The organism is Clostridium sp. AM46-21 (assembly GCF_003480025.1).
Lineage (GTDB): Bacteria > Bacillota > Clostridia > Lachnospirales > Lachnospiraceae > Coprococcus > Coprococcus ammoniilyticus.
Map to the genome: position 1 here is coordinate 1 of NZ_QUIB01000019.1, position 57,671 is coordinate 57,671.

Annotated in this window: 58 protein-coding genes and 1 pseudogene (1 of these 59 running past the window's edge); 52 read left to right on the forward strand and 7 right to left on the reverse strand. The window is 39.8% G+C overall.

Features of this window, described 5'->3' with window-relative positions; genetic code table 11:
- Positions 1-212 precede the first annotated feature (212 nt).
- The 20 genes and pseudogenes from DW959_RS14705 to DW959_RS14235 form a co-directional block, all read left to right on the forward strand.
- A pseudogene (locus DW959_RS14705) lies at positions 213-718 on the forward strand (ATP-binding cassette domain-containing protein); the annotation flags it as partial.
- Between the two features lie 57 nt (positions 719-775).
- Complete coding sequence (locus DW959_RS14710) at positions 776-1,222, forward strand: DUF4162 domain-containing protein (protein ID WP_243023401.1); 447 nt, start codon at positions 776-778, stop codon at positions 1,220-1,222.
- 5 nt (positions 1,223-1,227) lie between these two features.
- Positions 1,228-2,478, forward strand: a complete 1,251-nt coding sequence (locus DW959_RS12130; RefSeq protein WP_021944098.1) for an ABC transporter permease — start codon at positions 1,228-1,230, stop codon at positions 2,476-2,478.
- Positions 2,479-2,754: 276 nt separating this feature from the next.
- Positions 2,755-3,471, forward strand: coding sequence for a CpsB/CapC family capsule biosynthesis tyrosine phosphatase (locus DW959_RS12135; protein WP_117822005.1), 717 nt, complete (start codon positions 2,755-2,757; stop codon positions 3,469-3,471).
- Between the two features lie 153 nt (positions 3,472-3,624).
- The gene (locus tag DW959_RS12140; RefSeq protein ID WP_243023396.1) at positions 3,625-4,452 is read left to right on the forward strand and encodes an LCP family protein; all 828 of its coding nucleotides are present in this window, start codon (positions 3,625-3,627) and stop codon (positions 4,450-4,452) included.
- Entirely contained in the window at positions 4,446-4,637 is a 192-nt protein-coding gene (locus DW959_RS14715) for a hypothetical protein (protein ID WP_243023397.1), read from the forward strand. The genes DW959_RS12140 and DW959_RS14715 overlap by 7 nt, the downstream gene beginning before the upstream one ends.
- 23 nt (positions 4,638-4,660) lie before the next feature.
- Positions 4,661-5,485, forward strand: a complete 825-nt coding sequence (locus tag DW959_RS12145) for a Wzz/FepE/Etk N-terminal domain-containing protein (RefSeq protein ID WP_117822003.1) — start codon at positions 4,661-4,663, stop codon at positions 5,483-5,485.
- Positions 5,482-6,201, forward strand: a complete 720-nt coding sequence (locus DW959_RS12150; protein WP_021944103.1) for a CpsD/CapB family tyrosine-protein kinase — start codon at positions 5,482-5,484, stop codon at positions 6,199-6,201. The genes DW959_RS12145 and DW959_RS12150 overlap by 4 nt, the downstream gene beginning before the upstream one ends.
- A 193-nt stretch (positions 6,202-6,394) precedes the next feature.
- A complete protein-coding gene (locus DW959_RS12155; protein WP_021944104.1) occupies positions 6,395-7,009 on the forward strand; it encodes a hypothetical protein in 615 nt (204 codons plus the stop codon).
- Positions 7,010-7,144: 135 nt separating this feature from the next.
- The gene (locus tag DW959_RS12160; RefSeq protein ID WP_226800973.1) at positions 7,145-7,948 is read left to right on the forward strand and encodes a hypothetical protein; all 804 of its coding nucleotides are present in this window, start codon (positions 7,145-7,147) and stop codon (positions 7,946-7,948) included.
- 50 nt (positions 7,949-7,998) lie between these two features.
- Positions 7,999-8,259: a PqqD family protein gene (locus tag DW959_RS12165; protein WP_117807299.1), complete on the forward strand. Its 261-nt coding sequence runs from the start codon at positions 7,999-8,001 to the stop codon at positions 8,257-8,259.
- A gap of 27 nt (positions 8,260-8,286) precedes the next feature.
- Positions 8,287-8,757, forward strand: a complete 471-nt coding sequence (locus DW959_RS12170) for a hypothetical protein (RefSeq protein ID WP_117822002.1) — start codon at positions 8,287-8,289, stop codon at positions 8,755-8,757.
- Positions 8,754-10,478, forward strand: coding sequence for an ABC transporter ATP-binding protein (locus DW959_RS12175; RefSeq protein WP_117822001.1), 1,725 nt, complete (start codon positions 8,754-8,756; stop codon positions 10,476-10,478). The genes DW959_RS12170 and DW959_RS12175 overlap by 4 nt, the downstream gene beginning before the upstream one ends.
- 13 nt (positions 10,479-10,491) lie before the next feature.
- Positions 10,492-11,685, forward strand: a complete 1,194-nt coding sequence (locus DW959_RS12180) for a nucleotidyltransferase family protein (RefSeq protein WP_117822000.1) — start codon at positions 10,492-10,494, stop codon at positions 11,683-11,685.
- 84 nt (positions 11,686-11,769) lie between these two features.
- Entirely contained in the window at positions 11,770-12,585 is an 816-nt protein-coding gene (locus DW959_RS12185) for an HAD family hydrolase (protein ID WP_117807303.1), read from the forward strand.
- A 20-nt stretch (positions 12,586-12,605) separates the two neighbouring features.
- On the forward strand, positions 12,606-14,954 hold the full coding sequence (feoB, locus tag DW959_RS12190) for a ferrous iron transport protein B (RefSeq protein ID WP_118484276.1): 2,349 nt from the start codon (positions 12,606-12,608) through the stop codon (positions 14,952-14,954).
- A 185-nt stretch (positions 14,955-15,139) separates the two neighbouring features.
- Positions 15,140-16,744: a phosphoenolpyruvate carboxykinase (ATP) gene (gene pckA, locus DW959_RS12195; protein ID WP_008401912.1), complete on the forward strand. Its 1,605-nt coding sequence runs from the start codon at positions 15,140-15,142 to the stop codon at positions 16,742-16,744.
- 191 nt (positions 16,745-16,935) lie between these two features.
- A complete protein-coding gene (locus DW959_RS12200; RefSeq protein WP_181986485.1) occupies positions 16,936-17,697 on the forward strand; it encodes a YoaK family protein in 762 nt (253 codons plus the stop codon).
- A 145-nt stretch (positions 17,698-17,842) separates the two neighbouring features.
- Positions 17,843-18,262 carry a hypothetical protein gene (locus tag DW959_RS12205; RefSeq protein WP_147340888.1) on the forward strand — a complete coding sequence of 140 codons (420 nt, stop codon included), beginning with the start codon at positions 17,843-17,845 and terminating at the stop codon, positions 18,260-18,262.
- A gap of 36 nt (positions 18,263-18,298) precedes the next feature.
- Positions 18,299-18,445 carry a hypothetical protein gene (locus DW959_RS14235; RefSeq protein ID WP_008401909.1) on the forward strand — a complete coding sequence of 49 codons (147 nt, stop codon included), beginning with the start codon at positions 18,299-18,301 and terminating at the stop codon, positions 18,443-18,445.
- Positions 18,446-18,925: 480 nt separating this feature from the next.
- On the opposite strand, the gene DW959_RS14915 is transcribed toward DW959_RS14235, so the two are convergent.
- Entirely contained in the window at positions 18,926-19,054 is a 129-nt protein-coding gene (locus DW959_RS14915) for a hypothetical protein (RefSeq protein WP_279221006.1), read from the reverse strand.
- Positions 19,055-19,282: 228 nt separating this feature from the next.
- Here DW959_RS14915 and pflB point away from each other — a divergent pair, with 228 nt between their 5' ends.
- Positions 19,283-21,559 (forward strand): formate C-acetyltransferase, encoded by a 2,277-nt coding sequence (gene pflB / locus DW959_RS12210; protein WP_021944115.1) that lies wholly within the window; start codon positions 19,283-19,285, stop codon positions 21,557-21,559.
- A gap of 391 nt (positions 21,560-21,950) precedes the next feature.
- A complete protein-coding gene (locus DW959_RS12215; RefSeq protein ID WP_118616291.1) occupies positions 21,951-22,796 on the forward strand; it encodes a radical SAM protein in 846 nt (281 codons plus the stop codon).
- A 215-nt stretch (positions 22,797-23,011) separates the two neighbouring features.
- Here the strand turns inward: DW959_RS12215 and DW959_RS12220 are convergent, their stop codons facing one another.
- Both DW959_RS12220 and DW959_RS14920 read right to left on the reverse strand, forming a co-directional pair.
- The gene (locus DW959_RS12220; RefSeq protein ID WP_347475358.1) at positions 23,012-23,587 is read right to left on the reverse strand and encodes a Crp/Fnr family transcriptional regulator; all 576 of its coding nucleotides are present in this window, start codon (positions 23,585-23,587) and stop codon (positions 23,012-23,014) included.
- On the reverse strand, positions 23,563-23,685 hold the full coding sequence (locus DW959_RS14920) for a hypothetical protein (protein WP_279221007.1): 123 nt from the start codon (positions 23,683-23,685) through the stop codon (positions 23,563-23,565). The genes DW959_RS12220 and DW959_RS14920 overlap by 25 nt, the downstream gene beginning before the upstream one ends.
- A 210-nt stretch (positions 23,686-23,895) precedes the next feature.
- On the opposite strand from DW959_RS14920, the gene DW959_RS12225 reads away from it, so the two are divergent.
- From DW959_RS12225 to DW959_RS12275, 10 genes are all read left to right on the forward strand, one after another.
- Positions 23,896-24,702 carry a 4Fe-4S binding protein gene (locus tag DW959_RS12225; protein WP_118616293.1) on the forward strand — a complete coding sequence of 269 codons (807 nt, stop codon included), beginning with the start codon at positions 23,896-23,898 and terminating at the stop codon, positions 24,700-24,702.
- Positions 24,703-24,737: 35 nt separating this feature from the next.
- Positions 24,738-25,334 carry a TetR/AcrR family transcriptional regulator gene (locus DW959_RS12230; protein ID WP_118616295.1) on the forward strand — a complete coding sequence of 199 codons (597 nt, stop codon included), beginning with the start codon at positions 24,738-24,740 and terminating at the stop codon, positions 25,332-25,334.
- A gap of 73 nt (positions 25,335-25,407) precedes the next feature.
- Entirely contained in the window at positions 25,408-26,241 is an 834-nt protein-coding gene (locus DW959_RS12235; protein WP_243023398.1) for a class I SAM-dependent methyltransferase, read from the forward strand.
- 119 nt (positions 26,242-26,360) lie between these two features.
- Entirely contained in the window at positions 26,361-29,375 is a 3,015-nt protein-coding gene (locus DW959_RS12240) for a diguanylate cyclase (protein ID WP_118616297.1), read from the forward strand.
- Between the two features lie 73 nt (positions 29,376-29,448).
- Complete coding sequence (locus DW959_RS12245) at positions 29,449-29,823, forward strand: DUF4186 domain-containing protein (RefSeq protein WP_117821994.1); 375 nt, start codon at positions 29,449-29,451, stop codon at positions 29,821-29,823.
- Between the two features lie 119 nt (positions 29,824-29,942).
- A complete protein-coding gene (locus DW959_RS12250; protein WP_117821993.1) occupies positions 29,943-30,989 on the forward strand; it encodes a Fic family protein in 1,047 nt (348 codons plus the stop codon).
- Positions 30,990-31,284: 295 nt separating this feature from the next.
- On the forward strand, positions 31,285-32,175 hold the full coding sequence (locus DW959_RS12255) for a Fic family protein (RefSeq protein WP_117821992.1): 891 nt from the start codon (positions 31,285-31,287) through the stop codon (positions 32,173-32,175).
- 357 nt (positions 32,176-32,532) lie between these two features.
- Positions 32,533-32,931 carry a hypothetical protein gene (locus DW959_RS15150; protein ID WP_347465186.1) on the forward strand — a complete coding sequence of 133 codons (399 nt, stop codon included), beginning with the start codon at positions 32,533-32,535 and terminating at the stop codon, positions 32,929-32,931.
- Between the two features lie 154 nt (positions 32,932-33,085).
- Complete coding sequence (locus DW959_RS12270; protein ID WP_117821990.1) at positions 33,086-33,310, forward strand: hypothetical protein; 225 nt, start codon at positions 33,086-33,088, stop codon at positions 33,308-33,310.
- 168 nt (positions 33,311-33,478) lie between these two features.
- On the forward strand, positions 33,479-34,615 hold the full coding sequence (locus DW959_RS12275) for a phage tail tape measure protein (protein WP_347465056.1): 1,137 nt from the start codon (positions 33,479-33,481) through the stop codon (positions 34,613-34,615).
- A 21-nt stretch (positions 34,616-34,636) separates the two neighbouring features.
- On the opposite strand, the gene DW959_RS14720 is transcribed toward DW959_RS12275, so the two are convergent.
- The gene (locus DW959_RS14720; RefSeq protein ID WP_242997288.1) at positions 34,637-34,936 is read right to left on the reverse strand and encodes an IS3 family transposase; all 300 of its coding nucleotides are present in this window, start codon (positions 34,934-34,936) and stop codon (positions 34,637-34,639) included.
- The gene (locus tag DW959_RS12285; RefSeq protein WP_117821989.1) at positions 34,933-35,217 is read right to left on the reverse strand and encodes a transposase; all 285 of its coding nucleotides are present in this window, start codon (positions 35,215-35,217) and stop codon (positions 34,933-34,935) included. The genes DW959_RS14720 and DW959_RS12285 overlap by 4 nt, the downstream gene beginning before the upstream one ends.
- A gap of 63 nt (positions 35,218-35,280) precedes the next feature.
- Between DW959_RS12285 and DW959_RS12290 the strand changes: the two genes are divergently transcribed.
- From DW959_RS12290 to DW959_RS12330, 10 genes are all read left to right on the forward strand, one after another.
- Positions 35,281-35,616, forward strand: coding sequence for a DUF6674 family protein (locus DW959_RS12290; protein ID WP_347465054.1), 336 nt, complete (start codon positions 35,281-35,283; stop codon positions 35,614-35,616).
- A 115-nt stretch (positions 35,617-35,731) separates the two neighbouring features.
- Positions 35,732-36,046, forward strand: coding sequence for a hypothetical protein (locus DW959_RS12295; RefSeq protein WP_242997287.1), 315 nt, complete (start codon positions 35,732-35,734; stop codon positions 36,044-36,046).
- Between the two features lie 12 nt (positions 36,047-36,058).
- Positions 36,059-36,319 (forward strand): uroporphyrin-III methyltransferase, encoded by a 261-nt coding sequence (locus DW959_RS12300; protein WP_117821988.1) that lies wholly within the window; start codon positions 36,059-36,061, stop codon positions 36,317-36,319.
- Between the two features lie 11 nt (positions 36,320-36,330).
- On the forward strand, positions 36,331-36,504 hold the full coding sequence (locus tag DW959_RS14240) for a hypothetical protein (protein WP_181983867.1): 174 nt from the start codon (positions 36,331-36,333) through the stop codon (positions 36,502-36,504).
- 15 nt (positions 36,505-36,519) lie between these two features.
- Entirely contained in the window at positions 36,520-36,987 is a 468-nt protein-coding gene (locus DW959_RS12305) for a hypothetical protein (RefSeq protein WP_242997286.1), read from the forward strand.
- Positions 36,988-36,989: 2 nt separating this feature from the next.
- Positions 36,990-38,150: a hypothetical protein gene (locus DW959_RS12310; protein WP_117821987.1), complete on the forward strand. Its 1,161-nt coding sequence runs from the start codon at positions 36,990-36,992 to the stop codon at positions 38,148-38,150.
- A gap of 15 nt (positions 38,151-38,165) precedes the next feature.
- Positions 38,166-38,798, forward strand: coding sequence for a hypothetical protein (locus DW959_RS12315; RefSeq protein ID WP_117821986.1), 633 nt, complete (start codon positions 38,166-38,168; stop codon positions 38,796-38,798).
- An 87-nt stretch (positions 38,799-38,885) separates the two neighbouring features.
- Complete coding sequence (locus tag DW959_RS12320; protein WP_117821985.1) at positions 38,886-39,545, forward strand: vWA domain-containing protein; 660 nt, start codon at positions 38,886-38,888, stop codon at positions 39,543-39,545.
- Positions 39,546-39,573: 28 nt separating this feature from the next.
- Positions 39,574-40,395 (forward strand): zinc ribbon domain-containing protein, encoded by an 822-nt coding sequence (locus DW959_RS12325; protein WP_181983866.1) that lies wholly within the window; start codon positions 39,574-39,576, stop codon positions 40,393-40,395.
- A gap of 46 nt (positions 40,396-40,441) precedes the next feature.
- A complete protein-coding gene (locus DW959_RS12330) occupies positions 40,442-41,116 on the forward strand; it encodes a hypothetical protein (protein ID WP_117821983.1) in 675 nt (224 codons plus the stop codon).
- A 482-nt stretch (positions 41,117-41,598) separates the two neighbouring features.
- On the opposite strand, the gene DW959_RS12340 is transcribed toward DW959_RS12330, so the two are convergent.
- Both DW959_RS12340 and DW959_RS12345 read right to left on the reverse strand, forming a co-directional pair.
- Positions 41,599-41,826: a hypothetical protein gene (locus DW959_RS12340; protein WP_008399884.1), complete on the reverse strand. Its 228-nt coding sequence runs from the start codon at positions 41,824-41,826 to the stop codon at positions 41,599-41,601.
- Positions 41,819-43,102 carry an IS30 family transposase gene (locus DW959_RS12345; RefSeq protein WP_242997285.1) on the reverse strand — a complete coding sequence of 428 codons (1,284 nt, stop codon included), beginning with the start codon at positions 43,100-43,102 and terminating at the stop codon, positions 41,819-41,821. The genes DW959_RS12340 and DW959_RS12345 overlap by 8 nt, the downstream gene beginning before the upstream one ends.
- Before the next feature lie 407 nt (positions 43,103-43,509).
- Here DW959_RS12345 and DW959_RS12350 point away from each other — a divergent pair, with 407 nt between their 5' ends.
- From DW959_RS12350 to DW959_RS12390, 10 genes are all read left to right on the forward strand, one after another.
- On the forward strand, positions 43,510-43,719 hold the full coding sequence (locus DW959_RS12350; RefSeq protein WP_022262498.1) for a helix-turn-helix transcriptional regulator: 210 nt from the start codon (positions 43,510-43,512) through the stop codon (positions 43,717-43,719).
- Between the two features lie 20 nt (positions 43,720-43,739).
- Positions 43,740-44,339 (forward strand): DUF1819 family protein, encoded by a 600-nt coding sequence (locus DW959_RS12355; protein ID WP_117821982.1) that lies wholly within the window; start codon positions 43,740-43,742, stop codon positions 44,337-44,339.
- A 2-nt stretch (positions 44,340-44,341) separates the two neighbouring features.
- The gene (locus DW959_RS12360) at positions 44,342-44,929 is read left to right on the forward strand and encodes a DUF1788 domain-containing protein (protein ID WP_117821981.1); all 588 of its coding nucleotides are present in this window, start codon (positions 44,342-44,344) and stop codon (positions 44,927-44,929) included.
- A gap of 13 nt (positions 44,930-44,942) precedes the next feature.
- On the forward strand, positions 44,943-48,533 hold the full coding sequence (brxC, locus tag DW959_RS12365) for a BREX system P-loop protein BrxC (protein ID WP_117821980.1): 3,591 nt from the start codon (positions 44,943-44,945) through the stop codon (positions 48,531-48,533).
- A 25-nt stretch (positions 48,534-48,558) separates the two neighbouring features.
- Positions 48,559-50,943: a BREX-1 system adenine-specific DNA-methyltransferase PglX gene (gene pglX / locus DW959_RS12370; protein WP_243023399.1), complete on the forward strand. Its 2,385-nt coding sequence runs from the start codon at positions 48,559-48,561 to the stop codon at positions 50,941-50,943.
- On the forward strand, positions 50,928-52,085 hold the full coding sequence (locus DW959_RS14725) for a BREX-1 system adenine-specific DNA-methyltransferase PglX (protein WP_243023400.1): 1,158 nt from the start codon (positions 50,928-50,930) through the stop codon (positions 52,083-52,085). The genes pglX and DW959_RS14725 overlap by 16 nt, the downstream gene beginning before the upstream one ends.
- 9 nt (positions 52,086-52,094) lie before the next feature.
- Positions 52,095-52,802, forward strand: coding sequence for a hypothetical protein (locus DW959_RS12375; protein WP_117821978.1), 708 nt, complete (start codon positions 52,095-52,097; stop codon positions 52,800-52,802).
- Positions 52,803-52,847: 45 nt separating this feature from the next.
- Entirely contained in the window at positions 52,848-54,329 is a 1,482-nt protein-coding gene (locus DW959_RS12380) for an RNA-binding domain-containing protein (protein WP_117821977.1), read from the forward strand.
- Between the two features lie 179 nt (positions 54,330-54,508).
- Entirely contained in the window at positions 54,509-57,055 is a 2,547-nt protein-coding gene (pglZ, locus tag DW959_RS12385) for a BREX-1 system phosphatase PglZ type A (protein WP_117821976.1), read from the forward strand.
- Between the two features lie 27 nt (positions 57,056-57,082).
- Positions 57,083-57,671 carry the beginning of an AAA family ATPase gene (locus DW959_RS12390; RefSeq protein WP_117821975.1) on the forward strand. It continues 1,076 nt past the right edge of the window, so 589 of the gene's 1,665 nt are visible here — the first part of the coding sequence; it begins with the start codon at positions 57,083-57,085; its stop codon lies off the right edge, out of view.

The window sequence follows — 57,671 nt, forward strand, 5'->3', positions numbered from 1 at the left end:
TGAGACTGCCATCCGAGATAGAATTTGAGGATTTTCTTACTTTCGAATAGAACCGGAATAGAGGAAAATATGAACCGTTACAAACGATAATTAAGCTTATTAAAGATTGTTTCAGAGTTGAATTATGATATAGTAGATGGAAATTGCAACCTGAAACTGATCGTACATTCATAACAGGGATATGAATGTCGGTTCATAAAAAGGAGAGAGATATGAAATTAGAATTACAGGGCATCAAAAAGAGCTTTGATGGCACAGAGATCCTGCACGGGATCAATTTCTCGGTAGAGGGTGGAAGCGCACTCGGACTGTTGGGAAGAAATGGCGCAGGAAAGACCACAACGATTCGGATCATCATGGATGTTTTCCATGCAGATGAAGGTCAGGTCTTATTAGATGGAGCCCCCTTTGTCTATCAGCGGGGCAGGTCGGATACCTGCCGGAGGAACGTGGCTTATATCCGAAACGTCTGATTAGTGAGCAGTTAGTATATCTGGCAAAGCTTCGTGGGATGAATAAGAAGCAGGCGGAAGAGAATATGCGGAAGTGGCTGACCCGTCTGGATGTGATCCAGTACGAGAACCGGAAACTGGATACGTTATCGAAGGGTAATCAGCAGAAGGTACAGCTTGCAGCAACATTAGTAGCAGATCCTGACATCGTGATCTTAGATGAGCCGTTTTCCGGTTTAGATCCTGTGAATTCCCAGATCTTAAAGGATGTTATAAATGAACTGATCGCAGACGGAAAGATCGTTATCTTCTCCAGCCACCAGATGAGCTATGTGGAAGAATTCTGTGAAGATATCGTAGTGATCAATCATGGTGAAGTGGCACTGGCAGGCAACCTTGACAAGATCAAGGAAGAATACGGAAAAGGACATAAAGCAGTTGCGGCTGTTGGAATGGAGTCGGAAGAACTGGAACAGATTCTTCGTGATAAGTTTGCAGATCAGGTGCAGGTGATCAGCCATAACAAGCATCATGTTGTGACACAGATTCTGCCGGAACAGGATGAATGGCAGGTGCTTTCCCGTTTTAAAGAGTTGGGAATCAGGCTTAGGAGCTATGGAGTTTATGAGCCTTCCCTGAATGATATATTTGTATCGGCAGTCGGAGATGAGGAGACACCGGAAGATATAAAAGAAAAAAATAATATCGGAACTTCTTTTTCTGAATTTGAACCAAAGCAGAAAAAGGGTCTGTTTGGAAAGAGAGGTTAAGATATATGAAAAAGATTGGTACAATATTAAGGTTTGAACTCGGTAATTATTTTGGCAGTAAATCCTATCTGATTTCAACGATCTTACTGGCACTTCTTTGCGTAGGCATCATGTTCGCACCGAGAATTAAGGAATCGTTTACAAGTGGAAGTCCTTCGTCTGATAAAGAGACAGATGCAGAGGATGAATCGGATCAGGAGAATGAATCCGTATATGCATATTATGATGCATCCGGTATTATGGATGAAGGTTTGCTGGCGCAGGTATATCCGGATGTCAAGCTGCAGAAATGTAAGGATGCAGCAGAAGTAGAGTCGCTGGTTAAAAGTGAAGATGCGGAACTTGGTTATGTAGTTTATAGTACGTCAGAATATACCTATTATGTTTATAATAAAGGCATGTTTGATGATTACACCAGTACCTTTGACAGTTACCTGTCCATGTTGTCCAAGAAACAGTACAGTGAAGCACATGATTTGGATTTTGATGAACTTATGAGTCTTGATTATGCAGATATTCAGGCAAAAGAAGTTATCCTCGGTAAGGACAGCACAAGCAATTACTGGTATTGTTATATTCTGGTTATCGTGATCTTCATGCTGATCGTTATGTATGGAATGTCGATCGCAACCGGTGTGGCAAATGAAAAGAGCAACCGCTCGATCGAGATTCTGGTAACAACAACGAACTCCAGAGATATTTTATTTGGAAAGGTATTTGCCGGAACAGTTGCTACGTTCTTTCAGGTCGGATTGATCATGGCAGCCCTGTTGATCTCATACAACTTTAATAAAGACTACTGGGGCGGCTTTATGGGTTCTGTATTAAATATCCCATCTGATGTTCTGATCGCATTTGCGGTATTCGGCCTTGGTGGATTCCTGTTCTATGCATTTATGTATGGAGCACTTGGGGCACTGGTATCTAAGATCGAGGATTTGAACAAATCAGCCGGTACGGCGCAGATGATCGTAATGATCGTGTATTTTGTCGTACTGATGAACCTGACAAATGTAGACGGACTGGTCATCAGGATCTGTTCATATCTACCGATCAGTTCTTACAGTGCAATGTTTGCAAGAGTTGCGATGGGAGATGTAGCAACATGGGAAGTTGTTATATCAGCAATAATTTTATATATATCGGTGATCGGTATGGGTGTTCTGGGAGGTAAGATCTTCCGTAATTCAACACTTCGGTATGGCAATCCAATCAGGTTATCCAGAGCATTAAAAGAATTAAAAAGAGAAAAATAAAATATAAAAATAAGACAATAAAAAGGCCACATGCGTGCTGTGTTGATGTAAAAATGTAGAAAATAATCCTGATACCTTTACATTAAAAGGCGGATGTGGCATAATTTCATGTGAAATTATTGAACGCACTTGGTGCGGGTATACAGGGGAGACAGGGTAAAATAAAATAGAAATGAAAGCAATTTCTAAATTCGCAGTGCAAAAAGAGTGGCTGTGATATCTGTTCGCTTCTGGAATATAATTTCAATGGCTTAAAAAGAAAGGTTACAGTAAAATATGGAAGTAATCGATTTCCATTCACATGTTCTTCCGGGAATTGACGATGGAAGCAGAAATATAGAAACATCCATAGAGATGCTTCGGCTCAGTCGGAATGCCGGTGTAGACAGAATGATCGCGACACCGCACTTTTATGCGGACGAGGATCGAATTGAACATTTTCTTGAAAAACGGGAACATGCATATCAAAGCCTGATAGAGGCAGTAACGACTGAAAACATATCGGATACCCCACAGCTTCTGCTTGGAGCGGAAGTTGCTTTTTTTGATGGGATCGGAGATGCAGATAAGGTTGACCGGCTGACAATCCAGGGAACAGAGCTTCTGCTGCTTGAGATGCCGTTCCGGACGTGGACGGATGAAGATCTTTTACAGGTAAAAAAGCTGATCCATGAGAGACAGCTCCGGATCATTATCGCTCATCTGGAACGCTTTATGAAGATTTCAGGGAATAAGCCGTACATAAAAAAGCTGATGGAGCTTCCGGTTACCATACAGATCAATGCAGAAAGTTTGTCAGACTGGAAACAGGGCGGGATGTTGATCCGCATGTTTCAAAAGAGGCAGGCACATATTCTGGGAAGTGACTGTCATGGCGTTCATCACCGCCCTCCGAATCTGATAGAGGGACGACAGAGACTGGAAAAGAAAGCAGGCGCAGACATTCTTGCAGAGATAGATGCATATGGATGTCAGCTTCTTGGTTTGAGATAAAAGGTTGGAGGATAGACAGATGTCAAAAAAAGTAGCGATCATAATCAGTGTTATACTGTTTATTATATTGACAGCACTTATCATATGTGAGAAAACATGGCCGACAGGAGGATCTGATCTGATAGGGAACCTGTTCTGATCAGAGAAAGAAAGATGGCACACAGGATACATTCCAGACAGGAAAAACTGAAATTATATAAAAAACTGACAATTACCATTGCAGCAGTTATCATATTTTGTTTAGCGGCAGTTATTGTGTTCCGGGCAATTGACCGGCAGAAGCTCCGGAAGCAGGAGGCATATGAGGCAGAGCAGGGAGTTGTCCGTATAAATGGCAAGAAATATCTTCCGAAGAAGAATATAGAGACCTATCTGTTCATGGGTATCGATTCACTGGATAAAGTAAAAAAAGCAGAGGACTATGGAGAATCCGGGCAGAGTGATGTGCTTATGCTGATGGTCAGAGATATCAGTGAAGGGACATTTAAGACTCTGGCGATCAACAGAAATACACTGACAAATGTAAAATCCCTGGATCTCGACAATTCTTATCTGGGCGATTCTGTTGTACAGATTGCACTTGCACATGCAAGCGGAGATGGACTGGAAGCCAGTTGCGAGAATACCGTGGATGCTGTATCAGAGCTGCTTGGTGGTCAGAAGATTGACGGATATGCTGCTGTAAATATGGGAGCAATTTCTATCATCAATCATATGGCAGGAGGAGTAACAGTTACGATTGAGGATGATTTTTCCAAAGTGGATCCATCCCTTAAGATTGGAGATACGGTTCGGCTCAGTGATGAGCAGGCGGTACATTATGTACATGACCGTTGGGATGTCGCTGATGAAACAAATGAAAACAGAATGAAACGTCAGTCCGTATATATGGAAGGGCTTAAGAAAAATATAAAAGAGAAATGTCAGACAGACAGTACCTACCGTTGGATCTGTACAATGCACTGGGAGATTATATGGTGACGAATATATCGGCAAATAAATTCAGCAAGCTGGCACTTCTTGTTGTGAAAGAGAAGGATGAGGGCGAGGTATCTATTTCCGGAACAGAAGGGCTGGATGAACTTGATTTCGCTACCTTTGAGGCAGATGAGGAAAGTCTGAATGCAGCGATCGCAGAGCTGTTTTATAAAGAATATACAGAATAGAGATACTTTGGATGGAGGAGAACATGAGCGCAGAAAATAAAAAAGTACCGATGTCGGACAATGGAAAAGAAGAAAAGATCAATAAGGTGACGATGGTGACCGTTGATGATGACGATAAAGAGATAGATCTGGTCGATCTGGGATATGCACTGATGGATAAGTTACATTTTATCATACTTGCATTTTTGCTTGGTGCAGTCTTGTTAAATGCATATGCATATTTTATGATCAAACCGACGTACCAGTCGACCGCAAAACTGTATGTCGTATCTGCATCGGAGGATTCCGTTGTAAATCTGTCCGATCTGAATATTGGTATGTCGCTGACAAAGGATTATGAGGAACTGATGCTCAGTTATCCGGTACTGGATCAGGTAATCTCCAAACTGAATCTGTCAATGGATTCGGCAGAGCTTGCACAGATGATCGTACTTGAGAATCCGGCGGATACAAGAGTACTGAAGATAACAGTTACAAGCACAGATCCGGAGCAGGCAAAAGACATAGCAAACACACTGGCTGAGATTGCGGTAGAATATCTTCCGGATACAATGAGTACCAATGCACCGAATATTGCTCAGGTTGCAAGAATACCGGATCAGAAGGCAGGACCAAGTTATCTGAAATATACACTGATCGGAGCATTGGCGGGCGCATTTATTTACTGTCTGATCCTGATCATACGATATCTCCTGGATGATACGATCCATACAGCATCCGATATGGAAAAATACTTTGGAATTGTTCCGCTTACTTCAATTCCAGACAGTGAGTCACTGGAACAGAATGAGGACGGCGCTGAATATGGAGAAACAAAATCTGGATTGAAAGGGAGACGAAGCAAATGAAAAAGATAAATATTGATTTTAAAGAAATGCCGTATGCTGTCGAAGAAGCAATGAACAGGCTTCGTATAAATATCAAGTTTTGTGGGAAAAATACAAAGAAGTTGTTGATCACAAGTAGTCTGCCAAATGAAGGCAAAAGTACCATTTCCATGAATCTGTGGAAGATGATGGCAGAAGCCGGATTTCCGACTGTATTTCTTGATGTGGATTTGAGAAAATCAGTGATCAAGAGCAGACATAATATCCAGACAGAAGGCGAGATCAAGGATCTGGGCTATTATCTGTCCGGGCAGGCAGAATATGAGGATGTTGTATATGAAACAAATATCCCAAATGGTTATATCGTGCCATGTTGCAATCTGTTAGAGAATCCATCTGCATTATTGGAGGATGATCGTTTTGCAGAACTGCTTAATAAACTGGCAGAGCAGTATAGATATGTGATCATAGATTCGCCGCCACTTGGCAGTGTCGCAGATGCTGCACAGGTTGCTTCCTTATGTGATGGTGCAGTACTTGTTGTCCGTAGTGGTGAAACGTCCAGGAACGTGATAAAACAATCCATGCAGCAGTTGGAACAGGTTCGCTGTAAACTGCTGGGTGTGATCCTGAACCGGGTAGAAGTGTCCGGACGTGCATACAAGAGTTATTATGGAAAATATAAATCCTATGGCTATGGATACGGCTATGGAAAAGACCAGAAAAGTGGAAAATAGAACAGATCCAGATAGATAGCGGATCCGTTCAACAGGATCTGGCAGATGGATTCAGGTTGGATGATTCGGCCGATACGTGGCAGACGGCTGTTTTATCATAGATGTTCTGGTTAAAGTGGTGAGAGAACTTCAGTTTTCAAAATGATCAGAACGATTTTTATCCGAAAATGTGCTAGGAAGGAGAAAACTCAATATGAAGAATTTAAAGAAGCTGATTGCTATTATCATGGTTATCGCTCTTATGATTCCATGTACAGCAATGGCTGCAACAGAGTCAGTTACTTCACAGGAGTTAACAAAGAAGAACACAACAATTACATGTTCTACACTTACTTATACAGGTAAGAAACAGACTCCTAAGACGATCAAGGTTCAGTATAAAACCAAGAGCGGCAAGAAAGTAACATTAAAGGCCGGTACAGACTATACTGTTAAAGTTACAAGCGGCAAAAATGCTGGTACTTACTCAGTAAAGATCACTGGTAAGGGCAAGTATGCCGGAAAAGTGTCATCTTCATACACAATTAAGAAGGCAACTCAGAAGAAGCTGACAGTTAAAAACGGTTATAAGACCAAGAAAGCTTCAACATTTAAGAAGAAAGCTAAATCTTATACATTCAAGGTTTCTGGTGTAAAGGATAAGGCTAAAGTAACTTATCAGAGAAGCTCAAAGAAGATTGTTGTAAAGAAAGGCAAGATCACTCTGGCTAAGGGTATCAAGAAAGGTACTTACAGAGTAACTGTTAAGGTTGCTGCAACAAAGAACTACAAAGCAACAACAAAGACAATCAAGATCAAAGTTAAATAATATTTAACACAATACATTAAATTGCTATAGCATTGAAGGCACCCTGGCCACGAGGGTGTCTTTTTTCTTATTGCACGTCATCCTTACTGTGTGGTAAACTAAGGCAGGATTTTAAATGATGGTGGTATATGGAACATGAAGAATGAAAAGATGGGATTTGGGAATGAAAAATTTATATTCTGGATCCGGCTTGCAGATGTAACGATAAAGATCTATGCGAATTACAGAAGTACAAGAGAATATTGTCGGGACTACCTGACAACGGGACCGGAGGCATTTTCGGTGATGATCACACAGAGGGATATCGCAGCGGAACGGGATTGGTCGGAGAAGCAGGAACAGGTCGGTGGAAGGAAAGGACCGGGAAGATCGTGGTTTGGATACTACAGTGATGCATATCTGGAAACGCTGGCGTTATACCGGAAGATCGCAGATCAGATGATCGCATACAATACCTTGTTATTTCATGGTTCGGTGATAGCGGTGGATGGAGAAGCGTATCTGTTCACGGCGAAGAGTGGAACCGGAAAATCTACGCATACCAAGCTGTGGCGCAAATATTTTGGAAATCGTGCTGTGATGGTAAATGACGATAAGCCATTGTTGAAAGTAACCGGCAAAGGCGTGCTGGCATGCGGAACCCCATGGGCGGGCAAGGATCATCTGCAGAACAACATCATGGTTCCATTAAAGGCAGTATGTATTCTGGAACGGGATACGGTCAATCATATCGAACAGATCAGGAAGCGGGATGCATGGAAGATGATATTACAGCAGAGTTATCGTTCAGATCAGCCGGCGGTATTATCATCGACAATCCGTCTGGCGGAGCAGATCATGGATAAAACAAAGCTGTACCGGCTGGGCTGCAATATGTCCATGCAGGCAGTGGAGACTTCCTACAATGGAATGAATACAGATATAGATTATGCAGATTAAAAACATATAAAACAACAAAACGAAAATATACAGAAATAATGGAGCGGTAAATGAAATTAAAAGATGAATTTATTACATATGAAACAGATGGAGAACAGATCATGGTAGCTGCCGGAACCGACAGCTTTTCCGGTCTGGTCAGAAGCAATGAGACAGCGGGCTTTATCGTAGAATGTCTGAAAAAAACTGTGACAGAGGATGATATCGTTCATGCAATGACAGATGCATATGATGCACCGGAGGCTGTTGTCCGCAGGGATGTGAAGGGAATATTGAAGAAGCTGGATTCCATTGGTGCGATCGAATATTGAGAAGCCGGAACAGCAAAAAGAGAGAAAATGAAAACGGAGAAACAGGGATATGATAGCTGTTCTACTTATGAGGAACAGTTAAACAAATATGGAACTATTATATATACCAATGTAGGACGCAGTATGATGCCTCTCCTTCGGGAACATCGTGATATTATGATCATAAAGGCCAGACCGGAAGGACGGCTTAAAAAGTATGATGCGGTGCTTTATAAAAGGGGAGATCATTATATCCTGCACAGGATACTTTCTGTAAGAAATGATGGTTATGTGATCTGTGGGGATCACAATTACAGGAGAGAATATGATATTACAGATCCGGATATTATCGGAGTGCTTACCGGGGTGATACGGGATGGAAAAGAGATTCCGGTTACGGATAAGCGATACAGATGGTATGTGCATATATGGTGTGATCTTTTTTATATCCGGGCAGGTATTTTATTTGTAAAGGCAAGAGCTGCTCGGCTGCGCAGGAAAATGGGTAAGAGCAGATGAAGAAACAAAGCAGGATGATGCAGGGTGAACAGAACAGGAAAACATTTGTATGGATGTGGCAGGGTATAGCAGGAAAGCGGTATTATATCGTTTTCCTGCTTATAATATCTGTCCTTCTTGGTATGTCCGGCGGCCTGCTCGCATTACTGCTCCGGAATCTGATCGATCATGCGGTGGAAGGAGAACGTTCCGGTTTTGTGGCAGCGGGAACAGGACTTGTACTGCTTGTGATCCTGCAGATCACGTTCCGGGCGGTTGACCGTTATCTGGAAGAAAAAACACGGTCAACTTATGAAAATATCTGGAAGAAACGATTGTTTTCGGAACTTATGGGAAGAAGTTACCGCGAAGTCACACAGATCCATTCCGGAGAATGGATGAACCGCCTGACTTCAGATACTGTGATCGTGGCGGATGGACTGGCGCAGATCGTTCCCGGTGTATGCGGGATGCTGACACGGATCCTGATCGCGGTTGTTCTGCTGATCGGTATTATGCCGGAACTTGCTTATGTATTGATACCGGGAGGTCTTCTGCTTGTCTTTCTGACCTGGATATTCCGGCGGGTGTTGAAACGTCTGCATAAAAAAGTGCAGGAGGCAGATGGCAGATTACGGATTTTTTTATCGGAACGGTTATCCGGTCTGGTGATCCTTCACACATTCGTAAAAGAACAGGAAACGGCAGATGAAGCAGACCGGTATATGAATGCACATCAGGGCAGCCGGATGAAGAAAAACAGATTTTCCAATATCTGTAATATCGGGTTCGGTGCAGCAATGAATGGAGCTTATATTCTGGGAGCCATATATTGTGGGTATGGAATATTGAAAGGACAGGTTTCCTATGGAACCTTTATAGCAGTGCTTCAGCTTGTCGCACAGATCCAGACACCGTTTGCGAATCTGTCTGGGTATTTCCCAAAATATTTTGCCTGCCTTGCCAGTGCAGAACGGCTGATGCAGGCAGAAACCTTTGAACCGGACAGAACGGGATCAGAGATACTCCCTTCCGATTTCCGGGAACAGTTTATGGCTCTTGAGATTGTGAATGGCTCCTTTGCCTATCGGAGAGATACGGATCTGCTGGGTGTTCAGGCACAGACAGATACAGACTACTGTGAAAGAAAGGTTCTGGAGCATTTTAATATGCATATTGCAAGAGGAGAATTCCTGGCACTGACCGGACCATCCGGGTGTGGAAAGAGTACAGTGCTTAAAATATTAATGAGTCTGTATGCACTGGATTCCGGGGATTGTAACGTAATATTTGGCGGTGAAAGGCATAAGATGCATGCAGGCTTCCGGTCTTTGTTTGCTTATGTACCGCAGGGAAATCATCTGATGAGTGGAACAATAAAGGAAGCGGTGGCATTTGGTGAGCATGTCGACACGGAGAAACTGACACAGGCACTCAAAGCTGCCTGCGCAGAATTTGTTTATCAGCTTCCGGAACAGATGGAAACTCCACTTGGAGAACAGGGACATGGATTATCGGAGGGACAGATCCAGCGTCTGGCAGTTGCAAGGGCGGTTTATTCCGGACACCCGGTTCTGATCCTTGATGAAGCGACAAGTGCACTGGATGAACAGACAGAGAAACGGCTGCTTTCCAATCTCCGTGCAATGACAGATCGGACTGTCCTGATCGTTACCCACCGGCCGGCAGCTTTGCAGGTGTGTGACCGTACGATAGCAATGATGACGGACAGGGAAGAATGAGGAATGAGATAATATGATTCAGTATAACATCAGGACACTTGGAAAAAATGAATGGGATTTTCTGGAGTTAGTGGCGTGTGGACTTCATATGAAACCGGTATCAACGGAACGGTTGCATCAGATGGATCTGCAGGCTGTCTGGAAGTGGAGCAAATATCATATGTTAGGCGCTCTGGTTTATGACGCCATTGAACCTGCGTTAAAGGTGGACCAGACATTTGCGGCAGAGTATCCGCAGCTTCTTGCGGCATGGCGGGAGAAAAGGGATAAGGCGTTGCGTAAGAATATGCTGTTAGATGCTGCAAGAAAGCAGTTATTTAGATATATGGAAGCCGAAGGTATCTGGTATATGCCATTAAAGGGGAGCATCATAAAGGATCTGTATAAGACGCCCGGAATGAGGGAAATGTCAGATAATGATATCTTGTTTGATCCTGTATACAGTCAGAAGATCCGGTCGTATATGGAAGAACACGGATATCAGACGGAAGCTTATGGCGTTGGAGCACATGATACTTATCTGAAAGAACCGGTCTATAATTTCGAGATGCACCGGGTATTGTTTTCAGAGAAGCCGGGAGCAGAATGGAATCAATATTATCAGGATGTGAAGGACAGACTGATAAAAGATGAAAGCAATTCCTTTGGTTATCATTTTGAAGAAAATGATCTGTATATTTATGTGATCGCCCATGCTTATAAGCATCATAAAGGTTCAGGAACCGGAATACGGACACTTACAGATTGCTATATTCTGAATGAAGCATATGTCGATCATTTTGATTATGAATACATCGGGCAGGAGTTAGCTGTATTTGGAGCAGCGGAATTTGAGCAGACGCTGCGGAGTCTTGCACATAAGATATTTGCATCGGAGGATATGGGGCAAAAGAACCGGCTTACAGAACAGGAGCGGGAGCTTCTTGCCGAACTGATGTATTCTGGCACATACGGAACGGTCGCCGGCATGGTGGAACGGGCGCTGAAAGAACTTCAGGCAGATGGAGACACAATCACAACCGGAACAAAATGGCGGTATATGTGGCGGAGACTTTTCCCGGATATGGGATTTTATAAAGAGAATGTACCGATGGTATACCGTCATAAGATTCTGTTGCCGTTTTATACTGTTTTCCGTTGGGTGCGTGGATTGATAAAGAACCGAAAAAAGATTACGGAAGAGATTAAAGCAATAAGAAAAAAATAAACACAAAACAAATATAAATGAAAGAGAATAACAGTATCGGAATGAAACAGATCTGAATATAAAAACAGAAAGGCAGACATGGATATGAGTAAATACAAGTTGATTGCTTTTGATATGGATGGAACCTTATTAAATTCCGAAAAGCGGATATCAGAGCAGACACTGGAAGCTGTGAACCGCGCATTTGATGCAGGAAAGGAAGTGATCCTTTCGACCGGAAGATGTGTGGCAGAGCTTCGGGAATATTTTAAGCGGATACCGGGACTGCGTTATGTTGTCTGCTCCAGCGGCGCGATTCTGTATGATGTGAAAGAGGAGAAGATCCTGTATTCGAATGCAATCTCTATTGAACTGGCAGAAAAGATTCTGGCAGAAAGTAAAAAAGAAGATCTAATGGTGCATCTGCTTGCAATCGAATCCATAGTGCAGAAAAAGGACATACCCCAGATGGAACGCTTTGGGATGGGCGTCTATCGGCCAATGTATGAGAAGGTTACAACACAGGTCGATGATATCTATGAATATTATAAGGAACATCCATTTGAGGTCCCGAAGCTGAACCTGTATCATGCGACAGCAGAAGGCAGAGAGAGAACCAGAAAGAGACTTGCCGGACTGGATCTTGTTCTTGCGGATGCGGAGAAGACCGCTTTGGAATGTTCGGCGACAGGAGTTACCAAAGGAACCGGGCTGTTCCGGCTGTGTGAGCACCTGGGTATTGAAATCGATGAAACGATTGCGGTTGGTGATGCAGATAACGATCTGAATATATTGGAAACTGCAGGATTAGCGATTGCGGTCGGAAATGCAAATGAACATGTAAAAGCAGTTGCTGCGGTTGTTGTCAATGACTGCGACCATGATGGATGTGCAGAAGCAATTGATAAATATTTATTATAAAGAGTTAAGAGGCGATACAAATGACGATCAAAGATTTGAAAGAGGGACAGTCCGCAACCATCTGTACAGTTGGCGGTGATGGAGCACTGAGACAGCATTTCCTTGACATGGGCGTGATACCCGGTATTGAGGTTGAACTGATCAAATATGCACCAATGGGCGATCCTCTTGAAATCCGTATTCATGATTATGAACTGACGCTCCGACTGGCGGATGCTGAGCAGATCGAGGTATCAGATAAAAAATCAGATGAAGACGAACATAGGAAAGATAACAAAAAGGATAAAGCTTTAGTAGAACATCCGGGACTTGGCGAAGGCGGAAAGTATCATGTGAAAGCAGATGAACATCCGCTGCCGAAGGATGAGATCCTGACCTTTGCTCTGGTTGGTAACCAGAACTGTGGCAAGACGACATTATTTAACCAGTTGACAGGCTCGAATCAGCATGTAGGTAATTTCCCCGGAGTAACGGTTGATCGGAAAGAGGGAATGATCAAAGGATATCCGGACACAAGAGTAACCGACCTTCCGGGTGTATATTCTCTCTCGCCGTACAGTAGCGAAGAAATTGTAACCAGACAGTTTGTATTCGATGAAAAACCAAAGGGCATAATCAATATCGTGGATGCAACCAATATTGAGAGAAATCTCTATCTGACGATGCAACTGATGGAGCTTGATATACCGATGGTGCTGGCACTGAATATGATGGATGAAGTTCGTGAGAACGGAGGATCAATCCGTATTAACCAGCTGGAAAGTATGCTTGGAATTCCGGTTATTCCAATCTCTGCGATCAAGAATCAGGGTGTAGATGAATTGATCGAACATGCAGTTCATGTCGCCAGATATCAGGAGAGACCGGGCAGACAGGATTTCTGTGATCCGGAAGATCATGGTGGTTCGGTGCACCGGTGCCTGCATGGAATCATGCATCTGATCGAAGACCATGCAGAGAATGCGGGAATCCCGGTTCGTTTTGCTGCGGCGAAGGTGGCAGAAGGGGATGCAGAGATGGAAAAATCTCTGCATCTTGAACAGAATGAGACGGAGATGATAGAACACATTGTAAGCCAGATGGAAGAAGAACGTGGAATTGATCGTGCAGCAGCAATTGCAGACATGCGGTTCGATTTTATACAGCGGATCTGCAGACAAACGGTTGTCAAACCGGCAGAGAGTAAGGAACGTATCAGAAGCCGGAGGATCGATGCGGTTCTTACGGGAAAGTATACCGCGATACCGACCTTTATATTGATCATGGGAGCAGTCTTCTTTCTGACCTTTAATGTGATCGGAGCGGTACTTCAGAATCTGCTGGAGAAAGGGATTGATTATCTGACAGCGCAGATGGATCAGCTTCTGACTGCATGGTCGGTGAACACGGTGATTCATTCACTTGTGATCGATGGTATCTTTAAGGGAGTTGGAAGTGTGCTGAGTTTTCTTCCGATTATAGTGGTGCTGTTCTTATTTCTTTCGTTATTGGAAGACAGTGGATATATGGCTCGTGTTGCTTTCGTCATGGACAAACCACTCAGAAAGATTGGGTTATCCGGAAGAAGTATTGTGCCGATGCTGGTTGGCTTCGGCTGTACGGTTCCCGGCATTATGGCGAGCCGTACCCTTCCGTCGGAGCGTGATCGTAAGATGACGATCCTGTTGACCCCGTTTATGAGCTGTTCTGCAAAGCTTCCGATCTATGCATTCTTTGCAACAGCGTTTTTCCCAAAGTATAAAGTACTTGTTATGGTCGGGTTGTATGTTGTGGGAATACTGATAGGAATCCTTGTGGCGCTTATTATCAGAAAGACATTATTCAAGGGTGAGGCAGTTCCGTTTGTTATGGAGCTTCCAAACTACAGAATGCCGGCATTGAAAAATGTATTGCAGTTATTATGGGAAAAGGCAAAGGATTTCTTACAGCGGGCATTTACGGTTATCTTTGTGGCAACGATCGTGATCTGGTTCTTACAGAGCTTTGATCTGCACTTTAACCTGACGGCAGATTCACAGAACAGTATCCTTGCAGTTGTCGCAGGATTGATCGCACCGGTATTTGCACCGCTTGGTTTCGGAGACTGGCGGATATCGACGGCACTGATATCTGGATTTATGGCCAAGGAGAGTGTAGTATCAACATTGTCTGTGCTGACCGGAAGCATGGATGTTATCCATAAGATCCTGACACCGGCATCCGCTCTGTCATTGTTGATATTCTGTCTGCTGTATACTCCATGTGTAGCAGCCGTTTCTTCCGTAAAACGGGAACTTGGAAGCAAATGGGCACTGGTAGTTGTGGTCGGACAGTGTGTTGTTGCATGGATCATGGCGGCACTTGTCTATGCAATCTGTCTGTGTTTCTAAAACAAATATAAATTATAAAATACAGGCGTGATGATTATAAAAAAAATGTAAAAAAGTCATATCCGGTAAAGATTTTCTTTACTTTTTGATTAGGGATGGCTATAATACAAATTGACTGTGGAAGTTGGTAGTACAAACTAACCTCCATAGAATAATACTTAGAAAGAAAAGAGGATTTGTGTACAATGAAAAATATTGATTTAAGCAAGTATGGCATTACTGGAACTACAGAGATCGTTTACAACCCTTCGTATGAAACACTTTTCGAGGAAGAGACTAAATCTACTCTTGAAGGATATGAAAAAGGACAGGAAACAGAGCTTGGCGCTGTTAATGTAATGACAGGTATTTATACAGGACGTTCACCTAAAGATAAGTATATTGTTGTTGATGAGAATTCAAAGGGCACTGTATGGTGGACAACAGATGGTTACAAGAACGATAATCATCCAATGACAGAAGAGACATGGGCATCCGTTAAGGATATTGCCAAGAAGGAACTTTCAAATAAGAAATTATTTGTAGTTGATGCTTTCTGTGGAGCAAACGCTGATACTCGTATGGCTATCCGTTTTATCGTAGAAGTAGCTTGGCAGGCACATTTCGTAACAAATATGTTCATCAAGCCAACTGCTGAAGAACTTGAGAACTTCGAGCCGGATTTCGTTGTTTACAACGCATCAAAGGCTAAAGTAGAAAACTATAAAGAACTTGGTCTTAACTCAGAGACATGTGTAGCATTCAACATCACAAGCCATGAGCAGGTTATCATCAATACATGGTACGGCGGAGAGATGAAGAAGGGTATGTTCTCAATGATGAACTACTACCTTCCACTTAAGGGAATGGCAGCTATGCACTGTTCAGCAAACACAGATATGAACGGTGAGAACACAGCTATCTTCTTCGGTCTTTCAGGAACAGGTAAGACAACACTTTCAACAGATCCTAAGCGTCTCCTGATCGGTGATGATGAGCACGGCTGGGATGACAACGGCGTATTCAACTTCGAAGGTGGCTGCTACGCAAAGGTTATCGACCTTGATAAGGATTCAGAGCCGGATATCTATAATGCGATCAGAAGAGATGCTCTTCTTGAGAACGTAACAGTAGATGCAAATGGTAAGATCGACTTCACAGATAAGAGCGTTACAGAGAATACTCGTGTATCTTATCCAATTGATCATATTAAGAACATCGTTCGTCCTATCTCATCAGCTCCTGCAGCAAAGAATGTTATCTTCCTTTCAGCAGATGCATTCGGAGTACTTCCTCCGGTATCTATTCTGACACCAGAGCAGACACAGTACTACTTCCTGTCAGGCTTCACAGCTAAGCTTGCCGGTACAGAGCGTGGAATCACAGAGCCGACACCTACATTCTCAGCATGTTTCGGACAGGCATTCCTTGAGTTACATCCTACAAAGTATGCTGAAGAGCTTGTTAAGAAGATGGAGAAGAGCGGAGCTAAGGCTTATCTTGTAAATACAGGATGGAACGGAACAGGCAAGCGTATCTCAATCAAGGATACAAGAGGTATCATCGATGCTATCCTTAGCGGTGCTATCCTTTCAGCTCCTACAAAGAAGATCCCTTACTTCAACTTTGAAGTACCTACAGAGCTTCCGGGTGTTGATCCGGCAATTCTTGATCCTCGTGACACATATGCAGATGCTTCTGCATGGGAGACAAAGGCATTAGATCTTGCTGACAGATTCATCAAGAACTTTGCTAAGTACGAGAGCAACGAAGCTGGTAAGGCATTAGTTGCAGCAGGTCCTCAGAAATAATATCTGAATGATCAGAATACAATATATGTTCGTGAGATACACCTGAGACACTATAACGTCAGGATATACTTCGGACAAAGAAGAACCGGGTGTGGGTTTCACATCCGGTTTTTCTTTGTAGCATGGCATATCGTTCTTGCTAACTATATTGTGTCTGATAGTATTTGAAGAAGAACGGAGAGTTGATCGAGATGAAAGTTGGGCAGAACAGACAGGCGAAACGGCAGATGTCGGAAGCGTTTATTACCAGTGTGTTTCTGGCGTTATCCGGTGGATTTCAGGATGCCTATACATATTTTACAAGAGATGAAGTGTTTTCAAATGCACAGACAGGAAATGTAGTGCTGATGAGTCAGCATTTTATGATGGGTGAATGGCAGGCAGGACTTCGATATCTGTATCCGTTGTTTGCATTTGCATTTGGGGTGTTCTTTGCAGAACAGGTACAGGGACGGTTCAAATACGCAAAGAAGCTTCATTGGAGGCAATCCATTTTGTTGATGGAGATCTTTATTTTGTTCTTTGTTGGATTTTTAACAGAAGGATGGAACATGCTGGCAACGGTATTGGTATCTTTCTCCTGTGCAATGCAGGTTCAGACATTCCGGAAAGTCAACGGACATTCTTATGCGAGTACGATGTGTATCGGAAATCTCAGGAGTGGAACAGCAGCCTTATCTGTATATTTAAGAGAAAAGAAACCGGAGCAGTTAGAAATGTCACTGTATTATTTCGGTGTGATCCTGTTCTTTGCGGTCGGAGCCGGAATCGGAGGCATTCTGTCGGTACATCTGGGCTTCCATGCTATCTGGGTATCCAGCGGATTGCTTCTTATCAGTTTCCTTCTGATGTTTAAGGATCGTCTTGAAAAAGATGTGCATGAGCTGGAGGATGACCTGGAAGAAGATATTCAGAAACTTGGAACACAGCTCCGCGAAGAAATTAAGAAATAGATAAGAGTAAAATAAAGAATATTCATTTTGTTATATTTATGAGATAATGAACGCGAAATTATTCGTTCTCAAGTGTGCTGATTATGCGGCATGCAGTAAGTATAGGATATGCAGAAAGAAATCTACAGAAAGTGAGGTGGCAGCTATGCTTCAACAACAGAAGAAACAAATATGTGTGATATATTGTATCATATTGATATTAGCTGCCACCGTTTTGGGCATAGGTGATATAGAAAGCTCCAGAATGGAGCGGGGGCTTGAACAGAATAAATCGGTGCTTCGTGAAGTCCGGACGACATCAATTAATGAAATAGGGATACTTCCGACAGGAAGCGTTCTTCGTACAGTGTTTGAAACGCAGAACTTGAAATCGTTTCAATCAGAGAAAACAGTTGATCTGTGGATCCTGGTTTTACCGTTTCTGTTTACCTTATCAGGGTTCGTTTGTGATACCAGAAAATGGTGGGTGAAGATCGGCACACTGGTGCATGCATCTCAATGGTATCGAAGGCTTGAGTATATACATAAAAAGGACGGAAAGAAACTCCTGACTTCTTACATTTGAAAACCGAATATGTAAGAAGAAAAGGAGAATAATAAAATGGGTATGGATATATTTGCTATTGTTTTTGGCGTTGTTGCAATCGGTCTCGGAGGATTCTTTTTCATTAATGAGACATTTATTAAAAAAGAATCGGATAGCGATAAGATATCTGCAGATGCAGAGAAGAACAGCAGAGAATCATAAGCAGTATACTATTATATGGGATATTATAAGAAACAATAGCTGAGACAAAAAGCTGTCGGAATTGGTCATTTATTAACCGGTTTTGCCTGATATAATGCAGGTGAAAAGGGAGATATATGATGGATTCCGGCAGCTTTTTTCACGTATGCAGTTATTTGCCGTAATTAACGCATTCCTGATATAAAATACTGGATTTTCTGTTTACAATATGTTTAAATATTTGTCACATATACTTAAAAATCGACAAAAATCAGGATGGGAGATAAAGTATAGATTCGTCTGTTCAAAATGAACGATATATAAAGAAGAAAGTAAGGGATAAAATGGCAGGAACGATAGATATAAAGCCGGCGACCAAGCTGCGGTTGGCACTGGATGTGCCGGCAGGAAAACAACCGGTATTCAATATGATAAGCACATGTTGGCATTTTCAACGATTCGATATGGTGTTACTGATTTTGCCGGATTTATACAAATCTGTCATGGCGTTCCATGTATCGCAATTCCACTTTCGGCAATTCCTTTGCCAACGCTGATCTCATTTCCATATCTGATGCATGGAATTGATACTTTATTTTTCAGTTCAAATGTGTCTGATAATTTATTCATTTGACGATCCTCCTTGTCTTTGATAATTAAATGATAGTTCTTGGAGTTCACTCTGTGTCAAGCTTTTTTTCAGAGATTAAAAAAATTTGTAAAAATTATGCGAATGTACGAAAAGAAATACAATAAAAATGATAAGGATTGTTGAATTATAAAAAAAGATTCTGTATAATACCATTAGAGTGTATTATATATTCACATAATATAAAATTGAAAGGAGAAAAAATTATTATGTTACAGAACCAGGAATGGGATTCATTCACAGGTAGACTCTGGAAAGAAGAATGTAATGTCAGAGACTTCATCCAGAACAACTACACAATGTACGACGGAGACGAGAGCTTCCTTGCCGGACCAACAGATGCTACTAACAAGCTCTGGGACAAGCTTCAGGCTCTTCAGAAAGCAGAAAGAGATAACGGCGGTGTATTAAAGGAGGATGCTGATGTTGTATCAAGCATCACAGCATACGGCCCTGGATATATTGATCCTGAGACAAAGGACCTTGAGCAGGTTGTTGGTCTTCAGACAGATGAACCACTTAAGAGAGCATTCATGCCTTATGGTGGTATTAAGATGGCTGAGGAAGCTCTTGAGATGTATGGTTACAAGCCAAACGAGAACTTCCATAAGATCTTTACAGAGTATCACAAGACACATAACCAGGCAGTATTTGATGCCTATACACCAGAGATGAAAGCTGCACGTCATACACATATCGTAACAGGTCTTCCTGATACTTATGGACGTGGACGTATCGTAGGTGACTACAGAAGAGTTGCTCTTTACGGTATCGATCAGCTGATCGCTTGGAAAGAGGAAGACAAGGCAAACTGTGGCGATGGTAATATGTTTGATGATGTTATCCGTCAGAGAGAAGAGCTTGCAGAGCAGATCAGACGTCTGCAGGAGATGAAGGTTATGGCTCAGTCATATGGTTATGATATTTCTAAGCCTGCTTCAAACGCTAAGGAAGCTGTTCAGTGGTTATACTTCGGATACCTTTCAGCTATCAAGACTCAGAATGGTGCTGCTATGTCAGTAGGACGTGTATCAACATTCCTTGATATTTATATTGAGAGAGATATTAAGGCCGGAAAGCTTACAGAGGCTGAGGCTCAGGAGCTTATCGATCATTTCACAATGAAACTTCGTATGGTTAAGTTCGCAAGAATTAAGTCATACAACGAACTGTTCTCAGGTGACCCTGTATGGGCTACACTTGAAGTTGGTGGTATCGGTGTTGACGGACGTTCAATGGTTACAAAGAACGACTACAGATTCCTTCATACTCTTGAGAACATGGGACCGGCTCCAGAACCAAACCTTACAGTTCTTTATTCTTCAGCTCTTCAGGATACATTCAAGAAGTATGCTGCTAAGATCTCAGTAAGAACAAGCTCAATCCAGTACGAGAATGATGATGTTATGAAGCCTATCTGGGGTGATGACTATTCAATCTGCTGCTGTGTATCAGCTACACAGACAGGTAAAGAGATGCAGTTCTTCGGAGCTCGTGCAAACCTTGCTAAGTGTCTCCTTTACGCTATCAACGGTGGTAAAGATGAGAAGTTCTTAGACAAGAAGACAGGCAAGCCAATGCAGGTTGGTCCTGAGTATGCTCCAATTACTGCAGAGTATCTTGACTATGATGAAGTTCTTGCTAAGTACAAGAAGATGCTTGATTGGTTAGCAGGACTTTATGTAAATATCCTGAACCTGATTCAGTACATGCATGATAAGTATTACTATGAGTCAGCAGAGATGGCACTTATCGATACAGATGTACGTCGTACATTTGCAACAGGTATTGCCGGATTCTCACACGTAATCGACTCACTGTCAGCTATCAAGTATGCTAAGGTTAAGGTTATTCGTAACGCAGAAACAGGTCTTGCAGAAGACTTTGAGATCGAGGGAGAATTCCCTAAATATGGTAATGATGATGACAGAGCTGATAACATCGGTGTATGGCTTCTTCATGAGTTCCTCACAGACATCAAGAAGAGACACACATATCGTAATTCAGAGCCTACAACATCTATCCTGACAATTACATCAAACGTAGTATATGGTAAGTACACAGGTAACCTTCCGGATGGAAGACGTGCTTGGACACCATTCGCACCAGGTGCTAACCCAAGTTACGGTGCAGAGACATCAGGACTTCTTGCTTCACTGAACTCAGTAGCTAAGATTCCTTATGAGTGGTCATTAGATGGTATCTCAAATACTCAGACAATGAACCCATCAGCACTCGGACATGACGAGGAAGAAAGAGCTGAGAAGCTTGTAAGCGCTATGGACGGATACTTCGATCAGGGTGCTCACCACTTAAATGTAAACGTATTCGGTAAGGATAAGCTCCTTGATGCAATGGAGAATCCGGATAAGCCAGAGTACGCTAACTTCACAATCCGTGTATCAGGATATGCTGTTAAGTTTATCTCACTTACACGTGAGCAGCAGCTCGACGTTATCAATAGAACATTCCATGACTCACTGTAAATCTTACACAGTCTGAATGTTTTAACAGATAAGTAAAAGATTGGAGTCCCGGGGAGTCTATCTCCGGGACTTTTTTACAGCATAAGGCAGACGGATTTTTATCCGTATATCATGTGCTTCGCACATTCTATGCATTCCGCAAAATCAGCATTCTTGCGAGCAAATAATTTTGCGTTCATTATATCATGTGCTTCGCACATTCTATGCATTTCGCAAAATCAGCATTCTTGCGAGCAAATAATTTTGCGTTTATTATATCATGTATGAAAATTGTGTATCAGAGAGAAAATAGAAAGAGGCTATGAAGCTGTGAGTGGTGGAAACAGATGCATAGTCGTGGTTGTTTAATGTGTATTTGTGTAAAATAATAGAAAGAACTTAGAGGTGGAACATGCCGGAAAAGAAACAGATTTTAGGATATATTCATTCAACAGAAAGCTTTGGAGCAGTCGATGGTCCGGGAATTCGATTTGTTGTATTTTTACAGGGATGCAAGATGAGATGTAAATATTGTCATAACCCTGAGACATGGAATCTTGTAACAGATTACAGCAGACTGTATGCTGACGATGTCAGCGATGATGAAAGAGAAGCACTTGAGAAAAAAATTGAAGAGAATACAAAACTGCTCAAAGATAAGGGTGTTAAGATCGAGGCCAGAACTCCGGAAGATCTGTTAAAGCAGGCACTTCGTTATAAGCCATACTGGAAAGGTCAGGGTGGTATCACTGTAAGCGGTGGTGAAGCATTACTTCAGATGGATTTCCTGATCGAATTTTTCAAGCTGGCAAAGGCGCAGGGTATCCATACTACGATCGATACGGCCGGAAATCCATTTACCAGAGAAGAACCGTTCTTCTCAAAGTTCAACGAACTGATGAGCCTTACAGATCTTTTTCTACTTGATATCAAACAGATCCATGATGATAAGCATCGTGAATTAACAGGATTCTCAAATCAGAATATTCTGGAGCTTGCACAGTATCTGTCCGATCAGGGCAAGCATATGTGGATCAGACATGTACTTGTTCCGGAAATTACGACAGATGAGGATGATCTGAAGAAGACAAAAGAATTTATAGATACTCTTAAAACAGTGGATAAGGTAGAGGTACTTCCATATCATAAGCTGGGTATTCAGGAGTGGGAGAGACTTGGAATTCCTTATAAATTAGAGGGAGTCGATCCTCCAACAGAGGAGCAGCAGAAGCTGGCAAAGAGCATTCTTGAAAAATAGGAAATGAACAAAAACATCACACGGACGGTATATATATCTTTATTACGCAGAACACTTTCGTTCTATCCTCATGTAACGGTACTAAGCTCCCGCTTAATAGCGGATCGCTAAGGACCGACATTCGGACAGGTCTGCTTCATAAAATATATATACTGTCCGTGTGATGTTTTATGTCACGAACTTATATAATAAGAATGCTCTTTGCAAGCATGTTTTTAGAGTAGGCGGAAGGTCGACTTTTGAGTGTCGATGATTCCGCCTTTTTTTAGTTTGCTGATTTCAGCGGACATGGCGGAGCGTTCTACACCGAGATAGTCTGCGAGTGCCTGACGATTGAAAGGAATAGTGAAGGTATCCGAATGATTCTGTTTTGCCTGGTCGGAGAGGTATGCCATTAATTTATCACGGGTTGTTTTCTCTGACATATAGCGTATTTTTTGGTTTAACGCAAGGTTTTTCCGGGCAATTTCGTGTAGCAGATTCCGAATCAGGGTGTTGTGAAAATCACAGGAATTCGAACAGGAGGTCAGAAGGTGGTGGCAGTCCAGAAGCAGAATATCACTGTCAGTCATGGCAAAGACGCTGATCGGTACAGTAGAAAGACCTGCGCAGGAGAAGGCTTCTGCAAACAGATCCCCGGGTTGTAGATCTGTCATGACGCTTCGGTGCCCATAATAATCTTCACGGATCACCTGCGCTGTTCCGGTAAGAATGATTCCGATAAAGCGTGCCGGATCGCCCTCTACGAATATGGGATTCCCTTTTTTTACATGAATATGGTTTCCGTCCAGACATGTAGCATAGCCGGCAGATCCTGTTCATCGATGCCGGTAAACAGGCGGCAGGCTGACAGGGTATCAATATAGGATGTAAGATCGTGTTTGTTCATAAAATTTCCATTTCCTTAAATGTTGTTTTGTTGGAAATCCAACATACATTTTGAAATAAGTATATTAGAATAAACACATAAAATCAAGAACCTGATTGACAGTTAAGTGATGAAAGTAAGCTGCGATGTATAATGTCGATCAAAGAAGCGACAGATATAACAGCAAATATCATAGAATGATCAGGTATCGGGTATTCAGGAGGAAAAACGATGATTCGCAGGATTATAGAAATTAATGAAGAAAAGTGTAACGGCTGTGGGGCATGTGCATCGGCATGCCATGAGGGCGCGATCGGGATGGTGAATGGAAAGGCAAAGCTGCTTCGTGATGATTATTGTGACGGACTGGGAGACTGTCTTCCTACCTGTCCGACCGGAGCCATTACATTTGTTGAACGTGAAGCAGCGGACTATGATGAGGCAGCGGTACTGGCGGCAAAAACTGAGAAGATAGTAGATGAAGCAGGCAGTCTGTCAGGAGAACCACTACCATGTGGTTGTCCGGGTACGGCTATGAAGACATTTAATAGAGATCGGTATGACAAAAAGACAAGAACTGTTGAAGCTGGGAGTAAGACTGTGCAAAATGGTGAAGTATCACCTGAGCTTGTACAGCAGCTAGCATCGATGATGGGACAGCAGGAGTCAGAGCTACGTCAGTGGCCGGTACAGATCAAGCTTGTTCCGGTGACAGCCCCTTGGTTTGATGGAGCAAAGCTTCTTGTTGCGGCAGATTGTACAGCGTATGCATATGCGAATTTCCATCGGGATTTTATTAAGGAACATATCACTTTGGTTGGCTGTCCGAAGCTTGACATGATAGATTATTCTGCAAAGCTGACAGAGATCATCCGGAATAATAATATCCGGAGCGTTACGGTTGTGAGAATGGAGGTCCCGTGTTGTGGTGGTATTGAGATGGCTGTAAAAAATGCTCTTCAGAACAGCGGCAAATTCCTTCCGTGGAATGTGGTTACAATTTCAACAGATGGCAAAATTATGTTAAATAATGCTTGACATTTTAGTTAGAAGCATCTAACATAACATGTGTTATGATGAATGATCAGGAAAACACAATAGAGAAAATCAAACAGACAGCATTAGACGAATTCTTCATGCATGGCTATAGCAAAGCAAGTCTTCGAATGATCTGCAGCCGGGCAGGAGTTACAACCGGTGCAATGTATTTTTATTTTAAGAATAAAGAAGCGTTGTTCCGGGAGATTTTTGAACCACTGGTTGTGCAGTATGAAGAATTGCTTGTCAGATATATGGAGTTAGAGCTTGCAGAGCCGGAGCTTGGTACGCAGTTAGATGTTCAGATGATGCGATTTATTCTGGAACACCGAAAAGAAGCGGTGGTCATTCTGGAGAAGGCACAAGGAAGCTGTTATGAAATGTACCGTTCCAAGGCAGAAGAACTGATGGAGCAGTCGATATATACATTTTATAAGAGCCGGATGGAATGTGAGCCGGATGAGAAGCTTGTAAAGATACTGGCAAAGATCCGTTTGGATGGATGTCTGGAGATTATTAAAGGAAATTATAGCATGGAAGATAGTTTGTATCTGGTTGAGAAGATCGGAATCTACTCGATGGGTGGAACAGATAAATTAATACAGAATCTAAGAGAGCCTCACAGCATGTAGCTGTGGGGCTCTTTTTATACAACATAACAAAAAATAACATTTGTTATGTAAATATAGAAAAGGAGAATAAGCTATGAGTGAAGGAAAAGTAATGCAGACAGGAAATCAGAATAAGACAAAGGTCAGTGTACAGGGTGTACCGGAGACAATGCTGCAGACTTTATTTGCAAGAGCAGCAGAATCCAGAAAAGAAAATCACAATATCTATGATGAGAAAGCAATCGAGATCGTATCCCGGTTAGATTATGATTTCTCAAAGGCGGAATCCGATAAGCTGATGAGCAGCGGTGTAATTGCAAGAACGATCGTACTAGATCGTTTGGTAAATGATTATCTGACCAAGCATCCGGATGCCATTGTTGTAAATATTGCCTGTGGACTGGATACCCGGTGTTACCGGATGAAGGGGAAATATCAACGTTGGTACAATATTGATCTTCCGGAGACCATGGATATCCGAAGTCGTTTCCTTGAGGAGAATGGCCCTGTTTACCAGATCGCTAAGTCAGCAACGGATTCATCTTATACGATGGATATCGAGTATCATGGTGAACCGGTTTTGGTAGTGATCGAAGGTCTTACGATGTATTTAACGGAGAAGGATGTGCGGAAGATGTTTGAGATCATTGATCAGACATTTACACAGGCAAAGGTTCTGGTTGAGGTAATGGCACCATTTGTTGTGAAGCATATGAAAGAGAAATCCATAGAGGGAAGCCAGGCGAAATTCATCTGGGGTGTGAAAAGCGGAAAAGCATTTCAGAGTGTGGCACCTTCTTTCCGGAGCGAAAAAGATATCAGTCTGGTAGAAGGAATGAAGGAATTTGTTCCTGTATATAAGGTGATTGGAAAGATTCCGGCTGTAAGGAATTTTTCAAACAAGATTCTGATACTGAATAAACGATAAGAGTTGAATTTAACGGATTTGGTAAATTGCCGGCGTTTATGATACGCATAGGTATTGCCATACTGCCTCAAAAATAGTAAAATAGCCTCATATTTTGTCTGAATATGGGAGGCTTTTCTATGAATGAGACAGTTATGATCAATGCATATATAGTCATATCAATTATTATCGCCGCTACAGATATACTGTTAGCAGTAAAATCTTTTGAAAAGAATAAAACAACAGGTAGATTTCTGGGGTTTGCCTGTATGGGTGCGGCTATTGCAGATATTAGTTATCTGATCAGTATCATAAGTGATTCCTATATGTGTATGGCGATTATGTCGAGCATATATTTTATAAGTATAGATTTTATGCTTGTCTCTCTTTTAATTTTCACAGTTTATTTCACAAAAGGAAAGTTTTCCGGATATGGGAAATGGATAGTAGCATTCTGCTTTTTATATTGTATATATGAATTGATCGTGTTTGCAGTTAATCCATTTATGGAAATTGCAATTGAATATAAACCACGGGATACGTTGATTGCAAAGTATAGCTATTACATGAAGCCTTTGTATGAGCTCCATCTGATATTTTCGTATGTAATGGTGTTATTGGTGGTAGGTTTATTGATTCGGAAGATCTGTAAGATTCCGCATGAGTATCGTTGGCAGTATTTAAGTGTTATCATAGGAATTCTTATTATTGTAGGGATAAATGCAATCTTTTTATTTTTACCGGGCGAATCCGTAGTGAATTTACTGGACTACTCGATCGGAGGGTACAGTATAGTATCATTTATCATTTATTGGAGCTGCTTTGATTATTCCACACATGGGATGTTGAATAAATTGAAGACAAGTATATTTGAAAATATAGGGCAGGGCATCGTTTTGTTTGATGATGACGAGCGCCTGATTCTGCATAATGAAAGAGCTGATTTTTTCCTGGGAGAAGAACTGTTGACCAAATGTAAAGATCTTCAGAGTTTCCTGAATGTATATGGATTGTCGTTTGATCCGGAATCAGATGACGACAGCTTTTCCCTGCAATGCTATATTAAGTCGGAAACGGAAGAAAAGACATTGCGATGCGATGTAAAGAAGCTTGAAAATAAAAAAGGCCATAAGATTGGTCAGATGTTCGTGTTTACAGATACCGCACTTGAGACGGATATGCTTACGGGATTTCAGAAATGGGAAAATTTCAAACAGCTTGCATTGGAAAAAAATGATCATTTTACGTTCCCGGTAGGAGTTGCTGTATGTGATATTAACAGTTTGTCTGTTATCAACAGCACACTTGGAAAAAAAGCAGGTGATCAGAAAATCCGCTTGTTGTCAGAAAATATGAGAACCTGTTTTCCTGAAAGGGCATATTATGTCAGAGGAACCGAGGCACATCTTATAGCATTGTGTAGCCGAAGCAGTGAAGATGAGATGGCAGTATGTGCCGGAAAACTTAAGGAGAAGTTCGACGGAAGTATTCAGTATGCAGTCAGTGTGGTAGAAGATGAGACACACAGTATAGTTGAAAGCATTCGAAATACAACTAAAGCTATGCGTACAAAGAAATTAGTAGACAGCAAATCCATTCATTCGGATATGCTGGTATCTCTGATACGGGCACTTGAGGAATGTGACAGTGATACGGAGCATCACGTTCGCCGTACACAGATTATGGGTGCAGAGCTTGGTAAACGTATAGAGTTATCCGATATACAGCAAAGCCGCTTGTCCCTTCTCTGTCTGCTTCATGATATCGGAAAGATCGGTGTTCCGATGGAGATATTGAACAAACCGGGAAAACTTACCGATGAAGAATGGAAGATCATGCGTTCACATGTTGAAAAGGGCTACGATATTGCAAACAGTAATGTAGAATTGAAGCAGATCGCAGAGGAAATCAGACATCATCATGAAAGATGGGATGGAAAAGGCTATCCGGACGGACTGAGCAGGGAGAGTATACCGGTACTGTCACGTGTAATTGCTGTTGTTGATGCATTTGATGCGATGGTAAGTGACCGTCCATATAGAAATGGAATGCCTGTATCCGATGCACTTGAAGAATTAAAAAATTGCGCCGGAACACAATTTGATCCGTTTATTGTTTCCGAGTTTATTCAAATGATATCAGAGAATTATTCTGATACCGTAAAGGGAGTTCATAAGTTCAGGCAGGAGAAGGAAAAACCTCAACACAGACAAGTGGCAAAACCGGAGGATAACAGTACACTTCAGGAAGCATTCTGTGTACATACAGTGCAATGCAGCAGATATTTGCTGGATGGTTCATGGAATATTTTGTCTGTGGATGATAATTTCGAGAAGCTGACAGGTTATTCCGGTGAGGATGTAGAAAAAAATTCCATGAATCAGATGGACCTGATCCCTGAAGCTGATCGGACAGAATATTTGTGTCGGACAAATGCCAATCTAGCTAAGAGTACATATGTATTGCAGGAACACAGACTCCATCGAAAGGATGGAAAGGATATTTATGTCTTTTGCTATGGACGTGTCTTTTACGATTCGGCAGTTAAACAGGATCGTGCAGAGATTATTATTTCAGATGTATCGAGTACTTATTCCATGAAGATCCTGACAGATGCAGAGCAGAATAAGGCGGAAGTCAGATTGCGGAATTGGGAGAATACATATCGTACAGATTCCCTGACGGGCCTTTTGAATCATGCGGCTTTTCGGAATGATATGGAGATGAAGCTGTTATCAGGTGATTTTAATGCAATGATGATCATGATAGATGTTGATAAATTTAAGCAATATAATGATACCTATGGTCATCATAATGGTGATAAATATCTGATCTTAGTCGCCCAGACATTGCTTGCGTCTTTACGAAATGAAGATTTTGCCAGTCGTATGGGTGGGGACGAATTTGCGGTAATGATGTTCTTCAATAAGAGTGTGCCGGAGAAGGCGATCAAAGAACATGCCCAGCAGATATTTGACAAAGTAAATCTGACAGTAAAATCTACAGAGGGAGGTACCGGCATCTCTATGGGCGCAGTTATTGCTAAGTCGGAAGCAACCTTTAACCGGTTATATGAGGAAGCAGACAATGCATTATACGAGGCGAAGGAAAGCGGAAGAGGCAGACTGGTCGTGAAGGAGCATGGGGGAAAATAATATAGTATTTATGGTTATAGATGGCATTCTAACAGGAAGTGTTAGGATGCCATAAGAAGTTTGGAGAATTTTGATGACAAAAGAGGAATGGTATAAGCAGCTATTTGAGAGACTTGGTAATTCCAAGTTCCGAAGCAGCTTTCATTTAAAGCAGAAGGATATTGATTACATAAATGAAAAAGGACTGGATACTATAAGACAGCATGCGCAGGACTTTATTGCAAAGCGGGAAGCTCCGGCGGTTATTCCAAACGATGGAAAACAGACGCCGATGAAAGGGCATCCGGTATTTATCGCACAGCATGCAACTGCAACCTGCTGCAGGGAGTGCATCCGAAAATGGCATAAGATACAGCCGGGCAGGAAATTGAGCCAGATACAGCAGGAGTATCTTGTGGATGTGATCATGACCTGGATTCAGAGAGAGATGGAGAGGAATAAGGATTAGATAGGTAAAAATAATATTTCTTTAATTGGGATAGAATACTATGAGATAATTCGCTTAATTTGTTGACTATTCCCTTAATTAACACTATTATTTAAGGAAAAGAAAGGAGAAGTAAGGGAATGCGAAACTTCAATTATTCTGCAATTAAATATCAGAAATGGGATTCAGAGATTTTAGGGTTAATTGCTGCTATTTATAAAGAAGCTGGAAAACAGGAGATGTATTTGAAGCAGCGTCCAGAGGAACTTGATAAACTTGTAGAGATTGCAAAAATACAAAGTACCGAGGCATCTAATGCTATTGAAGGCATTGTTACGACGAGTACCAGAATTCGTCAGCTTGTTGAAGAAAAGACAACACCTAAGAACCGGGATGAGCAGGAAATTGCGGGTTATCGTGATGTGCTGAATGTTATTCATGATAGCTTTGATGTGATTCCTATTACAAAAAATTATATTTTGCAACTGCACAAGATGTTATATAGCCATATGAACAATCCGCTTGCAGGGCAAACAAAGAATGTACAGAATTATATTAGTGCTACTTATCCAGATGGACATGTTGAAGTGCTGTTTACACCACTTGCTCCATTTGAAACACAGGAGGCACTCGACAGAATCTGTGAGGAATACAATCGTGTCATAGGAAATATGGAATTGGAGCCACTTATTGCCATTTCTGTTTTTATACATGATTTTCTATGCATTCATCCTTTCAATGACGGAAATGGAAGAATGAGCCGTCTGCTCACTGCATTACTGTTGTATCGGAGTGGATTCTATGTTGGAAAGTATGTCTCATTGGAAGCAAAGATTGCCAAGAATAAAGACCTGTACTATGAGGCTCTTGCTGCGGCTCAGCCGGGCTGGCATGATGGAACAGAAGATGTAGTGCCATTTATCAAATATTTACTTGGAACCATCCTTGCTGCCTATAAAGATTTTGAAGACAGAATGGCGTTGGTTGAAATAAAACTACCTGCACTTGAAATGGTACGGAGAGCAAGTCATAATAAAATTGGACGTTTCAATAAGCAGGATATACGGGAGCTATGCCCTACACTCAGTGACAGTTCTATTGAAGGTGCACTGCGAAAATTGGTTGCATCAGGAGAATTGAGGAAAGAAGGAAAAGGAAAAAATACCTGCTATTTTGGGGTGAGGTAGGTGGTTGATTTTTTGTAAATATGAATTGGGGTAAGGGGTGGATTCATAACAGGATTTTGTCTGAATACTTATCCAGATGACCAAAACTAAAATATAAGTACCAACCGTCAAATTCGATGGTTGGTATTTTTTTAGAGGTTTCTACGTCGGCAAAAACGACAGAAGAATGAGCACAAAATATGGATTCGTTGCCGATAATGTGGTATAGTAATATAGTAAATATGATTTTTGAAATCATGATAATAAAAGGCTCATAGAATATGCTTTTTATCGTGTGAAAGGAGGAGGGCGGCAGATGCGATATCTTTCAGTTGCTGAAATGGCAAAAAAATGGGATGTATCTGAACGTAGTGTAAGAAATTATTGTGCCCATGGTCGTGTGCCGGGAGCATTTCTTACCGGAAAGACATGGAATATTCCGGAAAATGCAGAAAAGCCGGAGCGCACTAACAAGAAGAAAGAAAAACCAACGACCTTACTGGATGTTTTGCAGGATGAGAAGGCGAATAAATATGCTGGAGGCATTTATCATAAGACACAGATTGATTTAACATATAATTCAAACCATATGGAAGGCAGTCGGCTGACCCGCGATCAGACCCGATATATCTTCGAGACGAATACCATTGGTATAGAAAAAGAAGTGCTTAATGTAGATGATGTGATTGAAACAGCAAGCCATTTCCGGTGTATTGATATTATTATTGATCATGCAAAATTGGCATTGACGGAAAAGTTTATTAAGGAGCTGCATCTGATTCTGAAAAATGGAACCAGTGATTCCAGAAAGGATTGGTTTGCTGTCGGTGATTACAAGAAACTGCCAAATGAAGTCGGCGGTATGGAAACCGCACTTCCGGAAGAAGTTGCAGACAGGATGAAGAAATTGCTGTCAGAGTACAATAACAAGGAAGAAAAGACCTTTGACGATATTCTGGATTTTCATGTGAAGTTTGAACGTATCCATCCATTTCAGGATGGAAATGGTCGTGTGGGACGTTTGATTATGTTCAAGGAATGCCTGAAATACAATATTGTTCCATTTATTATCGAGGATAATTTGAAAATGTTTTATTATCGAGGATTGAAAGAATGGGACAATGAAAAAGGGTATCTGACTGACACTTGCCTGACAGCACAAGATAGATATAAAGCATACCTGGATTATTTTAGAATTGCATATTAAAAGTGCAAATACTGCGGCACAATATCGTGCGACAGTAACATTGAATGCTGTACAGTAATATTAACAGAACCCACCATGCCTCTGATTTTATGCGCAACCCGGTGGGACTTTTTTACTTATGGGGTGTTTTACGTATCAGTATCCAAAACAAATATTAACAATAGAACAGCAGGGGCAATCTTATATTACACATAAATGGGAAGAACAATACAAAGGAGCGAATGGACCTGAATAGTTTTGAATTGATTCCTACGGAAGAAAATTTGATACATACCTTGAATAAAGAGTTATTGAAACGAAACAAAGATTTAGTGCGTTTTTGTGATTTAATATTAGCCCAAGAGGGAGTTCTTTCTATTGCTATTGACGGTAGATGGGGAAGTGGTAAGACTTTTTTGTGAAACAATCGATGCTATTAATAAATGCAAAAAATCCGATGCAGACCTGAGTGGACCGGAGGAAGAAAGAGAAACAGATGACAGGATGGAATGCTTACAGCACTCCGTTCCAACTTCAGACAGGTATCCAATGTCCTTCAGGAAGGTGTGGATGCAGATCGGTTATCTTGTGCCGGAAGAGTATGATCACAGACTTATCGATGTGCTTACAGAGGAGAATATCATGCGTGGTATAAGCATTCGTGACCTTGATCTTCTCACGATTGGTCTCGTGAACGATATGTACGCAGAGAACGGGAACGATGATTATAAAGGATATAAGGAATTGGCAACACAGGAAGACTTTGATAGATTTTAAGTAATTAGTGTTGTTAAAGTAGCAAAAAGGGAGAAATAGAGTATGTTATTATGCTTATTTTATGGTATAAAAAACGGATAGAAAATGATATAATTAACACATCAAGGAAAGGGAGGTACATGATGTGAAATAAAAAATTAAGGTGGTAAGAAAGATGAATAATGTTATTAAGACAACAACAGCTATGAATTTTAGCAAAGAGGCATATGGTCTTGTAAAAAAAGGTGGCAAGTATGGATGCATTGCTTTAGGAATATGGGCATTATACGATTTATGTGTAAAGTCTATGGATAAGGGATACGCATTCAATGTTGACCTCGACCAAGAAGGAAAGGTTAGCTTTAATTTTACTCCACCAATTTCAACGGTCGAATCATAAAGTTTTTCATATTTATCGCCTCCTTTCCGCACACCCCAAGCGATAAGAGGGTAACATCACATCATTACATATCCTTGAAAAGCACTTACAGAAATGTGAGTGCTTTTTTCATGCTCGGAGAAATCCGGGCATTTTTTATGCCTAAATTTAGGAGAGAGGAGGAAACCTATGGCAAGTAGAATACAGGGTATTACTGTTGAGATTGGTGGGGATACCACCAAATTGCAGACTGCCCTTAAGGGTCTGAACGGAGAAATCAAATCCACACAGACGGCTCTTAAGGATGTCGAGAAATTATTGAAAATGGATCCGGCTAATACGGAACTTCTTGCACAGAAGGAAAAACTCCTGGCACAGGCTGTTGATGAAACAAAACAGAAGTTGGGAACACTTAAGACAGCAGCCGAACAAGCGAATACTGCACTTGCGAATGGAGATATTTCACAGGAGCAGTACGATGCTCTTCAAAGGGAAATCGTGGAAACGGAACAGAACCTAAGGAGTCTGGAGACACAGGCGAATCAGTCAGCTACGGCAGTACAGAAGATTGCCGCCACAGGAGAATCTTTAAAAACCACGGGTGATAATATCTCCAATGCCGGAAAGAAACTTCTCCCGGTAACAGCTGCTGTGACGGGACTTGGAACGGCATCGGTCACTACGGCTGCGAACTTTGAAAGTTCCATGAGTCAGGTGCAGGCTACAATGGGAATCACAAAGGATTCCATGTCTACACTTGATGGGCAGAGTGTTAATACGATGGATGCCCTGTCAAACCTTGCAAAGGAAATGGGTGCATCCACAGCATTCTCCGCTACGGAGTGTGCCGAGGCTTTAAACTATCTTGCTCTTGCAGGTTACAGCACACAGGAAATGGCAGATACACTTCCTACAGTACTTAACTTGGCGGCGGCTGGTGGCATTGACCTTGCATCAGCATCGGACATGGTAACGGATGCCATGTCTGCACTCGGTATGGAAACTGCCGAGGCTGATACGATGGTAGACCAGATGGCAAAGACGGCTTCTACCACCAATACATCCGTTGCACAGTTAGGAGAAGGTATTCTTACGATTGGTGCTACGGCTAAATCTATTAAAGGTGGAACGGCAGAACTTAACACAGCACTTGGTATTCTTGCGAATAATGGTATCAAGGGTGCAGAGGGTGGTACGCATCTTCGAAACATTATCCTGTCTTTGCAGAACCCAACCGATCAGGCGGCTGCGAAGATGCAGGAACTAGGTGTGTCTGTATATGATTCTGAGGGAAATGGTCCTATGTCAAGATTTAGTACAAGTTAAAATGAGAAATTTCTCCCCATTTTAACCCACCGGAAGTTCAGCCTCAGTGTGTGTTCTTTCATACAATCGTTCGAATTTATTTGGTGACATATAGTTGCAATGGCTATGAATTCGTTTCGTATTGTAGAAAGCTTCCAGATATTCGAAAATCAAGCGGTATGCCTGCTTGTAATCGTGAATTTTAAAGCGCTGGAGCCATGCACGATATCCTGAACGTGAGACACCTAAAAATTTCAACATTCTGGAGACGGAACCCCGGCGTCCAGCCTTTTGGGCAGCTTCCGTCTTCTCAGACACTTCGAGATAAATTGCTTCCGTCATTTTCCCAGAATATTGATTGCTTTTTTTAATACATCAAGTGCATCTTGGGTATCACGTAATTCACGTCTGAGACGGGCGATTTCCTTTTGTTCATCGGATGCGTAATTACCAGAACCACGAACAGGAATATCACCTGATTCACGGAAGTCTTTCAGCCACTTTGTTAGTGTGCTGTATCCGATGCCAAGATTTTCTGCACATCCACGTACACAGAGATCTTTATGATCTTGATAATACCGCATTGCATCAAGTTTAAATTGTTTGTCATGTTGCATTGCCATATGAGATCCTCCTTCAGCATGTCTTTATTGTACCATGTTAATATGTATTTGGAATTCCTCATTTTGGCTTGTATTATTTATATTCTAGCATCAAAGACAGCACTTCTTGCAAAAGGATTTCGTGAAGCCGGGCAGACAGCAGCCAATGCATTCCGTACTTTTGCTGACAAGCCAGAGGTGGATTACTCACGGAAAGAGCAGAAACATCCCATTACAAAGGCAGTACTTGCTCCGATGAAGGCAGTGAGAAAGTTGTTTGTATCAATGGAGCTGCATTTGGACGCTTCGATTGATAAGCCAGATAGTTTTGAGGGCGTGGGAGAAAACCTGCGTCCTTTTTTGTCGCCTGAAATGCGACACATAAGAAATGGTTCTTGTTATAATTATGATAGCACATGAAATAAGAATCGTTTGAATTTATAGTTGTCCTTTTTATTGGACACATGGTGTGCGTATAATGTAAATACAAAGAACTTAAAAACATGTAAGAATTGTTTGAAAGGAGCTGATTGATATGAAAAAAGAAGGATATAGTCGCCCTGGATTATTTGGCACAATGAAGCATTATGATGCAAATGGCAATAAAATTGGAGAGAGCAGACCGGGATTCTTTGGTAGTATGAACAACTATGATGCTAATGGACATAAAGTAGGACATAGCAGTCCCGGATTATTTGGTACAATGAATCATTACGATAATAGAGGTCACAAAGTAGGACACAGCTGCCCTGGATTATTTGGAAGTGTCAACACATATGATAATAATGGACATAAGACAAGCCATAGTGACAGAGGTTTGTTTGGTGGATTCAATCATTACGATAATTAGGAGGACAGGGATATGTTAGGAACAGATGGAAGATTATATGATTCGGATTTTGACTTTGATGGAGATGGAAAACTTAATGCTTATGAGTACTCTGTAATGGATGATGTAGTTTTCGGTCATGAAGATACGGAAACAAGTGAGGTGGATGAACTGGAAGATGAGTTATCCTTGGCAGGACTAGATGCAACAGAGTTTGAATATATGGATGCAGATGAAAGAAGAGAGGCATTGGAGGATGCCGGCTTAGATCCGGATGATTATGATTTTGACTAAAGGAGTGCAAGATGAAACAACAAACTGAAAAGAAACTACAGGCTAATTTGAAAGCAATAAATAATGATTTCAATACAGTTATTTTGGCGGATATTGAAGTGAAATTTAAGCTGATGGAGTTGGAAGCAATTAGGATATTAATTGATGATTGCGAAAGATTGATAAATGAAGATGCAGGTGAATGAAAGCAGGTGCCGTATATGAAAAAGAATTCGTTTGGACAAGGATTAACAGTATTTTTGGTGGTAATAGGTATTTTTTACATTATTGGTGCTATTAGTGAAGCTAGTGAGCCTAAGTGCATTAAATCAGGCTGTGACAATAAGCAGGCAACAAATAGCAGTTATTGTTATCTGCATAAGCCTTATACTGGAAGTAGTTCTTCGCATAGCAGTTCATCATATTCCAATAAATCAACAAGCAGCAGTTCTTCAAGTAGTCATAACAATAAATCGACAGCAGGAAGCAATGCATCATCGTACAGCAGTACAAAGAAAAGTTCTACTGGAACAAGTAGCTCAAAGAAAAGCAATACATATAACTCATATGATGATGGCTATGATGATATATACATGGATGGCGATTATGATTATGATCGGTATGACAGGGATAGTGATTATGCCGATGGTGTGGATGACGCAATGGATGAATTTGAAGAGGATTGGTAAGTATGGCAGGTAAACATGAGCTGGAAAAATTTGAATATTTGTTTGTAGATATCGAATGGAATCAGACACCGGGAACAAATGGGATAGAAGACAGGGAGCCAATTCAGATTGGTGTGGTAGCGACTGATGAAAGTATGAATTTGAAAAAATCATTTTCCGGAACGATGCGACTGAGTTCAGAAGAAAAATATAATCCGGATACATTAGTACTATCACATTCTACATTAAAATCTGTCATGCAGGCAAATAGTGAAGAAATAGTATTGCGGAAAATTAAGATGTCATTTCCAAAATATAAGTATGTAGTGGTTTGGACAAAGGATACTTATGAATTGTTTAAAAGAGGGATGGACACTTATGGATATTCAATGCCGAGACATAGAGTTATTGTATTTCAAGAAGTTCTTATGCATATTGCAAGTGATGGAGTAAATCAAATTGGTTTTGAGCGTGCATTGAAACAGGCGGGCATTGAATATCAGAAAAACTTTCTTCACTATTCAAAGCATGATGCAAATTATATGTATCACTTATTTTGTAAATGCTATAAGGAATACACGAGGTGGACTAACCAGGAGATATGTTATCTGAGTCCAAGAACTCATATAATACATACTGGAAGCTGCAGATATGCTAATAGAAATCATTTTCTTGCTACAAATAGAGCAGCCAAATATGTGATTTTTCAGGGAAACAGAGTATGTAAAATATGTGGTTGTGAGGATGAATGGAACAGATTGCAATGGGGTGTAAACTCTGGTGTAAAGCAGAATAATCGTGCAGAATATCTTAGAGAATTGCCGCTTACAGATGAAAATATGAGTATGATCTGCAACAAATTCCGATTAGATTACAATATTGCCTCAGATATGGTGTTTATCCGCACAGCGTTCAGTGGGTGGATTGTATATATTCAGAATGACAGGGTGACAAAACTCCGTCATGAGAACTACAGACAAAGGAGGGATGAAGCTTTAAAAATACATAAAAAGTGCTTTGAAGGTTATCACAAGCAGAAACTGCCTTCCAGTAGGTTCTATGATGTGGTAAGCTATATTAAGTATCATGACGAGGGAATGTTGAAGAGGCTTGGTGATAAAAGGAGCCGTATTGATATAATATTAGACAGGATAAGAGAACAAGATGCAGAAAATATGGCATAGATAAAGGAGTTGGAAATGAGAGACCAGAAATTATATGAATCAGTCGGAAAATATATAGATAAATATTACATAGACAAGCCGGATGATATTAAACTGGATAAAGAAATGAAGTCCATATTTGATAGAATCTCAGAATTTAGAAAGAAAAAAGCAACAAAAAAATGCGATGCCGAAGAAGATACAGATATTGAGATAGATGAAAGTGCCGTAGAATCGTTTGATGTTGAAAGTATGCAGAAAACGAAAGCAACTGACTCTATGTCTTCGACATTGGCAACAAACCGTAATATAGAAAGCCTTATGGGGCAGATGGATGAGACATTTTCCAAAAGACTATTGCGTTTAATTGATGAGAGAGGGATGACTGATTCTGAAGCATATAATAAAGCTTATGTGGATCGAAGACATTTCTCAAAAATCAGAAAAGATGTGAATTATACGCCAAATAAGAAGACTGTGCTTGCGTTTGCAATAGCATTAGAACTATCTATTGACGAAGCGAAGGATCTTCTAAATTCAGCAGGCTTTGCGTTTTCAAGAAGTTCAAAGACAGATATTATCGTAGCTTATTTCTTACAGAATAAGATATACGATATGTTTGAAATTAATGAGATATTAGATGCTTATGGACAGCCAATTTTTGAGTAGGTGAAGAAATTGTCGCCTATCATGCGACCAGCTCTGTTAGTTTCGTAGATATAATGTGATTACAATAAACCGAAGGAGGTAAATCACATGAATGCGGAATTAACAGAGCTGGTTTTTATTTTGGACAGAAGTGGTTCAATGGGTGGACTGGAGAGTGACACAATCGGTGGATTTAACGGGATGATAGAGAGGCAGAAAAAAGAAGGAGAAAAAGTTAATGTGACTACAATCCTCTTTGATGATGAAGTGGAAATCATTCATGATCGTTTTCCAATTGATGCAGTTCAGCCGTTGACGGATAAAGAATATTATGTCCGGGGATGTACAGCATTGCTTGATGCAGTAGGACAGGCAATTAACAAAATTGACAATGTGCAGAAACATTTACAGGAGGAACATCGTGCGGGCAAGGTACTATTTGTTATCACTACAGATGGATTAGAAAATTCCAGTACAGAGTTTAATTACAATGACATTAAGCGAATGATTGAAGCAAAGAAAGAATGTGGCTGGGAGTTCTTATTCCTTGGAGCAAATATTGATGCAGGCAAAGAAGCTGAAAAAATTGGTATTGAAAGAAACAGGTCAGTAACATATGAGAATGATCATGATGGAGTAGCACTAAATTACGAGGCTGTTGGCAGAGCAGTGAGAGGCGTTACAAAAAGCAGAACCTGTAGTATAGAACTTGATGATGACTGGGCAGATGGTATTGCAGAATATCATGAGAAGGCAGGAAAAAGGTAGCAGGCATGTAAGAAGGGAGAATAATTTTATGGCAATGATAGTATGTCCACATTGTGGAGAACAGGTATCAGAAAAAGCAAAGAAGTGTGTGCATTGCGGTGCAATATTGATACCGGAAGAGAAGAAGCATTGCATGGAATGCGGTGCTGAACTTGAAGAGGGAATGACAGAGTGTCCGAATTGTGGTTGCCCGGTTGATGATACGCTAGGGCAGGAGACAGATGAAAAGCCACAAAAGGTAGAGGTGACAGGGGTAAAGGTGACTAAGAAGATAAAGATTATTATTGGAATTGTGGTTGCATTACTTGTGGTCGGATGCGCAACAGCATTTGGAGTGACACAATATCAGAAGAAAAAAGCGGCAGAAGAATATGCACAACAGGTAGAGGAATATTACGGCAATCTTGAATTAGCGACATACACAATGTTAACAGGTGCAAGCGAAGCAGAATCAGCGGGAAATCTTATCAAACAGGTGTGGTGCAATGCGATTTACGAGGAAAAGGATGATGATACAGATAATTACACCAGACCCGAAGGAAGCTTTGTATCGGATTTTAACGAAGCATTAGGTAATCTATTCGCAGATTCGAGTTTCAGCAGTAAGATAAGCAGTATTGAAGATAATCAGGAAACAGTCAATGCATTGATGAAAAAATTGAAGAACCCACCAGATGAATACAAGGACGCATACGAAGCCGTATCAGATTTGTATGATTCGTATATATCACTTACCAACTGTGCAACAGATCCGTCAGGCAGTTTGCAGACATATTCAAGTACCTTCAGTGATGCTGATACGAATACATTAAATGCATATAAGGCAATGGAATTGTATCTGGACGATTGATAAATCGTGTAGGTACTTAGAAAATATTTTAATTGGAGAATGAGATATGAGTGAAAAATTGTTGTATGAAATAGAAATGGCTTTCTTAAAACAGATTTATGAACATAAAGGAGCAATAGGAGTTAATGAACTGCTTCATATATTTCAATCAAGTTATGGTTTAAAAGAGGACATATTTAATAGAATTCTAGGAGTAGTAATGCAACAAGAATATTGTATTATTGAAAAAATAAGAAAATTAGATAATACAGAGGAAGAAGTTATATTTGTTACCTATAAAGGATTGGAAAAATTTTTAGAGAAGAAAAAATTTTCAGTCAAAAATTTGTTGAAGAATAAGATCGCGTATGAGCTTAAATGTGAAGGCTATAAAACATATTCAGATTGGCTTGATGCGAACAGAAATCAATTAGCTTTAGAGGCAGAAATTACAAGAATGTTTGCCCGTGTATTAGCAGATATGAGGATTATTTTAATGAATAAGGATAAAGATAATGAAATCAAAGAAACGCTACAAGAGGCAATAGAAAGAATGAATGAACGGGCAAAAAAAATTCCAGAGGTTAATAATTCTGTTGCGTATACAATTGTGTTGGCAATATATGACAAACTGTTGAGTTTGCTTGGAACAGATCAGTTGTTCTATGAGGCAGAAATGACTGGAAAACTGATAGAATCTTATATGTCTGAAAGGCATGCCATGGCAATTGATTTTATTTAGTTAGTGCCATAATTATGAGGCAGAGCGCATAATCAGCACTCTGCCTTTTAACTATCAATTTAGTTACTATACGACGCCGATATATACTCAAAAGCAAGGACTCAAAAGCAAGGACTCAAAAGCAAGATTCTCGGGTTACTATTTACCACATCGAGGTCAAATGAAAAACTAAATTCCAGTTCTAACTGACTTGACCTCGTATTTTCGGTTTTGAGCAACTTTTTTGAAGATACCCTATACAAAAGTACCCTGAAAAGTGCTATAATTCGTGTTATGAAGTCTGTTTGTTTGCATGGCAAACAGACGACTGGAGCAGTTTGAGAAAAAATAAATTCCACCCGTCTAACGTCAGAAATGAAGTTGGATTTTGCGCTTCGTGGTCGCTCGGTGGTTATCTATCTGCTTCTTTTATGATTATACCGGCTGGCAAGGGTCAATTGTCTGGGGAGACAAATATCGACTTGCTGGACGGTATTTTTGTTTTATAAAGTTAATCTTGAGAATGGTAAATCTTCGTCATACTTTTCATATGCGTTATTCTTAAAGTACAGGAATTCTTCATTAAGATTTCTCCATTCTATAAAGGCTTCAAGATAACGTAATTCGTTGAGATACCGCTCATTATCATCCGTTATGTCAAGCATGTGTTCATTGAGAATTTCGTAGCGTTCTTCCAGGCGTTTATACTTCTTTTTGTACTTTTTAGCCATTGATATCACCACCTTCCGTAGACGCTTTGTTTCTTTTGGAAACGTTGTCTTCAATAAGAGAAGGCTTCAGACAGACATCGTCAGCTGGAATTCTAACCTGTCCTGCAAGAGCTGGTATCTTTGCATCAAGAAGCAGGGCAGCCAAATCAAAAGGAGTTGCGCCATTTAAGCTGTCTCTTGCGGTAGAGTTGATATGGCTGGTCATAAGATTGATGTCATCTTGTGTGTATCGATACATGCTACGACCTTTGGGAATAACATAGCGAATGTATTCATGATTCTTTTCCAAACGTCCTTTTTGATTGGAAACATAAGGGTCACAGTAGAATACATAGGTTCTGTGGGTTCCGGATTCGGTCTTTTCGATATCCCATGGATTTTTAAATTCAGAACCATTGTCCGTCAGAATTACCGGAAAATACTTCTTAAAGGTTCTGATGCCAAGAACTTCGGTAAGATCATTTATTGCTTTGATTACGCTTCTTTGGGTGCAGTCCGGCATAAGTATTACAATCATAAAACTACAGCTTCTAAAGAGTAGTGTGAGAAGGCATTTTCCTTTATCCCGTCCACCCTTGACTGTATCCATTTCAACAACATCAAGGTCCGGATGAGCCTCCATAAAACGCTCAAAATCCACATAGGTACGTTTGTTACGATATACCTGTTGAAGATTTTTGTTCTTTCTTGGTTCGGACTTTTTCTTCCGTTTTTTGTAACGGACACGGCGAGGTAAATCAATGTTTCTTGCCTGAAACACACGCTGATCCAGATAGTTGTAGAGTGTTCTTCTGCATACAGGAATCTCATCAGCATGTACTGCAAAGATATGACTTAATGGCTGTCCCTTCAAGATAAGGGGAGATATTAAATCGTTGAGTTCCTGCAATTCTTCCGGAGTCATGTTAATGCCTTTACGGGAATTATAAAGATTTTTCTCGTATTGCCTTTGGGCATAAGAAGCATCATATATTTTCTTGTCCAGAGGACAGGATTTGTAATCCTCACAGTAATTACAAACATATGGTGGTTTGTTAATTTTATCGCATTTGTAAGGCAAGAAATACGGACATACATTGGTTGGGTTACGACGATAACAGCGTTTGCAATAGAAGGAGCAGTAGCGATTATGGTAACTTTGACAATGAAGTTCACTACTTAATAAATCACAGTCTTTGTAATGTTTACAGAGATTGCATTTGTAGCTGTGTTTAGCAGGAACAGTTTTAGAGTAACGTTTTACTTCCTTTGAAATAGTAGAAGGATCTTTATGCAAGACTTCACCTATGGAAGAAAAAGTACTCTTTTGCAACAGTTCCTATTCTATATAAGTCCTGTTGGACAGGGTTAAATGTTTTTGATTATGTTCGCTCATATGGTAATCCTTTCCAACAGACAGATAACCATATGAGATTGTAACAAAAACTATGTGCAAGAGTAAATTCCGGATTTCTGTTTTTGAGGGTAAAAAAACTGGAATTTAAAAATTCACTTTACGATTTAAAAATTCACTTTACGCTCACAAAAACTAATGACTTTTAAATGAAAATAATCAAAGCTCGCAAGAAGATGCGATTATTTTGATTGCAAGAATAAGCGTTTTGTACTATAATTTAAAAAGCGAGTTTTTACTCAATTGTGACAAATATAACATGTCTATAGAAGAAACCACGAGGTGTGAGAATGAGAGTAAGTTACAATAAATTATGGAAGTTATTGGTAGACAAAAAGATGAGTAAAGCCGATTTGAGAAAGGCTGTAGATATTGCTCCGAATACCCTTACAAAGATGCGTAAGGATGGAGAAGTGTCCATGAGTGTATTACTCAAGATTGCTACATATCTGGATTGCGATATTAGCGATATCTGTGAGTTTGTGAAAGATGAAGAATAAACCTTGTTGGAGAGTGCAAAATGGCAGAGTTAGTATATAGTGCAGGACTTACATCAAAATTGTTTTGGCTACAGGAGTCCAGAAAGACCGCTGGATACATCCTGGATGGATATAGTAAGGCGGATATCCGCAAGATAGCCTGGGAAGAGAATATCTATCAAGTAAAAGCAGAATATCGTGCATATGAGGTATTGAATGGTACTTATCGTAGAGTATCTGCTTTACCGGAAGCAGTGCTTCGGGCTTTTACCGCTTGTGATGTGGAGACAGCAAAGATTTTAAACTTAATTGCAATTCTTATGGATAGCCGATTATTTTTTGAATTTCTTCATGAAGTGTATGATGAAAAGCTCAGACTTGGAGAAAAGGAAATCACAGACAGAGATTTGAATGTATTCTTTTCGGATAAAGCGTTGCAGAGTGATGTGGTGGCTGGATGGACGGATACAGCAGTACGGAAATTGAAACAGTGCTTTACTAGAATGATGTTTGAGGCGGGATTACTTGAAAGTAGTGCAAAACCAAGAACAATCAAGCCAATTCACATTGACTATCGTACAGAGAAATTGCTGACTGCAAATGGACTGGGAGAATACTTGAAAGCTGTGAAAGGAGTCTGAGCATGGCAAAGTTAAGTTTGGATGATAGACTGAATCAGATAGAAGACAAAATATCAGATAAGTCGTTTAGAGAGAATAAAGGACTTGGAAATGAAGTCGGATATTATATATTCGATTATGATCCAAGAGAGGAACTGTATGTGAGAAATTACATAGCATACCTCAAGGATAGAATAAACAACGGAAATAAAGATTTCAGAATAGTTGAGTTTGACCTGTTTCATCTTATGATTGAGATATTGCAGGAGGAAGGGTATCTGGAAGCATTCTTTGATTTGGAAAAAGAGAATGGATTTTTTGAAATGGCAGACAGCCTTGTAGAGACTTTGGGACTGGATGAGACAAATGAGCTGAATCTAATCATATCAAGAATATTGCAGGAAGATTTGACAGACAGTGTGGTATTTCTTACCGGAGTAGGCAAGTGCCATCCGATAATAGCAAGCCACAACATCTTAAATAACCTGCATCAGGTACTTGACAGTGTGCCGGTAGTGCTTTTCTATCCGGGAGAGTATAGCGGACAGGATTTGAAATTATTTGGAACGATGGATTCACACAACTATTACAGGGCATTCCGTCTGGTGTAGAGGAGAAAATACAATGCAGATTAAAAATATGTTTGAAAAGCAGATTGACCGTGACATCAAAGGTGTTATTAAAGTAGGTCAGTCGGATGAAGAAAATGTATATCAGGAATTAGATGAATATGTAGTGACCAAGGAACTTCTGAAGCATTTCAGGGATTTCTTCAACAATTATGAAAAAGGGGTAGACGGGTATACAGATAAGATGGGTGTCTGGATTTCCGGATTCTTTGGAAGTGGTAAATCTCACTTCTTAAAAATACTATCTTATTTATTAAAAAACAGCACAGTAGAAGGTAAAAGAGCCATTGAGTATTTTACAGATGGTAAGAAGATAGAAGATCCGATGCTTATTGCAGAGATGACAAAGGCAGGAACAATTGAGTCAGACGTTATGCTTTTCAATATTGATTCAAAGGGTTCTGCAAAGGTAGGCTCCGGCAAGGAGGCTATCGTAGAGGTGTTTATGAAGGTGTTCAATGAGATGCAGGGTTATTGTGGTTCAATACCTTATCTTGCAGAATTTGAACGTCAGTTGGATAACGAAGGCAGATTTGAAGAGTTCAAAGAGAAGTTTGAGGCAAATGCAGGAGCACCTTGGGAGAAAAAGAGACAGGCATTTGCAGTTATTCAGGATAAAGTAGTAAAGACATTAGTTGAGATGGATTTCATGAGTGAGGAGGCAGCCCGTAACTGGTGCAAGAATGCAAAGGGTAACTATGACCTTAGCATCGAGAAGTTTGTATCACTTGTGCAGGAATATTGTGCAAAGAAAGGTCCAAATCATCACGTTATCTTCTTAGTGGATGAAATCGGTCAGTATATTGCAGATGATACACAGCTTATGCTCAACCTCCAGACAATCGTGGAAGACCTTGGAACAGCCTGCAAAGGTAAGGCATGGGTTATCGTAACAAGTCAGGAGGATATTGATTCTATTACAAAGACAAAGGGAAATGATTTCTCTAAGATTCAGGGACGTTTTGATACAAGACTTTCTCTTTCTGCATCCAATGTTGATGAAGTAATCCGTAAGCGTGTGCTTGCAAAGAATGAAACTGCAACACAGACTCTCAGACTTTTCTATGAGCAGAAAGAATCTATTATCAAGAATCTTATTACGTTTACAGCGGATACAGCAGACAAGAAGTTGTATGCAGATAAGGCAGATTTTGCAGACTGCTATCCGTTCATACCATATCAGTTTAATCTTTTGGGACAGGTACTTACTGCCATCAGAACACATGGCGCAAGTGGAAAGCATCTGTCTGATCAGTCACGTTCTATGCTTGCACTGTTCCAGGAGTCAGCAATCAGAGTAATGGATAAAGAGGATGGGGTATTGGTTCCGTTTAGCTTCTTCTATGATCCGTTACATAAGTTTATTGACCACCAGCACAGTCAGGTAATCTCAGATGCAGAGAATAACAGTAAGCTGGATGAGTTCGATGTAGAGCTTTTGAAAGTTCTCTTTATGATTAAATATGTCAAGGAAATCAAGGCAAATGTGGATAACCTTACTACACTTATGATTTCAAATATTGATGATGACAGAATTGAAGTCCGTTCTAAGATTGAAGAATCATTAAAGAAGCTGATTAAAGAGACGCTTGTACAGAAGAATGGTGAAATATACATCTTCCTGACTAATGAAGAGCAGGAAATCAATAATGCTATCAATAATGAGTCGGTAGAGATGGGAGAAATCATCGGAGAGGCTTCTACAGTTATCTTTGAGGAAATCTATACAGAGAAGAAATACCGTTATAGCAGCCGTTACTTATTCCCATTCAACCAGAAGGTGGATGACCGATTCTTCAAGGGCAATCAGTCTAACGATATCGGAGTGACAGTTATCACACCTTATGGCGGAGATTATGCAGACTCTGCACTTCGTCTGCTCTCAGCGCAGGAAAGCAGTGTGATTGTGAAGCTGCCAAATGACAGCACATTCCTTGATGAGATTACAGAATCCATTAAGATATATAAATTCCTTAATAAAAATGCGTCCGGAGCCAGAGGCAGCTTTGACAGCATCCGCAGGGCAAAGGAGGATGAGCGTATTGAGAAGAAGGACAGAATCCGAATCTTTATTGAAGATGCATTAAAGAATGCAGACATCTATGTAAATGGCGATAAGGCAACCATTTCAGCTAAGGAGCCAGCAACAAGAATTAATGAAGCACTTGGTAAGCTTGTAGCAATGAAATACAATAAGCTTACCTATATGGAGACAGCACCGGAGCTTTCAGATATCAGTGCCATCTTTAAGCATAGTGATGGTCAGATGAGCTTCCTTGGCACAAGTGACACCACACCAAATAAGCTTGCTTTAGAGGAAGTGGTACAGGTAATTGGATTAAATAATGCCAGACATATGAAGACATCCCTCAAGTCATTACAGGATAAGTTTGGTGCAGCACCTTATGGATTTGATCCAAAGGATGTGCAGTGGCTTGTTGCAATGCTGTTCAAGCTGGGAAGAGTATCTCTTACTCTTAACAGCCAGAGTATGTCATTGCTTTCAACGAATTCGGATGAATTGGTCAGATATATTACAAAGCGTGAATATGTAGAGAAACTCCTGATAGACATCAGAGAAAGAGCAACGGATGGTCAGATTCGCTCCGCAAAAGAAGTTATGAAGGATTATTTCGGATTTACTGTATCCAGCGATGATGATGACAAAATTATGAGCAGCTTCAAGAGCAGAGCAAAGGATAAAGTCGAAGTATACGATGACATCCTTGTAGAGTACAGAATCAATCCAAAATATCCTTGCAAGCGACTGATGGAAGAGGCTGGAAAGAGACTTGCTGAAATCCTTGATATCAATGAGCCTACAGAGTTCTTCAAGACAGTAGATAAGAAGAGAGATGACCTGCTTGATGATGCAGAAGATACTGCACCTGTATTTGATTTCTTTAAGGGAGATCAGAAAAAGATTTTTGAAGAGGCAGTAAAGAATCTTGCATATTTTGGAAACAGCAAGACTTATGTAAGTGACCAGGAGCTGTTAAAGGTAGTCGAAGAGATAGAGACTATCGTAAAGGACAGCAAGCCTTTCAGTAAGATCCAGAGATTACCGGAATTAAATAAGAGATTTGAAGAGCTTCATATGGAATTGCTTGAAAAGGAAGCAGCTATCATGGATCCATTAGTACATGACGACTTCCTTAAAGTGAAAGAGGTATTGGATACTAAGCCATTTGCGGAAGTGCTCCGTCCTCGTATCAATCAGAGATTTGATGAAATCTGGGAGAAACTCAGAACATCCAGTGATATTGCTGCAATTAAGAATATCAAGCTGGAAAGTGATACTTTAAAAATCAAGTGTCTGGATGAGATAGATGAATATGAGAGGGCACATCAGCCTGCACCGGAACCACCTGTTACACCGGTAGTACCTGGTAAAGATCCGATTAATCCTACACCTGCACCTACGAAAGTAAAGACAAAGAGACGTAAGAATGTATCCATCAGCAATGTGGCAGGGGCTAGAACATATTCGATAGAGACAGAACAGGATATTGATAAGTTTCTTGCCGAGATGAAGCAGAAGCTTATGAATGAACTGGAAGAAGACACAATAATTACATTGAGCTGATAAGCTTGATTGGAGGATATAGCACATGAACAAAAATGCAATTAAGAAATTTGCAATAGATGCAAGAAATAAGCTGATAGCATCCGTTACGGATAAAGCTGGTATGCTTGGAATTACACAGGATAATTGCAGTGAAGCAATCACAAAAGGTGCAGATTTTGAGGTATACAAGACAGCAGCAGGAACAGAGGTAACACTTAACAAAAAACAGTGTGAGCAGAGAAGAAAACTGGTAGACCAGATTCATGCAAGAGGCTTTGAAGCAGTAGTGGAAGAAGTGGCATATACATGGTTTAACAGAATCTGTGCTATCCGTTTTATGGAAGTGAACGACTATATGTATCCTGTAAGAGTTCGTGTGCTTTCTTCTGAAAAAGAAGGAAAGAATGAGCCAGATGTAGTAACAATGGCTCCGGATATTGACTGGGATTTCACGGATAAAGAAAGAGAAGAAATCATTGATGCCAAGATGAATGGTTCTCAAGATGAATTGTTTAGAAAGCTTTTCCTTAAACAGTGTAATTTATTGCACGAGGTATTACCAGGTTTATTTGAAGGCAATGAAGATTATATGGAACCATTGCTTACACTTTCATATACGGATAAAGATGGGATAATTTATCATCTTATTCATGATATTGAGGAAGATGATTTTAATGTCGAAAAAGAGGGACAAGTAGAAATAATAGGATGGTTGTATCAGTATTATATTTCGGAGAAGCATGACGAAATTGTCAATATTTACAAAGGTACAATAAAGAAAGATGATATACCAGCAGCAACTCAGCTGTTTACTACTGATTGGGTAGTACGATATATGGTAGACAATTCTTTGGGCAGATATTGGATTGAAAGAAATCCACAGAGTAAATTGGCGGAGAAACTGGAATTTTTTGTTACACCTAAAAATGGAGAGATACAGTATGTTGATGAAAAGGTAAGTCCTGCAGATTTGACATTTTTTGATCCTTGTATGGGTAGCGGACATATTCTTGTATATGCATTTGACGTACTTATGGAAATCTATCGAGAGGGAGGTTATTCTGATCGAGATGCTGCATTAAATATTGTTGAAAATAATATTTTTGGTATGGATATTGATAAACGTGCGTATCAGTTAGCATATTTTGCAGTAATGATGAAAGCACGTAGTTATAATCGAAGAGCACTTACACAGGGAATAAAAAACCATCTTGCAATTGCAGAAGAAAGTAATTCTATAGATAAATTTGAATGTGACGGTTTAACAAATAATAAAGAAAAAAACAAAATTGGTGATTATCTTGTAAAGGCTTACAAAGATGCTCGTGAAATAGGAACATTACAAACAATAGAAAAGCAAGACTACGATTCTTTTAGAATGTACCTAAATGATATTGAGAAAAGTGCAGGACAGCTTAATTTTTTATCAACAGAATGGCTTAATGGAACGCTTCCATTAATGTTTCAACTTACAAAACAAGCTGAAATTATGAGCAATAAATATGCGGTAGTTTGCACGAATCCACCTTACATGAATAAGTTGGAAGGACAGCTGAAAAAATTTGTTATTGATTATTACAAAGAATATTCGGGTGATTTGTTTAGTGTATTCATATATCGTAATTTTGGATATTGTAAGGCAAATGGTTATTCTGCATTTATGACTCCGTTTGTTTGGATGTTTATAAAAACGTATGAAGCATTAAGAAGATACATAATTAATTCAAAACATATAACATCCTTGATTCAAATGGAATATTCCGCATTTGAAGAAGCAACTGTACCGATCTGTTCATTTGTGTTGAAAAATGAAAAATCGAATGAAAGCTCATTGTGCTTTAGATTATCAGACTTTAAAGGTGGAATGCAAGTTCAAAAAGAAAAAGTTTTGGAGGCTCTATCCAATAAAGAGTGTGGCTATTTTTATGAGACAAATCAGAAAGATTTTATGCAAATTCCAGGAACACCTATTGCATATTGGGTTGGAGAACAGGTTTTAAAAGCTTTTTCATCATCTTTATTGGAGGATTATGGATATCCAAAACAAGGATTTGCAACAGGAAACAATGATACTTTTCTAAGATTTTGGCATGAAGTGGATTTTACAAAAATTGGATTCAACATGGCAGATAGAGAAGAGGCAAGTAAGTCCAATAAAAAGTGGTTTCCATGCAATAAAGGAGGAGCTTTTAGAAGATGGTATGGGAATAACACCTATTTAGCAAATTGGGAATTTGATGGAAAAGAAATGACGGAATTTAAAGGTTCGGTTATAAGAAATCCACAATTCTATTTTAGACAGGGTATGACATGGAGTTCATTAACAAGCGGTAAATTATCTATGAGGTATAGTCCGAAAGGTTTTTTGTTTGAGAGTAAAGGGTCTGTTTGCTTTATGAAAGATGAAACAATTTGTTATATATTTTAGGTTTGATGAATACTTCAATTGTTAGTAATATGTTGCTTGTTTTATCTCCAACACTTGATTATCACGAAGGACCTATGTCAAGAGTACCTATAATTATTAGCAATCAGTATAAGAACAGGGTAGAGAAAATTGTAAAAGAGAATATTGAAATGTGTAAGGAAGATTGGGATTCTTTTGAAATCTCATGGGATTTTAAACAACACCCATTGGTTAAGTATTCAGTAAGAACAATTAAGGAAGCCTTTGATATATGGACAAGAGAATGTGATGTTCGCTATATTAGTTTGAAAAATAATGAAGAAGAACTTAATAAGATTTTTACTGATATTTATGGTCTAAATGGTGAGGTAAGTGTTGAGGTAGATGAGAAAGATATTTCAGTACACAGAGCTGATTTACAAAGAGAAATTAAAGGACTTATTTCATATGCAGTTGGATGTATGTTTGGACGATATTCTGTTAACGAAGGAGGATTAACGCAAATAGGTAAAACAATACTGAATGATGATTGTTTTATTGATAAAGATAATTGCATACCAATTACCGATGAAGAGTATTTCTTAGATGATATTGTAGGAAAATTCTGTGAGTGGCTCAAGTTGGTATATGGCGAGGATACTCTGGAAGATAATCTTAAATATATTGCTAATGCACTTGGAAATAAAGGAAAAACAGGACGTGAAATAATAAGGGAATATTTTGTAACCGATTTCATTAAAGATCATATAAAAATGTATCAGAAGCGTCCTATTTATTGGCTGTTTGACAGTGGAAAACAAAATGGCTTTAAAGCACTTATTTATATGCATCGTTATGATGCAGACACAGTCGGCAGAGTAAGAACAGATTATCTGCACAAGGCACAGAAATATGTGGAAACCGCAATGCAAAGTGCCCAGTATACTATTGATAATGCAACAACATCATCAGAGAAATCTAAGGCTACAAAGGCGGTGACAAAGTACACAAAGCAGCTTGCAGAGATGAAGATATATGACGAAGCAATTGCTCATGTAGCCAATCAGAGAATCGAGATTGACTTGGATGATGGTGTAAAGGTGAATTATGCGAAATTTCAAGGTGTGGAAGTGGCACAGGAAGGTAAGAAGGCATTAAAAGTAGATTTGTTGGCAAAGATATAGAGGTGACATATGAATTTAGTACCTGATTTTAAAAATACACTGTTTAATGACAATGTTAAGGATATAGCATTAGATTTTTCAGAAATGGGTATAGATGCTGCAATTAACAATGATATATTGGCGGAGGTTCCAATTGCAAAATCTATTGTGGCATTTTGCAAGACAGGAGTGGCTATTAGAGACAGAAATTTGCTCAAGCAAACTTTGAGATTTGTTTATGAATTCCAGAGAAACACTATATCGCCAGAAAAAGTAGAAGCTTATAAGAAAAAAATGGAAAATCCTAAATTTGCAGAAAAAGAGCTTAGCAGGGTTATTTATCTATTGGATTGTAATATTGATACTGTTAAGTCTGGTATATTAGCGAGAATGTATGCTTCATATATAGATGGAAAAATTAGTTGGAATGTATTTTGTGAATTATCTGACCTAAATTCAAGGGTTTTTATTGCAGACTATAAGGCATTGATAATAATGGATGAAGGCGACATTGATTATCATATTACGGAAAGATTAATTGGTTACGGACTAATGATGGAAGTGGAATCACCAAGTAAAACAAGTGCCATAGATGATATATTTTCAGGAATTAGAAGTAAGGAAGATCCAAGTATAGCTTTTGACTTGAATAGGGAGCCATGTGTAAGAATAACTGAATTTGGAAAACTGGTACGAAGTTTTTTAGACAATAATTTATTTGAAGATGATGAGTTATAAATGACAAAGTGACCAATTATTTTAAAGTAAAGGAAGGTTTTATTATTGATAAAGCAGGAAATATTAAACGAGTTGAATCTTGGAGAAAATCATGAGCGAGAATGTAAATTGGCAACTGGTGGACTCCCAGAGAGCATATGGGAGACTTACTCTTCTTTTGCAAATACAAATGGTGGCACGATTCTGCTTGGAATTAGGGAACACAGAGATTCTTTTACTGTTGAAGGACTGACAGACAAGCAGATTGTTAAATATCAGAAAGACTTTTGGAGTACATTGAATGACAGAAATAAAGTATCAAAGAACATCTTACTGAATCATCATGTCAGACCTGTGGCTGTCGGAGAAAAGAAAATACTAAGAATTGATGTTCCAGCAGCAGACAGACATGATAAGCCGGTATACATCGGGACAGATCCGATGAAGGGTACTTACAAGAGAGATTATGAAGGAGATTTCCTTTGTACCGAAGAGGCAGTCCGGGCTATGTTTGCAGACCAGAGAGATGTATCTGGTGATGTGGAAGTGCTGGATGAGTTTGGATTGGATGTGCTGAATCAGGATACGATAAAAGGCTATAGAATTATTTTCGAACAGCTTCACAGTGGTCATCCATGGAATGCTTTGGAAAATGACGAGTTCCTTATGAAATTAAGGGCAGCAGCGAAGAATAAAAATGGTACGTTATCTCCAACGATAGCAGGACTTTTATTCTTTGGAGAGGCTTATCATATTACTGAAGTTTTTCCTAACTATTTTCTGGATTATCGTGAGAAATGTGATGATAAAGCTGTACGCTGGTTATTCCGGACACATTCAAACGAAGGTGATTGGAGCGGTAATATATATGATTTCTTTTGCAAGGTGCGCACCAGAATGGACGATGATGTAGCAGTTCCATTTGCAAATAGGCGAAATGGATATCGTGTAGACAGAGTGGATGTGCATGATGCATTGGAAGAAGCATTGGCAAATGCACTAGCACATGCAAATTATTATGGTAGACGAGGAATCCTCGTTGTTAAAAAGGGTAAAGAACTTAGCATTTCCAATCCAGGTACTATCAGGGTGACGAAAGAGGAATTTTATGCAGGTGGCAATAGTGATCCACGAAATCCGAATATCTTAAAAATGTTTGGGTTTGTAAATGTCGGTGAGCGTGCCGGAAGTGGTGTCGATAAGATTATGACTGCATGGGCAGAACAAAACTGGAAGAAGCCGGAATTTGATTTCTCAGAACGCAGTGATAGAGTAACATTAAAGCTTGAAGTTGGACAAGTGGTATATATTCCGGGAGCTGCTGATATCAGAAATGAAAATACAAATCAGGAAAAAGCAACTGTTGTGTCAAAAGAAGATAAAATACTTGAATATATCAGGCAGAATGGAAGTATTTCTTCCCAAAAAGCTGCTGATATAGGTGGTTATAAGTCAAAGACAGGAGCAAGAAAATTACTTGATAAGATGATAGAAAAAGGATTGATTACGAAGATTGGAAATGGACCGGCAACTAAATATGTGATTTAGTGGTCACCTTACTATTTATCGAACACTTTATTGAACACTATCGGACACTTTGGGGGTTATCGGATACAAAGTGTTCGATAAGTGACCAATAGTGATCATTTATCGGACACTTATTAGCATAGGCTGAATAAAAATATTTGTGCAGAGACTATCTGCTCAAATGGATTAGAAGGTGAAATATGGATTTACAGAACATACAGGATCAATTAAATACAGAATTTGCCAAGTCAGAGACAAGAATTATATTCTGGTTTGATGATAAAGGTGAATATGAGGATGAGGTATCTGAACTGCAGCTTGGTGATGTAAAGCTGCACATTCTTGATGGTACAAACTGGCTCTATTCAAAGTATCTATTAAACGAAGAGGATAAAGAGAGTAAATATCTTGTCTATGCAGCCTTTGCAAAGCCAAGTGATGCAGAGAATCCTCTCGCAGATATGTATTATTACTCAACACCTTATTATACAGACAGAGTATCGCAGATGTCTCAGGAGATTGGTATTGATAATCACTTTAAGGAGCATTTATCACAGTATGGCAATTTTTGGAAAAATAAACATCGTATTGAGAAGTTCAAGGAACTTGGAATTGATCATTACAATGCTCAGACAATTGATATTGGTTTGATTGCTGTACTCACGGATGTAAAGACTCCAAATTTTGAGGAAGTAGTTAAGCAGATGATGCTCGGTGACAATGAGAAGTATTTTAAGGCATTGGATGATAATAGATTGACCGACAAGTTCTGGGAACTTTGCGAAAAATTCTTTGGATATAAGTCAGACAAGCCAAACATAGATGATTTGTCTGCTTGCATGATATTAACTTATGCATCATCTACATTAAAAGCTACTGTCCCGGAAGCAATGAGGTCTTATATTCTTAAGAAACGCAATGATGTTGTGGTCTTTATCCGTAATATCATGGACAATGTGAATTATCGGGATGACTATGACAAACTGGTAGATAGAATAGATAAATCATTGCGTTTTGTGACCAGAATACAGGATGGATTAAAGAAAGATGTAGAGAAGAAAAAAGACAGTTCTCTCCAGTTGGCGGATGTTTTCGCTTGTGATGCTTTTGCCGGGTTAGATGACATTATTATTGATTGGGCATTGGAACAGTTAAATGATGAGATTTTAGATGCACAGATTGATGGACTTAACATTGCACAGGTAGCTGATCAGAGAATGTCTAAGGCATATCATTATAGCGAAAGATACAAGAATGAATATACGACTATCAAGTATGCGTATTTGATGATGAAGTCTGTATCACTTATGGAATTTTCAAGTGATATTAAGACATTGGTTGCAAATTATCAGAAAGAGTCCTATTTGATAGATTCATATTATAGATGGTTTTATTATGCATATGACCAAATTGAAGATAACAGTAAATTCTCTGATGTAAGACAGAGAGTAGAGAATATTTATGCGAATACATATTTGCAGAAGATAACACCGAAGTGGAATGAAAATTTCACAAATGAGGTAATGAATGCTACAGACTTGCCTAAGCAGGAAGATTTCTATAAGCATTATCTTAGAGGCTACGATGGAAAGCAGAGAGTCATTGTTATTATTTCCGATGCTTTTCGGTATGAGTGTGCAAAGGAACTTTTCGGCAGATTGGAATTAGATGAGAAGTGTACACCGAAGATGGAGTGTATGCTTAGCTGCCTGCCTTCTGTTACATCAGTAGGAATGGCGAGCCTGCTTCCACATAAAGAGATGCAGGTGGATGGCAACTTGAATGTGACTGTTGATGGACAGGCGTGTGCAAGTATGGAGCAGAGAGACAAGATACTGAAATCTTATAATGAAAATAATGTGGCTTTGTCATTTGATGAAGTGGTAAATGCTAATCAGACTCGAATCAGGGAGTTGATTCAGGGCAAGAATATCGTGTACATCTATCACAATCAGGTGGATGCAAGAGGAGATAAGCCAGCAAGTGAGAATGAGGTCTTTAATGCTTGTGCAGAGGCTATAGAAGAGATACATAAGTTGGTTAAGAAACTGACTGGTTATGTATCAGCACCAAAGTTTTTTATTACTGCAGATCATGGCTTCTTATATAAGAGAGACAGATTACAGGAGTTTGACAAGGTGTCATATCCAAAGGATAAATGCATTTATACAAACAAGAGATTCCTTATTACAGAAGATGCAGTAAATGAGCAGGGAATCATGGCAAGAACAATGGCGTATCTTAATAAACTCTATGTAGATACTCCGATAGGAGCAGATATTTTCAAGGTTGCCGGAGGTGGACAGAACTATGTACATGGTGGTACGTCCTTGCAGGAGATGATAGTTCCAGTCATTGAACTTACAACGAATACCAGAGGTGTGGCATACGATTATGTGGATGTTGTCTTGACATCTGTTACCCGTAAGGTGACAAATCTTATTACATACTTTGATTTTATCCAGACAGAGAAAGTCACAGACACCATGAAAGCAAGAAGCATCGTGGCTTATTTTACTACGGAAGATGGCGAAAAGATTTCATTTGATGTACCTATGATTGCAAATAGCAGGGAAGAAGCACCGGAGAAGAGAACCTTCCATGAGAAGTTCACTTTGAAATCAAGAGAATATAAGTATGGAGATAAGTATTATCTTGTGTTGGCAGATGCAAATGATGAGAAGAATATCTTGCAGCAGTATGAGTTTATGATTGATATTGCGTTTGTGGATGATTTTGGGTTTTAAATTACGTTAGGATATGGAGTTGAAAAAATGCAACTAGTAAATTTTTCAGTTACAAATTATAGAAGTATAACAAAGGCACATAAAATAAATCTTCAAAATATTACAGTGTTAGTTGGAAGAAATAATGAAGGAAAATCTAACATACTTATGGCACTAAATGTTGCGATGGAAACAATGATGCAACATGCTAATCATGCAAATGTACATGAACGTTTGTATGATTGGCAAAGAGATTTTCCAGTTCAATTGCAACAACGAAAGAATAACCTAGATTCTGTTTTTAGATTGAATTTTAGATTGAATCATGATGAAAATACTGAATTTTTTAGGACAACCGGAATTAGAAGTAATGAGGATATACCGATTGAACTTAAATATGGACGAGATAATAGAGCTAAAATAACAGTTCCAAAGAAAGGATCTTCTTCATTTAATGATAAATCAGAAAAAGTAACTGCATTTATATGTGAGAGAATTGCCATTAATTATATACAGGCAGTAAGAACAGAAGATATGGCTATGGATGTTATACATAGACTAATATCTACAGAGTTATCAAAGTTATATGATAATGAAGAGTATAAATCCGCAGAACAAACAATTTACAATTTACAAG

What these genes read in the sequence shown, in the direction of transcription:
- DW959_RS14710 (WP_243023401.1), top strand. Translation starts at nt 776, where the DNA reads ATGAGCTATGTGGAAGAATTCTGTGAAGATATCGTAGTGATCAATCAT.
- DW959_RS12130 (WP_021944098.1), top strand. Translation starts at nt 1,228, where the DNA reads ATGAAAAAGATTGGTACAATATTAAGGTTTGAACTCGGTAATTATTTT.
- DW959_RS12135 (WP_117822005.1), top strand. Translation starts at nt 2,755, where the DNA reads ATGGAAGTAATCGATTTCCATTCACATGTTCTTCCGGGAATTGACGAT.
- DW959_RS12140 (WP_243023396.1), top strand. Translation starts at nt 3,625, where the DNA reads ATGGCACACAGGATACATTCCAGACAGGAAAAACTGAAATTATATAAA.
- DW959_RS14715 (WP_243023397.1), top strand. Translation starts at nt 4,446, where the DNA reads ATGGTGACGAATATATCGGCAAATAAATTCAGCAAGCTGGCACTTCTT.
- DW959_RS12145 (WP_117822003.1), top strand. Translation starts at nt 4,661, where the DNA reads ATGAGCGCAGAAAATAAAAAAGTACCGATGTCGGACAATGGAAAAGAA.
- DW959_RS12150 (WP_021944103.1), top strand. Translation starts at nt 5,482, where the DNA reads ATGAAAAAGATAAATATTGATTTTAAAGAAATGCCGTATGCTGTCGAA.
- DW959_RS12155 (WP_021944104.1), top strand. Translation starts at nt 6,395, where the DNA reads ATGAAGAATTTAAAGAAGCTGATTGCTATTATCATGGTTATCGCTCTT.
- DW959_RS12160 (WP_226800973.1), top strand. Translation starts at nt 7,145, where the DNA reads ATGAAGAATGAAAAGATGGGATTTGGGAATGAAAAATTTATATTCTGG.
- DW959_RS12165 (WP_117807299.1), top strand. Translation starts at nt 7,999, where the DNA reads ATGAAATTAAAAGATGAATTTATTACATATGAAACAGATGGAGAACAG.
- DW959_RS12170 (WP_117822002.1), top strand. Translation starts at nt 8,287, where the DNA reads ATGAAAACGGAGAAACAGGGATATGATAGCTGTTCTACTTATGAGGAA.
- DW959_RS12175 (WP_117822001.1), top strand. Translation starts at nt 8,754, where the DNA reads ATGAAGAAACAAAGCAGGATGATGCAGGGTGAACAGAACAGGAAAACA.
- DW959_RS12180 (WP_117822000.1), top strand. Translation starts at nt 10,492, where the DNA reads ATGATTCAGTATAACATCAGGACACTTGGAAAAAATGAATGGGATTTT.
- DW959_RS12185 (WP_117807303.1), top strand. Translation starts at nt 11,770, where the DNA reads ATGAGTAAATACAAGTTGATTGCTTTTGATATGGATGGAACCTTATTA.
- feoB (WP_118484276.1), top strand. Translation starts at nt 12,606, where the DNA reads ATGACGATCAAAGATTTGAAAGAGGGACAGTCCGCAACCATCTGTACA.
- pckA (WP_008401912.1), top strand. Translation starts at nt 15,140, where the DNA reads ATGAAAAATATTGATTTAAGCAAGTATGGCATTACTGGAACTACAGAG.
- DW959_RS12200 (WP_181986485.1), top strand. Translation starts at nt 16,936, where the DNA reads ATGAAAGTTGGGCAGAACAGACAGGCGAAACGGCAGATGTCGGAAGCG.
- DW959_RS12205 (WP_147340888.1), top strand. Translation starts at nt 17,843, where the DNA reads ATGCTTCAACAACAGAAGAAACAAATATGTGTGATATATTGTATCATA.
- DW959_RS14235 (WP_008401909.1), top strand. Translation starts at nt 18,299, where the DNA reads ATGGGTATGGATATATTTGCTATTGTTTTTGGCGTTGTTGCAATCGGT.
- DW959_RS14915 (WP_279221006.1), bottom strand. Translation starts at nt 19,054, where the DNA reads ATGAATAAATTATCAGACACATTTGAACTGAAAAATAAAGTATCAATT.
- pflB (WP_021944115.1), top strand. Translation starts at nt 19,283, where the DNA reads ATGTTACAGAACCAGGAATGGGATTCATTCACAGGTAGACTCTGGAAA.
- DW959_RS12215 (WP_118616291.1), top strand. Translation starts at nt 21,951, where the DNA reads ATGCCGGAAAAGAAACAGATTTTAGGATATATTCATTCAACAGAAAGC.
- DW959_RS14920 (WP_279221007.1), bottom strand. Translation starts at nt 23,685, where the DNA reads ATGAACAAACACGATCTTACATCCTATATTGATACCCTGTCAGCCTGC.
- DW959_RS12225 (WP_118616293.1), top strand. Translation starts at nt 23,896, where the DNA reads ATGATTCGCAGGATTATAGAAATTAATGAAGAAAAGTGTAACGGCTGT.
- DW959_RS12230 (WP_118616295.1), top strand. Translation starts at nt 24,738, where the DNA reads ATGATGAATGATCAGGAAAACACAATAGAGAAAATCAAACAGACAGCA.
- DW959_RS12235 (WP_243023398.1), top strand. Translation starts at nt 25,408, where the DNA reads ATGAGTGAAGGAAAAGTAATGCAGACAGGAAATCAGAATAAGACAAAG.
- DW959_RS12240 (WP_118616297.1), top strand. Translation starts at nt 26,361, where the DNA reads ATGAATGAGACAGTTATGATCAATGCATATATAGTCATATCAATTATT.
- DW959_RS12245 (WP_117821994.1), top strand. Translation starts at nt 29,449, where the DNA reads ATGACAAAAGAGGAATGGTATAAGCAGCTATTTGAGAGACTTGGTAAT.
- DW959_RS12250 (WP_117821993.1), top strand. Translation starts at nt 29,943, where the DNA reads ATGCGAAACTTCAATTATTCTGCAATTAAATATCAGAAATGGGATTCA.
- DW959_RS12255 (WP_117821992.1), top strand. Translation starts at nt 31,285, where the DNA reads ATGCGATATCTTTCAGTTGCTGAAATGGCAAAAAAATGGGATGTATCT.
- DW959_RS12270 (WP_117821990.1), top strand. Translation starts at nt 33,086, where the DNA reads ATGAATAATGTTATTAAGACAACAACAGCTATGAATTTTAGCAAAGAG.
- DW959_RS12275 (WP_347465056.1), top strand. Translation starts at nt 33,479, where the DNA reads ATGGCAAGTAGAATACAGGGTATTACTGTTGAGATTGGTGGGGATACC.
- DW959_RS14720 (WP_242997288.1), bottom strand. Translation starts at nt 34,936, where the DNA reads ATGACGGAAGCAATTTATCTCGAAGTGTCTGAGAAGACGGAAGCTGCC.
- DW959_RS12285 (WP_117821989.1), bottom strand. Translation starts at nt 35,217, where the DNA reads ATGGCAATGCAACATGACAAACAATTTAAACTTGATGCAATGCGGTAT.
- DW959_RS12295 (WP_242997287.1), top strand. Translation starts at nt 35,732, where the DNA reads ATGAAAAAAGAAGGATATAGTCGCCCTGGATTATTTGGCACAATGAAG.
- DW959_RS12300 (WP_117821988.1), top strand. Translation starts at nt 36,059, where the DNA reads ATGTTAGGAACAGATGGAAGATTATATGATTCGGATTTTGACTTTGAT.
- DW959_RS14240 (WP_181983867.1), top strand. Translation starts at nt 36,331, where the DNA reads ATGAAACAACAAACTGAAAAGAAACTACAGGCTAATTTGAAAGCAATA.
- DW959_RS12305 (WP_242997286.1), top strand. Translation starts at nt 36,520, where the DNA reads ATGAAAAAGAATTCGTTTGGACAAGGATTAACAGTATTTTTGGTGGTA.
- DW959_RS12310 (WP_117821987.1), top strand. Translation starts at nt 36,990, where the DNA reads ATGGCAGGTAAACATGAGCTGGAAAAATTTGAATATTTGTTTGTAGAT.
- DW959_RS12315 (WP_117821986.1), top strand. Translation starts at nt 38,166, where the DNA reads ATGAGAGACCAGAAATTATATGAATCAGTCGGAAAATATATAGATAAA.
- DW959_RS12320 (WP_117821985.1), top strand. Translation starts at nt 38,886, where the DNA reads ATGAATGCGGAATTAACAGAGCTGGTTTTTATTTTGGACAGAAGTGGT.
- DW959_RS12325 (WP_181983866.1), top strand. Translation starts at nt 39,574, where the DNA reads ATGGCAATGATAGTATGTCCACATTGTGGAGAACAGGTATCAGAAAAA.
- DW959_RS12330 (WP_117821983.1), top strand. Translation starts at nt 40,442, where the DNA reads ATGAGTGAAAAATTGTTGTATGAAATAGAAATGGCTTTCTTAAAACAG.
- DW959_RS12340 (WP_008399884.1), bottom strand. Translation starts at nt 41,826, where the DNA reads ATGGCTAAAAAGTACAAAAAGAAGTATAAACGCCTGGAAGAACGCTAC.
- DW959_RS12350 (WP_022262498.1), top strand. Translation starts at nt 43,510, where the DNA reads ATGAGAGTAAGTTACAATAAATTATGGAAGTTATTGGTAGACAAAAAG.
- DW959_RS12355 (WP_117821982.1), top strand. Translation starts at nt 43,740, where the DNA reads ATGGCAGAGTTAGTATATAGTGCAGGACTTACATCAAAATTGTTTTGG.
- DW959_RS12360 (WP_117821981.1), top strand. Translation starts at nt 44,342, where the DNA reads ATGGCAAAGTTAAGTTTGGATGATAGACTGAATCAGATAGAAGACAAA.
- brxC (WP_117821980.1), top strand. Translation starts at nt 44,943, where the DNA reads ATGCAGATTAAAAATATGTTTGAAAAGCAGATTGACCGTGACATCAAA.
- pglX (WP_243023399.1), top strand. Translation starts at nt 48,559, where the DNA reads ATGAACAAAAATGCAATTAAGAAATTTGCAATAGATGCAAGAAATAAG.
- DW959_RS12375 (WP_117821978.1), top strand. Translation starts at nt 52,095, where the DNA reads ATGAATTTAGTACCTGATTTTAAAAATACACTGTTTAATGACAATGTT.
- pglZ (WP_117821976.1), top strand. Translation starts at nt 54,509, where the DNA reads ATGGATTTACAGAACATACAGGATCAATTAAATACAGAATTTGCCAAG.